This is a genomic window from Myxococcales bacterium (genome assembly GCA_016720545.1).
GTDB lineage: Bacteria > Myxococcota_A > Polyangia > Polyangiales > Polyangiaceae > JAAFHV01.
Window position 1 is genome coordinate 115,343 of sequence record JADKKK010000005.1, and the last position, 57,671, is coordinate 173,013.

Below are 57,671 nucleotides of genomic sequence, written 5' to 3' on the forward strand. Positions count from 1 at the left end.
GCTCTCGCTGGCGCTGCTCGCCTGTGGCGGCGGGGTGCCGGAGCCGGCGGTGCCGCCCACCCCGGCGCCGGAGCCGCCGCCCACGCCGAAGCCCGCCGTGGCCGCCGTGCCGCCCGCGCCGGTCAAGCCCGGGCCGTGCGCCACGGTCGACGCGTGCGCGAAAGAGGCCCGCGAGCGCGCCGAGCGCCATGAGGTGCCCGCGCTCCGCGAGGCGCTCGCCCGCGCGTGCCACATGGGGTCGATGCCCCACTGCAGCGAGGGCGGCGCCGCGTGGCTCGCCGAGCCCGCCGACAAGGGCCGCGCCCTCGCGCTCTACTCCCACGCCTGCGGCGAGCGGGCCAAGATCCCGACGCGTGCGCCCAGGTCGTGGGGCTCCGCGCGGCCGCGGGCGACGAGCCCACCGCGCTCGTGCGCGAGGCCGAGGCGGCCTGCAAGGGCGGCGCCCGCGACGACGCGGCCAAGCGGGCGCGCGCCGCGGCGTGCCTCACGCTCGCCGAGGCCCGCGTGAAGGGCGGCGCGGCCCCGGAAGGCGCCGCGGTGGCGCGAGCGCACCACCAGGCCTGCGAGCTCGGCAGCGACGAGGGCTGCAAGGCCGAGAAGGCCAACGCGAAGCCTGAGCTGCTCGCGGGGGCGAACCTCCACGTCGACGGCATCACAGGCAACGGCATGAAGCTCGACGAGGTGGCCTGCAAGGTGTCCGGCCTCGGCGGCATGTTCGGCGCGATGACCGTCGTCGCCAGCTTTTCGCCCCGCAAGGGCCGGCTCGACGCCTGCGCGAAGACGAAGACCGAGGTGGTCGTGAAGTGGGTCGGGAAGGGGGGCGCCATGACCGACATCCGCGCCTCGGGCGGTCCGCCGCCCGTCAACGCGTGCGTCGAGCGCGCTTTGGCCGGCTCCAAGGTCGCGCTCGCCGGGCCGTGCGCCGCACGCTTCCAGGTGCACTGAGGGGCACGCGATCTCTTCGAGGAGACTGGAGACGCTCGCGTCCCTCGTGATCCCGCTCGTCGCGGCGCTGCTCGTGACGAGCGCCGCGGGTCGAGAGAGCCCATCGCGCGCGCCGCTGGGGCCCGCCGCGTCCGCGGAAGCGCGGGCGGAGCCGCAGGACACGATCGCGGCGATCGCCGCGCGTCGCGGCGTGCCAGGGCTCGCCTTCGGCTTCACGAACGGCGCTCCGGGAGAGCCAGTCGTGGGGAGTCTTGGTGTGGCCGACCTCGGGTCCCGCACGGCGGTCACGCCCGATACCGTGTTTCGCGTCGCGTCGATGAGCAAGCTCTGGCTCGCGCTCTCGCTCCTCTCGCTCGAGGGGGCGGGGCGCCTCTCTCTCTCGTCGCGAGTCGCCGAGCTCTTGCCCGACCTCGCCTTCGACAACCCGTGGGAGGCGACGCACCCGCTCCGGGTGGTGCACCTGCTCGAGAGCACGACCGGCTGGGACGAGCTCTCTCCGCGCGCCTTCGCGTGGGACGAGCCTACCCCCGCGACCGTCGCGGACGCCGTGCGGGAGACGCGCTCGTCGCGGGTGTCGCGCTGGGCGCCCGGCTCGCGCTACGCGTACAACAACGCCGGCCCCGCCGTCAGCGCGGCGCTCGTCGAGAGGCTCACGGGCATACCCTACGACGAGTACGTCGCCGAGACATTCTTCCGCCCGCTCGGGCTCGCGAGCGCGACGTTCCTCCCGCCGCCGCGCGGCCGAGGAGGCGAGCCTGGCTCGCGTTGGGCCCGGGCCTACCACGCGGGGACCGGGCGCGAAGTGCCCTATTGGAACATGCTGGTGCGCCCTGCCGCCGCCCTCAGCCTGTCGGGCCGTGACCTCGCCCGGGTGCTCCGCTTCTTCGTCGCTCGGGGCGAGGGGAGACTCCCCGCCGGCGCCCTCGAGCGCATGGAGCGCTCGGGTGGGCCAGGAGAGGCGGCCGGGCTCCCCACGGCCTACGGGCTCCACACCCAAGCGCTTCAGGACCAGGGCCTCACGTGGCGTGGGCACCGCGGAGGCATCACCGGCGCGAGCGCCGAGCTCTTCTACGTGCCCGAGCGCGGCGTGGGGTATTTCTGCGCGCTCGGCTCCGACGACGACGAGGCGCTCGACGAGCTCGGCCGCGCCCTCCGCGCGCACGTCGCGGGGGCCGGTCACGCACGTGCGCGGCCATCCGCCCCTCCCGGGCTCCCGGAGGAGGTCCTGCCCTTCTTGGGTTGGTACGAGCCCGCGAGCCTCCGCGCCGAGCGCGATCACGCGCGCGCGGCCCTCCTCGATCTCGCCCCGCTCCGGGCCCATGAAGGCAGCCTCCGACTTGGCGGGCGGGCGACCACGACCGGCGACTACTTGCCAATCTCGCCTCCACAGCTCGGATTCCGGCGCCCGAGCGAGCACGCGCCCACCCTCGCGCTCGTGACCGACGAGGGAGGCGAGAGGCTCGTCGTCACCCCTGCGGGCACGTTGCGCCGGGTGCCCACGTGGCACGCGTGGCTGCGTTTCGCGGGGCTCGGGCTCGCGCTCGCTTCGATGGCCTCGTCGGTCGCGCGCGTGGTCGTGGGCACGGTACGAACGCTCTGGCGGCGTGTGCGTCGTCAGCCTCGCGACGAGGGCCGCCCACTCCACGTGTGGCCCGCGCTCGCCGCCGTCACGCTGGTGGCGGGCGCGCTCCTCGAGGCTTGCGGCGATCCGGCACGGCTTGGACGCCCCACGGTCTGGGCGCTGGCGCTCACCCTCTGCTCGGTGCTTCTTCCCGCGCTCTCGCTGGTGTCGCTGGTGTCGCTCGTGTCCCCTCGCGTGCGCCGGTCGAGCCGCGCTGGGCAGGTCCACTCCGGCCTCGTGGCGCTCGCGCTCGTCGGGATCACGGTCTATCTCGCGGCGTGGGGGCTCGTCGGCGCGCGGACGTGGCGTTAGCACTCACTGCGGGACTTCATTCTCGGAGCGGTCTTCTGCGCCGTCAGGAAGGGGCTCCGACCGTCTGCGCCGGGCGTGACGGGAGTCAGCCGACGAACGTCCGGTAACCGATGAGCCCGAGCACGACGACCTGGATCAGCTGGGCGATGGCGAAGCTCATCGTCCGGAAGGGCTGGAGCCCTTTGACGTAGCAGACGCTGTGGAGCACGCGGAGCGCCGCGTAAGAATAAAAGAGCGCGGCTGCGACCGTCCCCGAGGTCCCCATCATCGTCAGCACGAACGCGGTGATCATGAACCATGGCGTGTTCTCGAGCGCGTTGCGGTGCGCGCGCCGGTAGCGCGCGGTGCGGTCGTTGTCGTTGTCGAGCGTGACCTTCGCCGTCTTGTTCAAGGCCTGGTCCTCGGGGTTGACGACCTCCTTGGCCTGGCCGCGAGTGAGCGCCGTCGCGTTCGCGAGACCGACGAGGTTGAGACCGAGCACGATGACGGTGGCGGCGTAGGCAGGGAAGGCGGGCAAGGACGCGAGCAGGTTCATGGGCTCTCCACGGTGTGAGGCATCGCAGGGCTCGACGCGCGGCGCAGCGGGCGCCGCCCGGATCTGGAAGTGAGCCCCCGGCCGTCACCGTACCCCATCCGCGCGCCCGGCGGCGCCGCTCCACCGGCGCCCCGAGCGTGGCAGCGCGAGGGCGAACCCAGCGGGGCTACAAGATTGTGCATCCTGCATGCAGATCCTTGCATGGAGATCGCCCGTGGCCTTCGCGCTTCCCAAGCGCGCCCGTGGCAGCGATCCTGGGGAGAATGGCCCGCGAGAAGCCCTGGTGGAAGCAGACCCCGAACCCGCCGCCCGCGCCCGCCGCGGCCGCCGCGGCGCCGGAGCCCGCCCCGCACGACCCCGGGCCCCCCGCGCTCGCCGATCTCGCCGACGGGGAGAGCACCACGATCCAGGGGTCGGGGCGCGATCCGTACGTGCTCAAGAACGTGGGAGGTGTGTATTCGTGCTCGTGCCCCGCGTGGCGCAACGCGGGCGGCGCCATCGACCAGCGGACCTGCAAGCACCTCCGGAGGCTCCGAGGCGACGCGGCCGAGACGCACCGCGTCGGCGCGCATGCGAACGCGAACGCGCGGGCTCCGCGGGAGAGCGCCGCGACGAGCGCGTCCTCCTCGGGCACGGCGCCGCCCGTGCTCCTCGCGCACGCGTGGGACAACGTCACCGACGTCACCCGCTGGTGGATGAGCGAGAAGCTCGACGGCGTGCGTGCCTATTGGGACGGCGAGCGCTTCCTCTCCCGCCTCGGCAACGAGTTCTTCGCGCCCGCGTGGTTCACCGAGCGCCTCCCGAAGACCCCCCTCGACGGCGAGCTCTGGGGCGGCCGAAGGCAGTTCCAGCGCACGGTGAGCACCGTCCGCCGGCAAGACCGCAGCGAGGCCTGGCGCGAGATTCGCTACCTCGTGTTCGACGTGCCCTCCATGCGCGCGCCGTTCGAGCAGCGCTACGCCGAGCTCGCGAGGCTGGTCGCCGAGCTCGGCGCGCCCCACGTGGAGGCGCACGTCCACGCCGAGTGCGAGAGCCTCGAGGCCCTCCGGGCCGAGCTCGCCCGCGTCGAGTCGCTCGGCGGCGAGGGGCTCATGATGCGGCGACCAGGCTCGCTCTACGAGGTCGGGCGCTCGCACACTCTGCTCAAGGTGAAGAGCTTCCACGACGCCGAGGCGCGGGTCGTTGGACACCTGCCCGGGGCCGGCAAGCACAAGGGGCGCCTGGGCGCGCTCGAGTGCGCGATGCCGAGCGGCACCCGCTTCTCGGTGGGCACGGGCCTGTCCGACGACGAGCGCCGGAGCCCGCCGCCGATAGGCAGCGTCATCACCTATCGCTATCAAGAGCTCTCGAACGACGGTGTGCCTCGCTTCCCGAGCTACGTGGGTATCCGCGACGACGTGGCGTTCCCCGCGGCGCCCGAAGCGCCGGCCCCGCGCGACTCACCGCGCCACGTGCGCTCGGTGCAGAATGCATCGAGCGCTCCCGCCGCCGCCGGGCCCGCCGGGCCCGCCCCCGGGGTGGAGCTCCGGTTCCGGCGCTTCGTGCGCGATGGCGTGTCCTGGGAGATCGCGCTCGACGGCGCCTCGCACCGCGTGCGCCGGCTGCTCCCGAACGGGGCCCTCGAGGTCGTCGCGACCACGTTTCCCCACAGCGCGGCGGCGTGGCGTGACGCGGAGGCCCGGCTGCGCGAGCGCGTCACCGACGGCTACGAAGAGGCCACCGACGACTGACGTTTTCGCTCGCGCGCCGCGTGCGCGCGCGTACGCTCTCCTCCCCATGAGCGAGCGCACGTATCTGGAGCTCTCCGAAGACGCCGGCTCCCACAAGTTCTACGAGGTGCTGGTCGACGGCAAGACCCTCACCATTCGCTACGGGCGCATCGGCGACGCCGGCCAGACCAAGGTGTCCGAGTGCGCCTCGCCCGAGAAGGCCCGCGCCGAGGCCGCGAAGAAGATCGCCGAGAAGACCAAGAAGGGGTACGCGCCCGCTGTGATGGGCGGCCGCGCGAAGCGCACCGTCACGCGCCGCGAGACCACGAGCCAGAAGCCGAGCCGATCGACCAAGCAGGCGCCGATCGTGTGGAAGTTCTCGTCGGGCAAGGAGGGCGCGTTTGGTGTCTTTGTCGACGAGGCGCGGGTGTGGGTCGGCAACCAGTCGGGCGCCATCTTCTCTCTCGACCGCGAGGGCAACGTGCTCGGGCAGTTCAAGCTGCCCGACGGCGTAAAATGCATCGTGGCCGACGACGACTGGCTGTACGCCGGGTGCGACGACGGCAAGGTCTACGACCTCGGCAGCAAGGTGCCGCGCGTGGCGTACGAAATAGCCGACGACGTCGACATCTTCTGGCTCGACATCAAAGACGGCGTGCTCGGCGTCTCCGACGCAGGCGGCAACGTCGTGATCGTCAATCACGAGGACGAGTCGCAGTGGCGAAAGAAGTCGTCGGGCTCCGGCGGGTGGATGATCCGCTGCGACGAGCTCGGCGTGTACCACGGGCACTCCGAGGGGGTGACCATGTACGACTGGGAGGACGGCAGCGAGATCTGGTCGCGAAAGACCGACGGGGCCGTGCTGTTCGGCTGGCAGGAGGAGTCGTCGGTGTTCGCCGCCACGAACCGCAACAAGGTGCACCGCTTCACGAAGCGCGGCGATGGCGACATGGTCTACTCGTGCGACGCGACAGTGTTCTCGTGCGCCGCCGCGGAGGACGGCAAATACGTGTTCGCCGCGGACAACTGCTCCTCGGTGTACTGCTTCGACGAAGAGGGAAGTCGCCTCTGGAAGCTCGCGACGGGCTGCGGCTCGGCGCTCTCGATGCAGTTCTTCGACAACCGGCTCTACCTCGTCACGAGCGACGGCACCCTCGCGTCGCTCGACGCGAGCGAGGCGGCGATCAAGGCCGCCCAGGCGGGCGAGGTCATGGTGGCGAAGACCATCGCGACCCCGAAGCCCGTCGCGGCCGCGCCGCCCGGGGAGGTGGAGACGACGGTCGACGTGAGCGACGGCGTGGTGGTCGAGTGCGTCAAAGAGGGCTCGCAGGTTCGCGTGCGAGTGGTGTCGAGCGGCTACGACCGCGGCTGGAACGTGCAGTTCCCGAAGGACCTCCGCCACGAGGGCGCGCGCTACGTCGTCGACGAGGTGCGCGAGGCGGGCCGCGGAGAGTTCTACCGGGCCCACGGCGCGATTCGTCGCCTCGTGACCTGACCGAGAAACAAGGGCCCCGCGTGAAGCTCGTCACCCAAATAGTCCTCGTCTTCGTGGAGGGTCGCACCGAGAAGGTGTACGAGGTCGACCTCTGCGAGGTCGGCGCGGGGCGGTTCGTCGTCAACTTTCGGTATGGCAAGAAGGGCGCGGCGCTCAAAGACGGCTCGAAGACCGTCGCGCCCGTCTCACGCGCGGAGGCCGACCGGGTCTTCCAGAAGCTCGTGTCGGCGAAGGAGGAGCAGGGCTACGTGCGCGAGGCCGAGGCCGAGGCCGCGCGGGTCCGTGCCCAGGGAGCGGCGGCGCGGGCCACGGCCTCCGGTCCCGCGCGCCCCGCGGGCCGCGTCGCCAACCCCGCCGCCGACGCCGCCCGTGCGCGCATTCTCCTCGAGCGCCTCGGGCAGGCCGGGGCCGATCGGCGATGGTTCCGTCGCGCCGGGGCGAAGCGCTCGTGGCCACTCGAGCGGGCGATCTGGCGAGCGGGCGAGGTGCGCCTCCGCGAGGCCGAGCCCCTGCTGCTCGCGCTGCTCCACACCGCCTCCAGCTCCGACGTCGCCGGCGGCGGCAAGGGCGTCCGCGACTACTCGATCGCCTGGGCCCTCGGGCGCCTCGGCGGCGAGGCCTCCATCGAGTCCCTCGCGCGGATGCGCGCCGACCCCAAGCAGCCCGGGCACGTCCAACGCATCGCCACCGAGGCCCTCCTCGCGCTGAGCGACGCCGAGACCCGCGCCGACTTCCGGCGCGACATCGTGGCCACTCTGCCCGCGCCGCTACGCGACGCCCACGCCGCGGGCGTCGCGGCCGACTTCGCCGGCGCCCTCGAGGCGCACCTCGCCGCCGATCCGCGCGCCTTCGCGGTGATGGATCTCCTCTATCTCGTCGACGACGAGGTGGTGCGCCCCGCCTTCCTCGCGGAGCTCGCGCGCGCGCCGCTCAATCAGCCTCACTTCTACTGGCTCCGCCACCTCTTCAAGGCCGCCGAGTACCGCCGCGATCCTCGGGTGTTCGGCCTCTTCGCGGCGCGTTTCGAGAAGGTCCGCGCGAACCCGGTCGTGTGGCGAGCCACGCCCAAGTCCGTGTATGCTGCACCTACTCGCGAATATCTGCGTCGGCGCTCCTGGCGCACGCTCCGGCGCATGGGCGAGCTCGCCGACCCCGAGTTCGTCCCGCTCGCGGCCGGCGTGCTCCTCGCGTTCACCGACGCCGACGCCGTCGCGCCGCGCGGCGACTACGACACCTTGGCGCCCTATCGCGTGCTCAATCATTTGCTGTTCACGAACAGCCCACGGTACGAGCTCCGCCGTAACACCAAGGCGTTTCGGCTACGGCGAGGTCAGCGCGCGGGGCAGCCCGCGCCGCCGGCGCGCGAAGAGGCGTTCCCCGCCCTGTGGGAGGCCCGCCCCGAGGGCCTCATGCAGCTCGTCGCCGAGAGCACGTGCACCCCGGTCGTCGAGTTCGCCGCCCGGGCGCTCGTCGCGTGCGGCCCGTTCCTCGCCTCGCTCGACGACGACGACGTCGCGCTCGTGCTCACTCGCCCCTACGCCGCCGCCGCTCGCCTCGGGCTCGAGCTCGCGCGGAGCCGCCACGCCTCGGGTGCGCTCTCGGCGAAGGTGCTCGGCGCGCTCGCGTCGTGCGCGCACGAGCCCGCTCGCAGGCAAGCGTTCGCGTGGATCGACGAGCGGCGCGCAGCGCTCGCGGCCGACACCTCCTTCCTCGCCGCCCTCATCACGGCTCGCCACGCGGACGCGCGCGGGTACGCCCGCACCTGGGTGAGATCGCTCGCCCTCGCGCCGGAGACTGGCGCCGCGCTCGTGGGCCGGGTGATCGCGGCGCTGCTCGCCCTCCCGGACGACGCGCCCTCCGCCGAGGTCGCGCTCGACGCGGCGCAGACCCTCAGCGCGGCGCTCGGCAAGCACCTCGGGCAGGTCGGCCCTGCGGCGCTGCGCGATCTTCTCGGGCACCCGCTCGCGGGCGTCCAAGAGGTCGGCGCCGAGCTGCTGTCGCGCCTCGACTCGCGCTCGGGGCTCGTGCCCGTCGACGTCGTGCTCATGGTCGTGCGCTCGCCGTTCGCCAACGTTCGCGCGGTGGGCATGCGCCTGCTCGCCGAGCTGCCCGACGATGCGCTCACCCTGAACTTCAAGCTCCTCGTGCACCTCACGGCCGACGCCAACGCCGATCTGCGCCACGCCTCGCGCCCCCTCGTGGCGAGGGTCGCGCGCGCTCACCCCGAGATCGGCCTCGCGATCGCCGAGGGGCTGGTCGAGGCGCTCCTCCGGCGGAAGCTCGCCGAGGGTGCGCCGAGCCACGTCCTCCGCGTGCTGAAGGAAGACCTCACCGAGGTCACCGCGCAGCTCACGCGCGAGACCGTGTGGCGCCTGCTCCGCTCGGGGTCGCCGCACGCGCAAGAGCTCGGGGGCTTGCTCCTCGCCGACCTCGCCGGGTCCGCCGCGTCGGAGCTCGAGCTCGAGGACCTCGTCGAGCTCGGCAGCCACGACGTCCTCGCGGTGCGGCAGGCCTCGTGGCGCATGTTCGAGGCCGAGCGAGCGCGCGTCCTCGCGAGCCTCGTGACGGCGGCGAGGCTCTGCGACGCCAAGTGGGCCGACACCCGCGAGCTCGCGTTCGCCTTCTTTCGAGCGGTCCCCGCCGAGCACTTCACGGCTGACGTGCTCGTCTCGGTCATCGACAGCGTGAAGGAAGACGTGCAGTCGTTCGGCCGCGAGCTCGCCTCGCGCGTCTTCAAAGAAGAAGACGGCCCGGCGCTGCTCCTCAAGCTCTCCGAGCACCCGCAGCGCAGCGTTCAGCTCTTCACCACCAACTACCTCGAGCGCTTCGCCAGCGACAAAGTGGGGCGCCTCGAGCTGCTCGTGCCGTATTTCACGAGCGTGCTCTCCCGGGTGAACCAGGGCCGCGTCGCGAAGGCGCGCGTCCTCGCCTTCCTTCGCCGCGAGGGGCTCGCCAACCCGCAGGCCGCCGCGTTGGTCGTGAGTGTGCTGCACCGCCTGTCGGCCACGATCGCCATCGAAGACCGCGCCCTCGCGCTCGAGGCGATGGTCGCCGTCGGCCGCGCCCACCCGGAGGTGCCCCTGCCTCTCCGCGTGGTGCCCGTCGAGCAACGACCGAGGGCCGCCGTCCCCGCCTCCGGAGGTCGCTGAATGGAGCTCGCCTACGCCTTCAAGCGCGCCTCGCAGATCGACGACCGCTTCGATCGCACGAGCCTGTCGTTCTCGCCCGATCTGAAGCGCCAACCTACGTATTTCTCGGGCGAGCTGCGCAAGAGCGTCGCCTTCCGCGAGGCCATCAGCGCCCTCCACGACATTGTGGTCTCCGATCTCCGCTTCAAGCCGAAGGACAAGACCGCTTACAAAGAGTGGGCCGCCACCCAAGAGCTGGTCGACCTCGCCGAGGTGGCCAAAGACCGCGCGGGCGTCGCCGCGCAGATCGAGTCGCTCACTCGGAAGATCGGCGAGCTCCAGCGTCGCCGGGCGCACCGCATGGCGCCGTTCTATCGGGCGCAAAAGGCCTATTTCGATTATCTGTACAAGAACGATCGCGACGCGTGGATCGTGCTCGACCCGGTCATCACCGTCCACCCCGACGAGGTCTTCTTCGAGTGCTTCAGCCAAGACGAGTCGACCTACGGGCGCCTCGGGGCGAGCCTCGACGTGTTCAAGAACGTAGGCACGTTCGCCTGCGGCACCACGAACATCGACTACTCGACGCCGCTCTACGAAGAGTTCCAGAAGATCCGCAGCTACAAGACCACCCGCTTCGAGGTGGACCCCAGCGGCTTCGAGGTGAAGACCACCGGCGAGGAGACCTACGAAGAGAAGAAGATCGACCTGCCCGACTCCTGGGTGCGCGGCTTTCTCCAGGTGAGCTCGGCGATGGCCCTGCCGGCGCGCAGCTTCGAGCTCCACCCGATGGACCTGCACAATCTCTGCTTCGTGCTCCGCCGTAAGCGCGAGAAGCGCGGGCCGCGGGCGCTGCGCTGGGTGCTCACGCCCGGCGAGCCCATTCGCGCGGTGTTCGAGCCGTGGGATCTCACCGTGGTGTGCGCGAGGTCGCCGTACCTCGGCAAGGAGCGGGAGGAGATCCGCGTGTGGGGCCGGCGCCGCCTGCTCACGCTCGAGCGGCTCATCGCCATCACCGACAAGCTCACCGTGCACCTGCTCGGGCAGGGGCTGCCGTCGTTCTATGTCGCCGACCTCGGCGACATGTCGTTCACGCTCGGGCTCTCGGGCTGGACCCGCAACGACTGGGCCACGGCCGGCAATTTCGACCTCCTCGCCCCGCGCGCCGACACCGACGACTTCACGAAGCGCCGCGTGTTCGAGGGCCTGAAGACCACCTGGTTCTCCGACACCGACGCGCTCGCGAAGAAGCTCGACCTGCCGCGCTCCGCCGTGCTCGGCGCGCTCTCGTCGTGGACCCAGGCGGGCCGCGCGATGTACGACCTCAACAAGGGCGTCTACCGCGTGCGCGAGCTCGCGCGCGAGCCGCTCCCGATGGACAAGCTGCGCTTCTCGAACGAGCGGGAGGAGAAGGCCACGCGGTTTCTGGACGCCCGCGCCGTCACCGTGGCGTCGCGCGCGCTGCCCGACGCGGCCCTCGGGCTGTTCGGCACCGTCAAGGACGGCAAGCACACCTACCAGTCCGACCTCACGATCGACGCGGACGGTCGCCTCGCCAAGGCCACCTGCACCTGCAACTTTTTCCAACAGAACAAGCTTCTCAAAGGCCCGTGCGAGCATATGCTCGCGACACGTCTGTTCGAGGGAGCGCCCCTCCTCGCGAGGGTCTTCGCCTCCTCGCTCTCGCCACCTTCGTCACGACAGAGTTCATCCATCGCCCGGGGGCCGTACCGATGACACGGCACCTCTCGCATGGAGAAAGGAGTTTCACGCGCGGCGGTCTTCGGGGTGACATCTTGCAACACGGGCGGCGTTTCGCCGTCCATGCGACCTGGCCCTCCATGCGTCACTGGCCCGCTCTCGACTGTGCGGACGACGCCTAGCTGGTGCTGTTCCGGGGTCAATCCCGAGAATTCAACGAGCACCAGCTAGGCGCGTCCGCTTGAGTTGAGCGAGCCAGTCCCGAGACATCTTCGAAGGTCCCCGAAGCCGCCGCGCGTGAAGCCGTGAATTTTTCCGTCTCTCGACTCGCCATGGACCGACGCCAACAGCTCTACGACCGCATCCGCAGCACGTCGAAGGACGAGGTCGTCCTCGAGGAGATGATCCGCCTCGGCTTCTGGCCGGCGCGCGGCACGCTCCCTTCGGATCCGGGCGACGAGATCCGCGACCTCGCGGAGGCGCAGCGCGAGCTCGCCGCCCTCCGCACCGAGCAGTCGCGCCTCCACAACCTCGAGGCCCTCAAGAAGGAGCTCTTCAAGCGTCGCCTGGCGGAGTCCAAGGCGCGGCAGGCCGAGACCAAGGCGCGGCGCGAGCGCGAGCGCGTAGCCCGCGCCGAGGCGTGGAAGAACGAAAAGACCCGCGCGATCGTCTTTCTCGGCCGAGGTGTCTCGGGCGGTCTCGCGGACACCACATGCGACGAGGCGCGGCTCCAGAAGCAGGGGCTCCCGGTGCTGCGCACGGCCGAAGACCTCGCCCGCGCCGCCGGCGTCACGGTGCCCGAGCTCCGCTTCCTCGCCTATGCGCGCACCACGACCGCCGCGCGCGTGTCGCACTACCGGCGCTTCCAGATTCCCAAGAAGACCGGGGGTGTGCGCATCATCTCGGCGCCCATGCGGCGCCTCAAGGCGCTCCAGCGGTGGCTCCTCGACGCCGTGCTCGCGCGCGTGGAAGTGCACGACGCGGCCCACGGCTTCCGCGCCGAGCGCTCCATCGTGACGAACGCAGGGCCCCACGTGGGCGCCCGCGTGGTGGTGAACCTCGACCTCAAAGACTTCTTCCCCACGGTCACGCTGCCGCGCATTCGTGGGGTGTTCCGCTCGCTCGGGTACGGCGAGCACCTGGCCACGATCTTCGCCCTCCTCGCCAGCGAGCCCGACACGGTGCGCGTGGCCCTCGACGGCGCCGAGTACGACGTCGCCCAGGGCCCGCGGCGCCTCCCCCAGGGCGCCCCCACGAGCCCGGCGATCACCAACGTGCTCTGCCGGAGGCTCGACAGGCGGCTCTTCCACGCGGCCAAGAAGCTCGGGTTTGCCTATTCGCGGTATGCCGACGATCTCACCTTCTCGTCGACCTCGAAGGAAGAGAACGCCGGTCAGCTCCTGAAGCAGGTGCGCTTCATCGTCGCCGCCGAGGGGTTCGTCCCGCACCCCGACAAAACGCGTGTACTCCGCAAGGGTCGCCAACAGGAGGTGACGGGCGTCGTCGTGAACGACAAGCTCGGCGTCGACCGGGTCACGCTCCGCCGCTTCCGCGCGCTCCTCCACGCCCTCGACAAGGACGGGGCGAACGGCAAGCGCTGGGGCAGCTCGCCCGACGTGTTCGCGTCCGCCTGCGGCTTCGCGTCGTATGTCGCCATGGTCGATCCCGTGAAGGGGCGCGCGCTCCTCGCGCGGGCGCGGGAGATCGCGGCGAGGCACGGGTGGAAGGGCCCGCCGCGCGGCCCGGATCGTTCGGGGGGGCCAAGTGGCCCAGGCGGTGCGCCGAAGCCGCCGGCGCCCGCGACGCCAAGCGAGCGCGCTCCCGCCCCTGTCGCGGGGTTGCCCGGCGAGCCTCTCGCCGCGCCGCCCACGCCCGAGCCGCCCGCGCCGGAGCCTCCGGCGCCCGCATCGCCGCCCACGCCGGAGACCCCCGCGAAGAAGAAATGGTGGAAGCTGTTCTGAGCGCCGCGGGGCCGGGCACGGCCGGAGGGTGGGGCGTGCCGAAGAGCCCGGTCAAGGCGCGCTCCTTCTGGGCGAAGGCGTGCAAGACCGGCGGGCAGAAGGCCTGCGGAAAGCAACAGTAGCCGGCGGACGGTTCCGCACCCGCCGCCGTCCGCACCCGCTGCCGTCCGCACCCCCGCAGCGCGTTCGGTCGTAGGCGAAATTCCTGCGTGAACCAGGCCCACACACGCCGTCCCGCGCGGCTGAGCTGCGCTCCGAACCCGACGAGCGTCCCGAAAGCCTCACCTGGGGCCTCGGCTCGCGGTCTCGCCATGAACGTTGACACCGGCGATCGTGTCGATAGGATGCGCGCCCTCGGGAACTGTCTGTACGAATTTCCCGAAACTTTGCCCTCTCTGGCGCGCCCTCACGCGGCGCGCCGGCACCCCACCCGGTGCGCTCGGTCCTCCACGGAACCTTTTTTCGTCCGAGGGGAACAAATCCGAAGCCCGTCCGGTTGGGGCGTCCGTCCAGGCGGCTCCGCCCGCCCCCTTCTCATTCTTTTCCCGGAGGTCGGATGTCCACCGACGTGATGATCTACGCGAGCGACCTGTCGAAGAATTTCGGGTCCTTCCGTGCGGTCGACAAGATCAACTTCGAGGTGAACCGTGGCGAGGTCGTGGGGTTCTTGGGCCCGAACGGCGCCGGCAAGTCCACCACGATGCGCATCCTCACGTGCTTCATCGCGCCCTCGTCGGGCACCGCGAGGATCAACGGCCACGACGTCTTCGAGCACACGCTCGCGGTGCGCGAGAGCCTCGGCTACCTGCCGCAGCGCGCGCCGCTCTACCTGGAGATGAGCGTCTACGAGTACCTGAAGTTCGCCGCCGACCTCCGCAACCTCGACGAGAGCACGTTCAAAAAGCGCGCCCGCTCCGTGGTCGAGGTCGCCGGCCTCGCGCAGGTGCTCGGCAAGGAGATCCGCCAGCTCTCGCACGGTTACCGCCAGCGCGTGGGCCTCGCCCAGGCGCTCATCCACGACCCGCCGATCCTCATCCTCGACGAGCCCACGAGCGATCTCGACCCGAACGAGAAGGCCGAGTTCCTCGACTACCTCAAGCAGATCGGCAAAGACCGCACGGTCCTCCTCTCCACCCACAACCTGAAGGAGGTCGAGACCGCCTGCGCCCGCGCCATCATCGTCTCGCGCGGTCGCGTCGTCGCCGACGGCTCGCTCGACGACATCAAGGGCAAGAGCGGCCGCGTCCGCTACGTGGTCGAGGTGCAAGAGTCGGGGGGCGACTCCCCCTACCGCGGCTCCGGCGCGCCTCCGCGAGCGAAAGAGGTCTCCGACCTCCTCGCCTCCCTCAAGGGCGCCGCCAGGGTGAACGAGCTGCCGACCGACGAGCGCGCCCACGCGTTCGAGCTGACGAGCGATCGTGGCACCGATCTCCGCGCGGCCATCTTCCGCGCCATCGCCGACAAGGGGTGGGTGCTCCTCGAGCTCCACCGCGACACCCAGACTCTCGAAGACGTCTTCCGCCACCTCACCATCGGAGAGGAGCGAAGGAATCGCCACGTCGGAAAGGGCGAGCCCCCGCCCGTCAAGGACGAGGACGAAGACGACGACGACGACGACGACGACGAGGACGAGGCCTGAGCCATGAGCGACAAAGCCAAAAAAGAAGAAGACGAGAAGAAGACGAAGCTCGCGGAAGAGGGCGACGACGAGGAAGAGGACACCACCTCGGAAGACGGCGGTGACGACGACGAGACGACGACGAGAGCGACGAAGAGGCCGCCAAGCCCGCCGCCAAGGCGCCGCCCATGGCTGCGCGCGAGGCCCCCAAGGTCTCCGCGTCGTTCGCGCGCAACCTCTGGACGATCACGAAGCGTGAGTTCGCGGGGTATTTCAACTCTGCGCTCGCCTACATCGTCATCAGCGCGAGCATGGTCCTCTTCGGGCTCTACTTCTTCTTCTATCAAGGCGGCATCTGGCAGGTCGACCGCGCGTCGATGGGCCGCATGTTCGACTTCGTGCCGGCGTGGATCTGCTTTCTCACCATTCCGCTCTTCACGATGCGCGCGATGAGCGAGGAGAAGCGCCTCGGCACCATCGAGCTGCTCATCACGCTGCCCGTTCGCGACAGCGAGGTGGTGCTCGGCAAGTACCTGGGCGCCCTCGGCGTCCTGCTCGTGCAGATCGCCTTGCTCGCGATTTACCCCATCGCGATGTTCAAGTTCCCCTGGAACATGGGCGCGTTCGACTGGGGTCCCTTCTGGTCGTCGATGTTCGGCCTCTTCCTCATGGGCGCCGCCGGCATCGCCATCGGAATGCTCTACTCCGGCATGACCGAGAGCCAGATCGTCAGCTACTTCGCGACGGCCTCCACCCTCCTCATCCTGTTCTTCATCGGCTCGCTCGTGCAGTTCGTGAAGGGCTGGCCGGGCGAGGTCATCTCGTTCTTCAGCTTCCAGACCCGGTACGAGCCCTTCTCCCGAGGGCTCATCGACACCCGCGCGGTGGTCTACTTCGTGTCGGTCACGGTGCTGTGTTTGCTCGAATCCTTCCGGCAGCTCGAGGGCCGGCGGTGGCGCTGAGCGCTGAATAAGTAAGGTCCGAAACAGCCATGGAACGCAAAGCCAAAGCAGCGACGGAAGCCGGCGCGCTCATCCTCGTCATCGCGGCCATCTTGGTCGCAGTGAACGTCTTGTCCGCCGTCGGCGGCTACAAGCGAATCGACGTCACCAAGAACGAGCGCTTCACCCTCTCCAAAGGCAGCGGAAACCTCCTCCGCAGCATGAAGCAGGAGATGAAGTGCGACGTGTACGTGACGAAGGGCTTGCCCAAGCTCGACGCCTTCGTGCGCGATCTCCGCGATCTCCTCGGTGAGTACAAGGCCGCCAGCGGCGGGAAGTTCGACTTCAACCTCATCGAGGCGAAAGACGAAGAGCAGAAGAAGGCCGCCAAGGACGCGGGCCTCGTGGAGCAGCCCTTCGGCGAGGCGACCGACGACCAGGAGAAGGCCTCGGTCACCCAGGGCTTCATGGGCGTCGTCTTCAAGTACGGCTCCGAGAAGGACGCCATCAAGTTCCTGCCGCCCGATCGCTCCGAGGGTCTCGAGTTCTGGATCACGAACAAGATCCGTGAGGTTCGCGACAAGGGCGACAACATCAAGCACAAGATCGGCATCGTCGCGGGCAAGGACGAGTTCAAGCTCACCGACACGAACCTCGTGCCGGCGAACATGGGCAAGCCCAACCTCCAGCAGATCGTGCTGCAGAACTTCCCGTTCTACCAGTTCATCGACGTCGATCTGAAGGACGGCGCCTCGGAGATCGACGACTCGCTCGACGGGCTGATCATCACGCAGCCGAACAAGGACTACAACGAGAAGGAGCTCAAGCGGGTCAACCAGTTCGTGATGAAGGGCAAGACCCTCGTCGTCGTCGCGAGCGCGGTCAACGTGAAGCCGAGCGACGCGCAGATGCAGGCGACCCTCTCGACCCACGGGCTCGAGAAGCTGCTCGACGGCTACGGCATCGAGTTCCGCAAGGACGCCGTGCTCGACTTCGGCCGGCCGTTCCGCGTCGGCATCATGACCCAGGGCGGGCTCGCGAGCATGCGCTTCCCGCAGTTCCTCGACGTGCAGGACAACCCGGCCTTCACCGGCGACGAGCAGCTGCTCGACACGAGCTTCGCGGGCTTCTTCCGCATCCCCGCGCTCGCGTTCCCGTTCTCGTCGTCGCTGGTTCTCCACAAGGACAAGCAGCCCGACGTGGCGCCCGAGAAGTTCCGCGTCGTCGCGCGCTCCACCCCGCGCACGCTCCGCGAGACCACTGACAGCGTCGACCTCAAGCCGTTCCGCGCGTGGAAGCCGAAGGGCGAGTTCGCGCAACAGAACCTCGCCGCCACGGTCGAGGGCACGCTGAAGACGGCGTTCCCCTCGGGTGACGGCGTCACCGTCCCGGAGAAGAGCGAGAAGCCGGCGCGCGTGCTCGTCATCGCCTCCTCGCACTTCCTCACGAACCCGTTCGCCCGCTCCGGCAACGGCCCGGACATGGGCCAAATGGGCATGATGATGCCCGGCGGCGGCGGCGACGAGCAGCTCCTCCAGGTCGCGGGTCCGTACGCGCAGCAGGCGCTCACGAACACCATCCTGGCGTTCAAGAACACCCTCGACTGGATGACGGGCGACACCGATCTCCTCGCGGTGTCCGCGAAGATCCTCTCCGAGCCCAACCTCGTCTACGGCGACGTCTCGAAGCCGAAGTTCGAGGATGAGTCCGACGAGCAAATCAAGAAGCGCGAAGACGACATGAAGTCGGCGCGCAAGAAGCAGCAGCACTGGATCGAGGGCACCTTGGTGCTCATCGTCCCCATCCTCTTCGCCTTCATCGGCGTGTTCCGGCGTATGCGGCGCGACGCCGCGCGCGCGGGCGCCTCGCTCGCCTGAGCGTCGCCGAGAGAGGCCTGCCTCCCGCCTGTCAGCGCGCGGCCGGCCTCTCCTCCTCCGAAGGCGTCGCTCCTCCGACGTTGGTCTTCAGCGGCCCGCCCGTAGGCTGGCCCTGCTGGTAAAGGGTATTGAACGATGGATACGCAGAAGAAGCTCATCCTTGGTGTCGTCGTGCTGGCGGTGCTCGGTGGTCTCGCCTACCAGCAGGTCAAGAAGGACCAGCAGGTCGGGAAGACCACCACCACCTCCACCGAGGCGCTCCCCGAGCTGAAGGCGCCCGACGACGCCGACAAGCTCCAGATCACCAACGGCAACAAGGGCAAGGTCGTCCTCGAGAAGAAGGGCGACAAGTGGGTCATCTCCGAGCCCGTGAAGGCCGAGGCGAACCAACAGTCCGTGAAGGCGCTCCTCGACAACATGAAGGAGCTGAAGGTCAAAGAGCAGGTCAACACGGCCGTGACCGACGAGCAGAAGAAGGACTACGAGCTCGACGCCGAGAAGGTCGTCCACGTCATCGCGTGGAAGGGCGCCGACAAGAAGTTCGACGCGAGCTTCGGAAAGTCGGGCGGGCGGGGTCAGCTCATCATGATCGACGGCAAGGCCGGGGTCTTCGCGGGCACGGGGTACACGAGCTACGTGTACGCCCGCGAGGTGAAGAGCTGGCGTGACGCCGAGATCTTCAAGTTCGACGACGCGAACGTCACTCAGGTGTCGATCGTGGGCAAGAGCGGGGAGTACTCGTTCACCAAGGGCGACAAGTGGGCGGGCACCTTCAAGGCCAAACCGGCCGACGCCGCGAAGCCCATCCCGAAATTCGACGACGGCAAGCTGACCGAGCTTCTTCGCACGTTCAAGAACCTCTCGGCGGAGGACTTCGGCGACGGAAAGGGCGCGGCCGACACCGGGCTCGACGCGCCCGACAAGGAAGGCGGAACCATCACACTCTCTCTCAAGGACAACGCCGGGAAGTACACCCTCGTCGTCGGCAAGGAAGAGAAGGAGAAGAAGCACTACGCCAAGAAGGGCACCTCCGACGTGATCTACGTCGTGGGTCACTCCGTGGCGGAGTGGGCGACGCCAGAGCTCGCGAAGTTCCAGAAGCAGGGCGACGCGGGCGCGCCGGCCGCGCCCGGAATGGGCATGCCGCCCGGAATGGGCATGCCGCCCGGAATGGGCATGCCGCCCGGAATGGGCATGCCGCCCGGGATGGATCCTCACGGCCACTGAGTCGGCGGGTGGAGGCCTCCGTCCTTCGCCGAGCCGGGCTCGCGGTGCCGGGCGACTCCGGACAATCCCGACAGTCGCGTGCTTGGGCGCTGGAGGGTGGTCACACTTGTGGGGCTCCCCGCGACGACCGGCATGAACCTCCGCGCCACGCTTCTTCCCTGCGGGTTCGCGCTCCCTGCGCTCCTAGCGGCGTGTGAGGGGCCGCCCGGTGGGGCGGCTCCCGCGCGGGGGACCGAGGTGCACAGCGCCGAGACGGCCGGGCTCCTGGCCGACGCACCCCTCCGGGAGAAGCTCCCGACACCCGCCGCGGTGGAGGCAGTGCCGGTCTCCGGCGACGCGCCGGCCTACGTGGTCCGCGGGCGCTCGGGGCGGCCGCCCGCGATCGTGTTTCTGCCCGGGGTCTGCTCCAACGCGAGCGCGTACCTGCACACGTTCCCCGAGGCCGCGGCGGCGCACGGCGGCGTCGTCGCGATCGACGGCGACGAGCCGTGCCCCGGCGTGCCGGGGTTCCACACGTTCTCTTGGGACACCCAGAAGCAGCACCGGCGCCTCGAGGCTGCGCTCGCGGCGGCCGGGGCTCGCACACCTCGCGAAGGTGGTGTCACCCTGGTGGGCTATTCACAAGGCGCCACGATCGGCGAGAAGCTCGTGTACGCCTACCCCGAGCGGTACAGCCGGGTCATGCTCATCGCGGCGCCGGTCGATCCGTCGGTCGCGGCGCTCCGGAGCGCGCGCGCCGCGGTGACGTGCGCCTGCTCGCTCGACGTCACCCAGCGCATGCGCTCGGCCGCGCTGCGCCTCTCGGCGGGGGGCGTCCCCTCGACCTACCTCGAGATGCCGGGCTGCACGCACGGCAACGTCGCGAAGGGCGAGGAGACCTTCGGCGCCGCGTTCGCGTGGCTCGACGAGCACGCTCGCCAATAAGTCAATGTGATTGACGTCTTCGCGTGACCCCTGCAACGATTCAGGGGAGGCGATGGTCAGTTTCGCCCGGCCTGCGACTTCTTCAGGGTCTCTTCGCGGGTCGGCTGCTTCAGCTCGGCCGCCGTGGGCGCGCCGCCGAGCTCCTTCCAGAGCTTGCACTCGTCGCCGTAGTGCATGCGCTGGCAACCCATCTTCGCCGACTCCAGGTAGCGCTTCAGCGTCTCTTCCTTGGGGTTCCCGCCCGCGGCCTTCAACCTCAAACAGGCGCGCGCATCGTTGCGCTGCTCGCACCGGAGCTCGTAGAACTTCACGAGCTCGTCCTTGCTCTTCGTCTTCAGGATCGCCTCTTGGCCGGCGCATGCCTTTGGCTCGCTCCAGGACGAGCAGCCCGCCTCGAAGGCATGGAGCGCCTTCTCGGGCGAGGCCGTGAGGCCGTTGCCGCCGCGGCGATAGAGCTCGCCTGCGCGCGCGCACGCGCCCTTGGCGCAGCCGAGCTCGTAGGCCTCCGCGGCCTTCGCGAAGTCTCTCTGGAGTCCGAGCCCGCCCTTCTCGTAGGCCTCGCCGAGCGCGAGGCACGGCTCCCACCCGCGCACGTCCTTGTTGCAGCCGCGCTCGAGCATCGAGCGCGCCCGGCCAGAGTCCTGCGCCGTGACCGCGAGCCCGTGGCCCGCCATGCACGCGAACATGTTGCGCAGGCTGCACGCGCGGTCGAAGGCCGAGAGCGCCTTCGTGGGATCCGCCGGCAGCCCCTTCCCGTTCGCGTAGATCGCCCCGATCTTGTAGCAGCCGTCGCCGTCGCTGTAGCCCCCGGCGCTGCACTGCCTTTCGTACGCGGCGATGGCGAGCGACGAGTCCTCCTTGGCGCCCTTGCCGTCGCGGTGCATGTCGCCGAGGCGCCCGCAGGACCGGCCATTGCCGAGATCGCACGCACGCTTCACGTACCCCACGAGCTTGTCGACGCTCTTCGCGAAGCCGACGCGCTCGGGCTGGTTCGGATCGTAGAAATCCGCGAGGTCGAGGCAGCCGTAGGCGTCGCCCAGGTTGCACGCCGCCTCGAACGCCTTGCCGGCTCGTCCCGTGGCCGCCGCCTTCTCAGCCTCAGCCACGCCCGGCCGGTAGAGCGCGCCGAGGTCGGAGTGCGCCCCTGTCATGCAGGCGGGGGCGTAGCCGAGCGAGCAACCCTTCGTCAGGGCCGCCGCGTCCACCTGCGCCGGCGGCACGGGGCGTCGACCGATCTTGGTCGTGGGGTCGGCGGGCGGCGAGCCGGCGTAGAGACCGAGCACGAAGCAGCTCTCCCCGTTGCCCGCCGAGCAGCCCGCAGAGCACTCCTCTTTGGTGCCCGTCGCCTGGCTGCACGCCTTCGCGGTGGACTTGCCGCCCACACACTTGAGGCCGTCCCACGCGAACCCCTCCGGGCACGCAGGGGCGTGCGCCTCGGCGGTCTCGGCCTTCGGATGGTCTTTCGGGTCCTTCTTCTCGGCCACGATCGGCACGAGCTCGAGCCGGGTGATGGCTGCGCACTGCTCGGGGGGAGCGTTCGCGTCCGGCGTCGACTTACGGCACGCGTCGAGCTCGCCGTCGCGCGCCTCGGTCTTCTTGCCGGCGGCGCTCGAGCCCGCGGTGCCTGCCCCGAAGATCTGCGCGACCGCGCGCACCTCGCCCTCGGTGCCGGTGGCGAGCGCGAACGCGCCCACGTACACGCCCCGCACGACGTGGGTGGCCTCGGCGCACCCCGAGCCCGTGAGGTCGGACTTCGTGATCTCGCTCGCCGTGGCGCGCTTCTTCCCCACCGTGACGAGCGCGAGATCGAGCGTCGACCCGCGCTTCATTCCCGCCGAGATCGACGCGCCGCTCAGCGGTAGGTTCGCCGCGAGCTCGTCGGCGCTGGTCATGCGCACCACGTCTTCCTTGCGCGTCACGCCCGCGAAGCGATAGCCGCCGGGCGCCGCGCAGCTCTTCACGATTTTGAGCGATTTACAGTCGAAGCCGACGACCACCACGCCGTCACGCATGGCCACCTCGAGATCGCTGCGCTCGCTCGACTTCAGGTCGACGACGAGGGGCTCGCCCGCGATGGCCTTCGCGCACGCGGCGATGTTGGCCTCACCCAGGGCCTCGTGTCCCGTCGCCGCCTTTGGGCGAACCGACTCGCCGAGCTGCCCAGCGGGCGCTCCACACGACGCGACCGCGCTCAGAGAGACAAGGGCTCCGCAGCCGAAAACCAAGAAGGAACGCATGCGACCTCTCACGAAAAAGCAGTTGGAATCGGGCATTCGTCGCAAACATTCCCCGCGGGGTCAACCGACGAGAGCGTGTTCGCGCTGACCCCTGTCGACGCACATCGGCGCACGTCGATCTGTCGAATCGGGCCGCTCCCCCCGCTTCCACGACCGCCGCGAGGAGGACTCGCGGAGTGCTAGGAATGAGGCATGCTCCCCGGGAGTCGCGCGTTTGGTCGCTGGGCCGGACTTGTCTACTCGCTCGCCGCGGCGTGGCTCGTGGGGGTCGTGGCGCTCGCCGCGTGGCCGACCCCTGGGAAGTACCCGCTCGGTCTCGCCGCGTGGGTGCTCGCGGTGCTCCTGGTCGTCGGCTCACTCAAGCTCTGGATCGACGACCTCATGGGCCTCGCCGGGGCGACCCTGGTCCTCGGTGGCCTCGCCCTCGCGTCGCTCCACGCGTGGCACCTCCCGAAGTCGGCGCTGGCGGCCTTCCTGGGCAGTCTGCTCATCCCCGGGCTGGCGCTGCTCACGGCCCTGCGCGCCGCGGGCTCCGCCGATTCCCCCTACGAGGAGCCGTACGATGACCCTTGAGCGAGTCGGCGTGGCGCGACTACGTTCTCGCGCATGACCTCCGCCGCCGCGCGCCGCGCGCTCCCGTGCTCGCTCCTCCTCGCCTTCGTCGGCGCGTGCGCAGGGGCCCCGCCGCCGCCCGCGCAGCCGTGCGTCGCCGCGCCGGCGCCGCCTCCGCCCCCGCCCCCGGTCGCGCCGCCGCCCCCGCCGGCCGCCTGTCCGGAGCCCGCGCCTGCAGCCACGCCCGCCGAGGCCCCGCCGAAGCCGCCCGCGCCTCCGCCGCCGACGCTCACGAAGGCCCAGGGCGGGCCGCGAGGCGCGCGCCCGTGCGAGTTCCACGAGAGCGTCGACAGCTACCCGCGCTCGTGCTCAGTGAAGGTGGAGAGCGACGGCACCCTCACCGTCACGGCGAAGGGCACCGCGCTGAACCCGAACAACGGCTTCACCTTTCGCATGGGCGGCGGACCCACGTCGTTCGACGCCGTAGGCACCCTCGACGCCTTCGGCGCCTGCAAGGGCCCGTTCGTCGCGACGGTCGCGACGGTGCTCGAGGGCAAGGGCAAGACGTACGAGCTGCGGTTCCGCGATCACTGCAAGATCGTGATTCGCTGAGCGAAACGAGCGGCGCCGCCCGCCGGGCGCGGGGCGGCGCCGACGTCCGCGTGTCGCTCCCTCGCGTCGCCGCTCAGTTGCAGTTGACCTTGTCGATCATGACCGAGCACTTGCAGTCGCGGTCCTTCACCATCTTTCCGCCCTTGCACACGAGCCGCGAGCGCTTGTCGGTGGTGCAGGCGTAGCCGCCGTCGTTGCCTTCGCAGGGATCACCCAGGTCGGCGATGGTCTGCATGCAGTCGAGCTTCGTGCCCATTTGACGACACCCATGCATCCCCTTGCAGGTCTGCGCGAGGGTCATCTTTCCGCCCTTGCACACGAGCAGGTTCTTCTTGTCGGGTGTGCACGACGCGTTGCCCTCGTTCTCCTTCGTGCATGCGTCTCCTGCGGACGCCGCCCCGAGATCGCACTTCGCGCCGTTTACGTTCGCGACGCAGCCGAGCGCGCCGCCGCACTTGTTCAGGAGCTTCCAGTGGGCGTTCTCGCACTTGATCATCGACTTGCGATCGCCCGAGCACTGCGGCTCACCCTCGTTCAGGCACGGCTCGCCGACCGCGTACTTCGTGTGCGTGCAGCTGCCCGAGCCAGCGACCGTCATGCAGCCGATCGGGCCCTCGCACGACAGGGTCTCCCACACGTCGTTCACGCAGATGACGCCCGTGGTCTTGTCGACGCACTGGATGTCCCCCTTCTTCTTGCAGGCCCCGCCGGGCTTCGCCTTCTTGCACCCGGCCGTGAGCACGGTGAGGGACAACGCGACGAGGGTGAGCACGGCGGCGTGGCGGAGCTTGGGGGAGGCCATCTGGCGAGTCTATCGGACTCGGGCCGCGCCGGAAGGCGGATGGACACGTCGCGCGCGGGGCCGCGCGGTGTGGACCTCGCGCCCGCGATTTGAGCTACCCTCGCGGGGCGCATGCCCGTCTCGCCCGCCTTCGCCAAAGATCCCGCCGTGGTCGGCCCGCTCGGCGGGCTCGCGCTCTCCGCGGTGCGCGCCGCCTCGCCGATGATGGTGCTGCGCGCGCTCCGCTGGTACCGCGATTTGGCGAAGCTCGGCGTGCACTTGCCACTGTTCATGGTGCACGATCTCGGCCTCCTCTACGCGTGCCCCAAGGAGCAGCTCGAGATAGGCGCGCGTTCGAGCACGGAGGCCGCGCTCGCGCGCGTGCCCAAGGGGCCGAGCTCGCGGCCATCTATCGCAGCGTCGTGAACGAGATCGCCGAGAGCGAGGCCTCGGCCCGCGCGGCGACCATGAGGCTCTCCGACGATCTCGTGGTGGTCGTGCTCGCGCGCGTGCTCGGCTCGCTCGTCCAGCGCGCGCGACTCCGGCCTCCCTACCCCGCGAGCATCCCGCTCGACCCGGAGATGGTGCGCGACCTCGACCCCCAGCTCGCGCAGCTCTTCGCCGGAATGCCCCGGAACTTCGAGATCGCCATGCTCGAGGCGCTCGCGCGCGCGCGGCTCCACGTGCTCACGCTCGCCGACGCCCTCGACCTCGACACGCTCCGGCTGCTCGGCATGCTCGGTCCCGAGTCCACGGCGGCGGGCGCGCTCGCGCACGTCGATCTGCTCGCGGCCATGAGCACGCCCGCCGCGAACGACATCGTGAACTTCAGCCTCGAGCTGCTCCCGAGCGTCCTCGAGACGCGGCGCACGCAGGCCACCGGCACGCACGCCGTGCACGGGTATGCGGGCATCGGCCAGAAGGGCTCCCTCGACTCTCTCGTGCTCACCGAGCTCGCGTGGGACGAGACCGAGTTCGCGCGGCGCCTCATCGAGAACGAGCTGCTCTTCTATACGCGCGAGCAAGCGCCCGACGAGGCGCGACGCCTGCACTACTTGCTCATCGACGCCTCGGCCTCCATGCGCGGGGATCGTCAGGTGTTCGCTCGCGGTCTCGCCATCGCGCTCGGCAAGAAGCTCCAGCTCGCCGGCGAAGAGGTGTGGCTCCGCTTCTTCGACTCACGCCTCTACGACGTGCAGCGCGCGCGCCCGGGCCAGCTCCCGGCGGCGTACGTCCTCGGCTTCAAGGGCGAGCGCGGCCGCAACCCGGCGCGCGTGTTCGCCCAGCTCGCGACCGAGATCTCCCTGCTCCGCGCGCGCGATCAGCGCGATCCGGTGATTCACCTCATCACGCACGCCGCGCTCCACGTGCCTCGGCCGCTCGTCGCCGAGATACGTCGCCAGGCGCACCTCTTCGGCGTCTTCATTCTGCCCTCGGGCGGCGAGCTCGATCTCGAGTACTTGGACCTCCTCGAGGGGCACGCAGTGGTCGATCACGACACGTTGAGCCAGAAGAACGCGCGCGCGGCGGCGGCGACGAAGATCGTGAACGACGCCGCCGAGATGACCGAGAAGATGCCCGCGTCGATGGCGAACCCTCCCACGTCGAAGGCCTCGGAAGAGGGGGTGCCGCCGTCGCTGAGGCCGCAGCGCCACTCGATCCCGCCTTCGCTCCGCTGAGTGATCCCGGCGCTCACGCCGGGATCAGCGCACCTCGAGCGCCGACTTGCAGGCCTTCTCCGAGTCGGCGTCGAGCGCCCCGCCGATGGGCACGCGCAGCCATCCGGTGATGCACTTGTACGCCGGGCCGTTGAAGGCGAGCACCTGCCCGCCCTTGTGCCGCTCCACCTTGAGCGGCTTGCGCAGGAAGATGAGGGTCTCGGGATCGGTGCCGTTGCGGGCCATCACGCGGCGCATCTCTTCCGGCTGCAGCGTGACCAACGACTGGAAATTGTAGCGTTTTTCTTCCTCGGTGGTGGGGTTCAGGCCGGAGCCGAGCGAGCCGTCGGGGTTGAAGATGCGCAGGCCCGTGCGGCCGTACAGGCGGTAGGCGCGCCCCGCCTGCCCGTGGCAGTCGAGGGTGCCGCACTGCCGCTCGAGGATCTCGTTTACGTGCGCCTTGTAGATCGCGTAGTCCGGCTCGAGGGGCGCGCCGTCGTCCGCGACGAGCACGGTGAGGCGGGCGTTGTCGGGCACCGACGCGCACGCGGCGAACGCGAGCGAGCCGCCGACCGCTGCGCTCATCACCAGGGCCACACGGACACTTCTTCGCTTCAGAGCACCAGGCAGGGCGCGCGGGCTTCGAGGGCTCATGGCGGGTTCTCCGGGCACGGGACGAGCTGCTCGGGAGCCGCCGGCGGGCAGGCCTCGGTGCTCGGCGGGAGCGCCTGGTCGCCGGAGGCTTCGGTGTCGTAGAGGCGCACCACGCCCGGCGTGTCGAACGACGCGACCGACTTGGCGTCGGGCGGCGGCTTGTGGCACGCGGAGCACGAGCCCTCCCGGCCGATGTGGCTCGACATCGCGCGGTTCGCGCCGACCGGGTTGCCCGGGAGCGATCGCTGGATGCTCACGAGCAGCGGGAAGCTCGGGCCGGGCTTCTCTTGGAACTGGCCGTTGGGCGTGAAGTCTTCGTCGCGGAAGAAGAAATTGCCCTTACAGTTCGTGGTCTTGCACACCTGGGTGCCCTTCGCGTCGACCACGCGCACCCAGGTGTTCCCGGCGCCCCGCGCCGAGAACGGGCCCACGAAGACCGTGCCGGCGACCGCGAACGGCTTGTCCGACGCGGGGCCCGTGGTGCTGTGGCAGAGCACACACGGTTGCCCTTGCCGGTGGTACTCGCCCCGCGGGATGTTCGGATCTTCGTCGCCCAGCGCCTTGATGCTGCCGCTCTGCACCGGGTCGAGCGAGCAGCCGCCGACGAGCGCGGTCACGAGCGCGGTCACGAGCGCGGCGGCGCCGAGGAGCTGGGTGGAGCGGGGAGGGCGTTGCATGGGCCGGGGGCGGGGGCGGGGGCAGGTGGCGGTGCGAAGGGGGCTAGAACTCGGCGTCGAAGGCGACGGTGCCGTAGACGCCGGTGCGGGCCGTGAGGAAGAGCGCCTTGAAATAGCGCGAGTAGAGGAGATCGCCCACGAAGCTGATGCCGTAGCGCACGTCGCCCTCGAGCGAGCCGAGCGCGACGCGCAGGCCGCCGCCGACGGTGGCGGAGACCATGGGCGACAGCTCGCGGTCGTTCGAGCGGTACGTGAACAGCGTGGTGGGCGTGATGCCGCCGGGGTCCGCGAGGGCGGGGTAGGCGAGCTGGTAGAAGTTCGCGGCCGTCTGTGCGTGGAAGCGCAGGTGCGGCCAGAGCCGCAGGCGACGCGTCAGGTCGACCATGTAACGCATGTCGGTCGTCGACGCCTTCGTGAGCCACGTGTCGAAGTAGAAGCGCTGCTCGAGCCGGAGGGTGGCGTTGCCGATGCGCTTGTTGAGGCGCGCGCCGAACGCGTAGCGGTCGCGCTCGGTGGGGAGCTGCTCCAGCGGACGGATCGGCTGGCGGTACTTGTTGACGAGGTCGATCGTCGCCCCGTTGGGGACGAACGGGGCGACCGTGACCGGGTCGAACGTGGGCACGTAGCGGTAGGGCTTCGACTGATCGCCGCGCTCGAACTGCGCCGTCGCGCCCACGAGCACCACCATGGTGGGCGAGAGCACGAAGGTGACCCCGAGCTCGAACTCGTGCACCTGGAACAGGTTGTTCGTGGGGTTGTCGGGCCCGCGGTAGATGTTGTCGTGCGTGTACGAGTAGCCGAGTCGCGGCGTGATGAGCTTGTCGTTGAGGTCGGCCGTGATGGCGGCTCCGCCGGTGACCGAGAGGTAGTCCGGCTCCGACGAGACGTTCATCAGCGCCTGCACGCCGTACGTGCCGGGCTTGTACCCGCCGCTCAGACCGCCGGCGTAACGGCGCTCGCGGAACGGCGGTGACGCCGTCGACACGATGTCGGGCGAGGCCGCGCTCACCGCGTCGACGAGGAAGTTGCCGCCCACGTTCCAGCCCGAGGTGGGCGACGTGACCGACGCGTTGAAGCCCGGAGACACGACGTAGACCGAGTTGGTGTCGGCGTAGCCGCTGAAGTCGGCGCCGACGCGGATCACCAGGTTCTTGGTGTTCTGCGGGAGGCACTTCTGGACCTCCTCCTGCGACTTCGCCTGCAACATGCACTTGATTTGCGCAGGCGTGACCGCGCCCCCCTGGGGCTTCAGGGTGATCGTCACCGTCACGAGCTCACGCTCTTTGATGTCGACCTGCTGCTCGAACGTGGCGGGGAGCCCGTTCACGAGGCCCTCGGCGACGACCTGGTGCTTGCCGGGGTTGACGCTGAACTTCTTGGTGAGCGCGTTCGTCGGGACGGGCCGGTCGTCGAACTTGACGACGAGGTCGGTGACGCCTGCTGGGGGCGCGAACGTGACGTGCGGGATGCGGTCGAGCAGGTCCTTCACGCGCTGCCGCGCGACCTTCATCACGCCCGCGTCGCGCTTCTGGAGGCCCATCTCCAGGGCCTTCTGCGCGTCCTTCGTGGCCTCGACCAGCTTGCCGGCGCGGCTCTCGCACGAGGCCAAGTGCAGGCGCGTGCGGGGCTGCTCGTCCAGCTCGAGCGAGGCCTGGTCCTTCGCGATGCACTCGTCGAGCTTGCCCGCCTGGTCGGCGTCGAGCCCCTGCTTGGCGAGCTTGAACGCCTCCGCGCTCTTCCAGCCCTCGGGGATCGCCGCCTCCTCCGCGGGGGGCGGCGCCTCCGTCGCGGGCGCCGCCGGTGGCGCGGCGCTCTTGGCGGCGAGCGCCCACTGGGCCCGAATGTTGGGCGTCACGCCCGTGGCGGGGAGCTTGGCCGCGGCGTCGGCCCGGAGCGCAGAGGCGAACTGCTCCTTCGCCTCGTCGACCTGCCCGAGCTGGGAGGCGACCATGCCGAGCGCGACGTGGACCTCGGCCTTGACCTTCCCGGTACAGCCCTTCCGCAGACAGAGGCCGAGGGCGTCGGAGAGCTTCGACTTCGCCGGCCCGAGGCTGCCCGGGTAGTCCTCGGTCATCGTGTCTTGCACGGCCTTGTGCACCGCCGCGTCCTCGCTGGCGTACGCCACTCCGTGGGCCGTGAGCCCGGACACGAGCGCGCCGCCCGCCAACAGCCACCTCACGATGAGCGGCGAGGCGCTCCGGAGGCCGCGGAGCGACGCCGCTCGCGGCCGCGCGGGGCGAGGCTGGCGCGTGAGGGTGCGCGAGTTCACGGCGTTAACGTACACGAAGCGCGCGGCCGCATGAGGGCGAAAGTCTTAGGGGATCTCCGCACGGGGGGAAGACCTGCCGGACAGGCTTCAGTTGCAGCCGCAGCCGCCGCCGCCCCCGCCGAGGCCGCCGGCCGCGCCCTCGGAGACACCGCGCACGTGCGCGTCGACCCCGAGCGACACGTCGTCGGTCGTCATCGTGGGGTGGGCCAGGGTCCCTCGCTCGTACGGCGCCACCTTCACGCACGCGGTCTGCGTGAGCGCGGCGACCGCGGTGAGCGCGAGCGCGAAGAGCGCGGCCGCGGGCCGAAGCGAGGCGCGCGCGTCGTGCGGGAGCGTTCGTCCCGAGGCGGTGAAGGCGGCGAAGACGGGCATGGTCACCTCTCCTCCAAGGTAGCGATTCGGTCCCGGATTTCCAGCCCGATCGGCCTGGCGGCCTGGATCGTGCGCACCCGAGGCCCGCTCGATCCATGTGGGCGCGCGCTTCGCAGTTGCGATGGGGCGATCGTGCCCCCAGAATGACCGCATGCAGCGGTGGACGATGGCGCTGGTGGGCGTCGCTCTCGTGGGCGTGGCGCTGGCGTGCGGCGAGACCGACTACACGAAGGGGGAGTACGACAAGAAGTACGCCGATCCCGACAGCCTCCGCGGCGATTTCCCACCCGATCCTTACAACCCCGCGCTCGACGGCGGCGACGCCGGCGCCGCGGTGGGGACGCTGTGCGACGGAGGTGGCCCGGTCGATGGCGGCGTCTGCACCGTGAGCTTCAAGAACGATCTGATGCCGAAGCTGATCAAGGAGTGCGGCTCCTGCCACACGGCCACGGGCACGGCGCCCCGCATGGACAACGCGAACGCCGCGGTGACCTACCAGAACTTCCTGCAGCAGGGGCGCACGAAACCCATCAACGGCAAGCCGTACATCAACCCCTGCAGCACCGACAAATCGACGTCCACGATCGCCTGCAACATCGCCGCGACCAACCCTTGTGGGCTCGCCATGCCCCAGCTCACCCCGGGCGTGCTCAGCAAAGAGCCCACGCTGGCCGCCCAGCTCGACACCTGGCTGGGGTGCGGCTCGCCCGACAACTAAGTCTACTGCGAGAGGTTCCCTCGCGCTACGCAGCTCGCTGCGCCCGACATCAGCAACTAATTTCTGGGCGGGCCCTGAGCCCGGCCGCCCGGGGCGCTTCCTGCCTGACGCCGCGGGTGCTACCCAGCGCGAATGGACAGCGTGCTCACACGCCTCGAGCGGCGCCTCGGGCGCTTCGCGATCCCGAACCTCACCGCGTACGTGGTCGGCGGCATGGCGATCGCGTTCGTGCTCGGGATCGTACGCCCGGAGATCGTCGACGCGATGGCGCTCGACTTCGCCGCGATCCGCGCCGGGCAGGTCTGGCGCCTGGTGAGCTACATCTTCCTGCCAGGCACCACCACGAGCCCGATCTTCCTGCTCTTTCAGCTCGGCTTCACGTGGTTCGTCGGCCGCACCCTCGAGAGCGAGTGGGGCCCGTTCAAGCTGAACGCGTACTACCTGCTTGGCATGTTCGGCACCACCGTCGCCGCGTGGCTCACCGGCGGCTCGCCTGGCAACCTGTACCTCAACACGTCGCTCTTCTTCGCGTTCGCGACGCTCTTCCCGAACCAGCAGGTCACCCTCTACCTGCTCATCCCGGTGCGGGTGAAGTGGCTCGCGCTCCTCAGCCTCGGGCTGCTTGGGTTCTCGTTCGCGACCGGCTCCTGGGCGACGCGCGCTGGCATCCTCGCGGCGCTCGCGAACTACCTGCTCTTCTTCGCGCCCACGCTCATCGGTTTCGTGCGCGCGCGTCAGGGCGCCGCGGCTGGAGAGCGTCGCCGCGCCTCCATGCGCCCCGCCGAGGCCCCCGCCGCTGCGCGGGCCTGCGCGGAGTGCGGCGCGACCGAGGGCGACGGGGCGGACATCCGCGTGTGCTCGTGCGCCAAGTGCGGCGTGCCGACCACGTTCTGCCTCGAGCACGCGCGCAACCACTGAGCCTCGCGTCTCTCTGGACCTCGCGAGGTCCAGGTCCGGACGGGCGGCGGTCCGGCGAGCCTCGCGTCCGCGCAAATGTCCGCAAAACGGCGGTGAATCCCGCCGCTGTTTGTCACATCGTCCGACGGCACGAGGGTTGCTCCTAGGTGGGTATCGCCGCAGTCCCGCGGCCGCCCAGCCCGCCCCCAGGAGCCTCCCATGCGCCACCTCACCGTCTTCGGAAACGCCTTCGCTCTCCTCACCGCCGCCGCTGTCCTCGGTGCCCTGCAGGCCGGCTGCGCGGTCAAGACCGTCGACGACTCCGACGTCCTCGGGACGCAGGACGCCGCGCTCGTGGAGGACGACGGCGAGGCCTCGGAGGTCGAGACGGACGCCGAGGCGGGCCTCGAGGATCCGCTCGCGGGAGCCGACGCCGCCAACCCGCTCGCCACGGCGGGGGCGGCCGAGACCGACGCGGAGCTCCGCGATCGCCTCGTGAAGAACCCCGGCCGCTTCTTCACGCCCGCCGGCTGCGTCGTCACGACGGTGGACCCGAGCGCCAACACCGCCACGAGCGTGTTCACGAGCTGTGTCGGCCCCTACAACCGCCGCACGTACAACGGCACGGTCGTCACCACGTGGTCGCGCGCGGCGGGCAAGCTCACGGTGAAGCACGACGCGGTGGGCTTCCGCGTCGACGCGGCCACCGTCGAGCACCACGCCACGATCACCTACGAGAAGTCGGGCGCCACGCTCGTTCGCACGCGGCAGGCGCAGACGACCGGCGTCACGAAGAAGGGCAAGGCGCTCTCGCGCTCGGTCACCATGAGCACGGTGTTCGACCCTGCGGCGCGCTGCACCACCCGCGACGGCAGCGCCGAGACGACGGTGGGCGACCGCTCGCACTCGCGCACGGTCACCGGCCTGAAGGTCTGCGGCAACCGCTTCGCGTGCCCCACCGCGGGCACGATCGTGCTCCAGCGCAAGAACGGCGAGTCGGTCACGCTCTCGTTCGACGGCGCCGCGGCGGTCTCGGTGTCGTCGCCTCGCCTCGGCCGCCCAGTGCGCCACGCGCTGCAGTGCATCGCGGCGCAGGGGGCCGCCGCTTCCCCCTCCGCGAACTAATCGTCGTCGCCGCGCCTTGCCTGCGACGCGCGGTCCTCGCCGATATGAGCAACACATCTCTGAGTGGGCCCTGACGCGTCGCGGGTCGCCGCGCGGCTCAGCCCGGGCCCGCGCCGCAGTCGAAGTCGAGCACGATCTTGCCGAAGCCTACGTTCTTGGCGACGAGCGCGTGGGCCTCCGCCCCGCGCTCCAACGGCAGCACCGCGTGCACGACCTGCGCGTCCGCGCACCTCTTGCGTCCGGGGAAAAAAGCACGCTGCCGTGACCCCTTATTGCCCGTGGCGTGCACTTACCTGCCGGGGACCACGGAAGCCAAAAGTCGTGAACTCGTTCCAGCAGGCTGTGGCCCTCGCGGCCGTGATCGCTCTCTACGCGCTCATGCGGTCCGCTGTGCGCGGCACGCGAGCGCCGGGCGGGCCCGCGCCGGTCCCCGCTCCGGCGACGGAGGGGGCCTTCGGTCACCTCGCCACACAGGACTGGATGGTCACGAGCTATCTCCTCGTCCTCACGCTGCTGGTCGGGTTTGGTAGCGGCGATCGGCAGCCCCAGGCCATGCGCTGGATCCTGCTCGACGACCTCGGGTTCGTGTTCCTGCTCGCCCTCGCGCGTGCGCCGCAGACGCCGAGGCGCCTGGCCGACATGGCGTACCGGATCGCGCTGCCGGGCGCCATCATCGCCACGTTCACACAGCTCCACTACATTCTCCCGAGCGCGAGCGCGACCTCCTGGGACGCGCAAATTTACGCGGCGGACAAGGCCCTCTTCCATTTCGAGCCTGCCGAGGCGTGGGACCGGTACGTGAACCCGCGAACGACCGAGTGGTTCTCGTTCTTCTACTATCTCTACTTCGGCATTCTGCTCGTGCACATCGTGCCGATGTCGCTGTTCGAACGGCGCATGCACGTGCTGCGCGAGTTCTCGTGGGGCATCTTTACCGTGTTCTGCGTGGGGCAGCTCGTCTACACGCTCGTCCCGGGGTTCGGCCCGTACCGCCTCCTCGCTGCGCGGTTCGAACACCCGCTCGAGGGCGACGTGTTCTGGCCGCTCGTCGCGAAGACGGTGGCGTCGTTCGACGGGACGCATCGCACCGACATCTTCCCTAGCCTGCACACGGCAGTCCCGTCGTTCTTCACCCTCTTCGCGTATCGCCACCGCGACAAGCTCCCCTTCCGCTACACGTGGCCGCTCATGGCCTTCGTGACGACGAACATCATCCTGGCCACGATGTTCCTGCGCTGGCACTACCTGCTCGACGTCCTCGCCGGCCTGACGCTCGCCGCCACCGCGTTCGCCACGGCGCGCCGCCTGCCGGCCCGCGAAGACGCGCGCAGGAGCGAGGCCGGTCTGCCGCCCATTTGGCGCCCGCTGTTCGGGGACTCGCTCCCCGCGCGGGGCCGGAGCGACGCCGAGGCCGGGGGCGACGCGCCCCAGCCCCTCGACGCGCCGTACCTGGCGCCCTCGCGCACCTCGGCCGACCGCGCGGACCGCGCGCGGAAGTATTGAGCCCGTGCGCGCGGCCACACTTCACGCAGGGGCTCGCGCCGCAGCCGTCGTGGTCGCGCTCGGCGCGTGGGCGGCCGACGCCCGTGCCGACGCCGCGCCGCCCGACAGCGCGAGCCGACCTCCGCTGGGCAAGCTCGTCTTCCACCCCGAGGGCCCCGCCGCCAGCACGGTCGCGTTCGCTGTTGGGCTGCTCTGGGACTACCCCCCGCAGCGCGTGGTCGAGGGGCAGATCAGCGCGTTCCCCATGGCGGAGCTGAACCTGCGCGTCGGCCTCCCGCTGGGCTTCGCGGCGCTCATGCGCGTGCAGACCGCGATCGTGACGAACGAGGCGCTGCTCGGTGCCTCGTGGACGCACGTGTTCGACGACGTGCCGGGAGCCCCGTCGATCGGGCTGCGACTCCTCGGCGGCGCGGGGTTCGGAGGGCTCGTGGGCTTCGGCTATGACGCGTTCCTCTATTCCTTCCTGCTCCGTCCAGGGCTCGCGGTCGGCTGGAAGTGGCGCTCGCAAGAGGTGGCGTTCACGCTGCGGGAAGACCTCGTGTTCAGCTCCGCGCAGACGGGCGTGTTCGGTGGCACCGCGACCCGTACGGCCAACGCGCGCGTCGTCGGCAGCGAGAGCGCGATCGTGGTGGAGAACCCGCTCCACGGGGGCGGGAACTGGTACTTCGGCACCGCGCTCATGATCTCTCGCGCGTCCTACGCGCTCTGGCTGCCGTTCGCCGCCGACGAAGCCTTCGTGGCCTATCCCCGCTTCTTCGGTGGTTATGCTTTCTAGTGGGCCGTGGCATGCGCTCGGCGCGCTCGGCGCGCTCGGCGCGCTCGGCGCGCTCGGCGCGCTCGCGCCGTCGTGCAGCGTTCGTCCGGACATTCGGGTGCCATCCTTCGCCAACGGCGGGCTCCTCCGCGACGCCGTGCAGCTCCCGCAGCCAAGCTACGACGCGCTCGGCGCGGCGTGGCGCGTGGGCGGCAAGGGCGGGGCGCTCCTCGGCCCGGATTTCGTGACCAAATCGGCCGTGAATCGCCTGTCGCTCTTCGGTCGACCCGACGCGATCTACGCCATCACCGAGGGCGGCTGCCTCGACGGCGGGGCGCGCGTCGTGTTCGAGGGGCACTGGCGCTACGCCGAGAACGTGGACGTCGGGCTCATTCGACTCCAGGTCGTCGACGCGGCGATCGCCACGAAGCTGTGTGCCGGCACGTTCGTCGCGGGCGACGCCCCGCAGGTGCAGTTCGAGGGCGCCTGGGGGAAGGGTGACCAGGAGCCCAGCGCCCCCCTGACGGCCACCTTTCAGGCGCCGCTGCGCGTCGCGCTCGACGACGATGGACAGCCCGACTTCCTCGCCGGCGGTCACCGCGCGAGCGCGACCATCCAGGACTATGGCGCCTCCGAGAACAGCCTGCCGGGTATGCGCCTGATCGAGCTGCTGGGCGCCGAGTTCGCCGAGGTCGACACGCGCCTCACGAAGGATGGCGTGGTCGTCCTGATGCACGACGCCGAGCTGTCGCCCCGCCTCGTGCAGGGGCGCTTCTGCAAGGGCTTCGTCGGCGACTTCACGCTCGGTCAGCTCCGCGCGAACTGCCGCCTCGAGAACGGTGAGACCATCCCGACGCTGGCCGAGGCGCTCGACGTCGCCTTTCGCTCGACCCGGCTCCGCGGGGTGTGGCTCGACACGAAGGCGCCCGAGGTGCTCGCGCACCAGCTCCCGCTCGCGGCCGACTACACGGTGCGTGGGGCGACGCGACTCCGCGAGGGCGGGCTGCCCTTCACCGTCGTGAACGGCATGTACGACGCCTCGCTCGTGGACGTGTGGCGCGGGCTCCCTCACCCGGCCGGCACGGTGTGCCTCCTGGAGACCGACGCCGCCCAGGCGCTCGACGCGGGTTGCTCCATCTGGGCCCCACGCTTCACCCTCGGCCCCCAGGCCGAAGAGGTCGCCGCCGCCCAGGCGAACGGCCTGCGAGTCGTCTACTGGACGGTGAACGGCACCGACGTGATCGACAGGTTCCTCAAGCTCGGCAAGCCGAACGCCATGATCTCGGACACGCCAGGACTTGTATTTTACAAGTATCATGTCGGCGATTTCACTCCACCGAGGCCCGGGCGGAGATGATCCCTCTCGCGCTGCTCGCCGACATCGCGCCCACCCGCGCGCTCGAGGCTGACCTCCACGTGGGCGTCGGCGTGACGCGTGGTGAGCAGGCCGTGCAGGAGCTCGCGGTCGCTGATCGGCGCGTGGGGGGCACCGCGTCGGCGGCGCTCGTTTATCGCACGCGGTACTTCCTGAGCCCGTTCGTGGACGTGGGGCACACGGTCGTGTCCTCCGGCGGCACCCTCGTGCCCGCGGACCAGACCTCGCGCGCGGAGATCGCCGACCAGCGGCTGTCGCTGTGGAACGCGTCGGGCGGGCTCACCTTCGACACGTGGCGGCTCCGCTTCCAGGGCGGCCTCGGCGTCGGCGTGGTGGTCGTGCGCACCCGCCTCGCGGGCGACGAGGCCCGCAGCGCGCGCCTCGGCCCGCTGCCCTACTTCAGTCTCGGCATCGCCCTCGTGCGCGCCCCGCGGTTGACCCTCGCGCTGAAGCTCCGCGCGCTGCCCTCGTCGCAGCACCTCGACGTGGAGGTGTTCTCCGTGGGCTTCGAGGTGCGCGGCGATCTGCTCCGGTTCTGAGGCCGCGACGTCCCGCCGCGAGCTGCGGCGTCTCGCGCCACCGCGCGGGTCACCCCGGGCTCGCGCCGCAGTCGAGCACGATCTTGCCGAAGCCGACGTTCTTGGCGACGAGCGCGTGGGCTTCCGCCGCGCGCTCCAGCGGAAGCACCGCGTGCACGACCGGCGTGAGGCGGCTGGTCGCGAAGAGGGGCGACAAGTGGCGCTCGAGCACGCGGGCCCCGGCGATGCGCTCCTCGAACGGCCGCGAGCGCAGCACCGTGCCGCGGAGGGTGAGCCGCTTGCGCAGCACCGTGACGAGGTCGAGATCGCAGCGAGGCCCTGCGAGCAGGCCCACCAGGACGAGGCGCCCCCGCGGTGCCGCACCGGCCGCGGACTCGCCGAAGTAGTCGCCGCCGACGAGATCGAGCACCACGTCGACCCCTCGGCCACCCGTGTGCTCGAGGACGGCGCTCGAGAACTGTGCATTCTGCACTAAAAGGCCCACGTCGAGCCCGAGCGCGCGGGCGTCGTCGAGCTTCTCCTCGGTGCGGGCCGTGCCGATCGAGCGCGCGCCCACGGCCCTCGCGATCTGGACGGCCGCCGTGCCCACGCCGCTCCCGACGGCGTGGATGAGCACCGTCTCGCCCGCGGCCAAGCCGGCCTGGGTGACCATCGCGTCGTACGCGGTGAGGTACGCCTCGGGCAGGGCGGCCGCTGCGGTGAAGTCGAGCCCCTCGGGCAGCGCGCACGTGAGCTCCTCGTGGACGACGAGCGCCTCCGCGTACGACCCGCCGCCGACGAGACCGAACACGCGATCGCCCACGCGCCGGCGGTGGGCGCCCGGGCCCACCGCGTCGATCACCCCCGCGTACTCGAGCCCGGGCACGTCCTGCACCGCGTCGGGCGGGGCCGCGTAGCCGCCGCGCACCTGCAAGAGGTCGGCGCGGTTCACCGCCGTGGCGTGGACGCGTACGCGCACCTCGCCCTTCTCGGGAGTAGGCGCAGGGCGCTCTTCGAGGACCAGCTGGTTTTCGCGGATGGCGATGACGCGCATGCCCGGAGCCTACCAGCCCGCGCGCGCGCACGGGCGAGCCGCGGCGACCCACGCTTGCCTCGACGCGCCCCGGGTGAGCGAGACGAACTATCCGATATGAAAAAATGTCTGATAAGTCGTAATGATATGCTCGATTTGAGCCGTCGCTCGGGCTACGGGCCGTGCGAGAACACGCGGTCGTGCGCCGCGTCGTCGTGGCAGCCCCAGCAGCGCTCGGTCTTGCCGTCGAAGAGCAGCGCGCCGTTCGAGCCCACGATGACCCAGCGCCAGTCGCCGTGGGCGGGATCGTAGCCTTTGGGCTTCTTCTCCATGGCCATCGTCGGGCCCTTCGCGCCGTCGGTGCGCTCGAAGTGGTCCATCACGAGCTTGGCCCCCACCGGCGCCTCTGCTGCGGGGTCGGTCGCGGTGAGCGCGGCGCGCCCCGCCTCGTTGGCGAAGAGCCGGTAGTCCCACCGGCCGCCCGCGTGGCCCAGCGACGGCCGCGGACCGCCCAGCGCCGCCGTGCTGGCGCGCAGATCGGGCGGCTCCTTGGTGGCCGTCGCCGACGCGGCGGGGGGCGTCGGCCTCCGCGAGAGCCGAGGCTTCTCCGAGACGCCGACCGCGGCGCCGTCCTGCGGGTGCGGGCACGCCGTCAGCAGGGCGGCCGCGACCGCGGCGAGGGCAGTGCGTGCGCGCCAACCGTGGGGGCGCCACCGTGGGGTGCGCCAACCGGGGGAGGTGCGCCAGGCCATGCGCGCGAACGTACACCACGACCGCGCCGGACGCCCACGAGGCTTCAGCGGCGCCGGGGTGGACCGCCCTCGGACGAGACTGGTCTTGGGCGGCGCGCGCTCCTAGAGTGCGGGCGTGCCGCGGACCTCCCTCGAGACGAAGCGCCTGCGCGCGAAGGTGGAGCCTGGCGCGCTGCCCTTCCACGTGGTGCTCGTCGAGCCCGAAATCCCGCCGAACACAGGCAGCATCGCGCGCCTCTGCGCGGCCACCACCTCGCCGCTCCACCTCGTGGGCAAGCTCGGGTTTCGCATCGACGAGCACGCCGTGCGGCGCGCTGGCGTCGACTACTGGCACCTCGTCGACGTCCGCACGCACGGCGATTTCGACGCGTTCCTTCAGGTGTTTCGCGCGGAGTCGCCGCTCGGTGCGCTGCACCTCTTCTCGGGCACCGCAGCGGATAGCTACACGCGGCGCGCGTTCGCGCGCGGCGACGCACTCGTCTTCGGCAAAGAGAGCGTGGGCCTCTCGGAGGAGCTGCTCGCGGCCTACGCCGACCGGGTCGTGGGCATCCCCACCCTCGGCGCCGTGCGATCGCTCAACCTCGCGAACGCCACGGGCATCGCCCTGTTCGAGGCTCTGCGGCAGGTCGGCGCGCTCGACGCGACCGAGCTCGCCTGACGCTCAGGTCGCCGCGCTCGACGGGATCGACGCGATCGAGCTCGCCCGACGCGCGCCGTTCGACCCCCGCGCCCGCTCACGCGAACGCGGCGATCCCCGTCACGTGCTGGCCGAGCACCAGCGTGTGGATGTCGTGCGTACCCTCGTAGGTGTAGACCGTCTCGAGGTTACAGAGGTGGCGCATGATCGGGTACTCGAGCGTGATCCCGTTGCCGCCGAGGATGTCCCGGCAGGCGCGCGCGATCTCGAGCGCGGCCCTCACGTTGGTGCGCTTCAGCATGCTCACGTGCTGCGGCGTGAGCTTCTTCTCGGCCTTGAGGCGGCTCGCTTCAAGCACGAGCAGCTGACCGGTCGTGATCTGCGTGAGCATCTCGGCGAACTTCGCCTGCACGAGCTGGTGCGACGCGATGGGCTTGCCCCCGAACTGCACACGGTTCTTTGCGTAGTCGAGCGCCGAGTCGAAGCAGGCCTGCGCGGCGCCGAGCACGCCCCAGGCGATCCCGAAGCGCGCGGCGGTGAGCGTGGAGAGCGGGCCCTTCATGCCGCTGACGTTCGGGAGCAGCGCGCTCTTCGGGACGCGCACGTCTTCCAGGATGAGCTCGCTCGTGACGCTCGCCCGCAGGCTCATCTTGCGGTGGATGAGGCGCGCCTCGAAGCCCTTCGTGTCCGTCGGCACGATGAAGCCGCGCACGTCGGCGCCGGTCCCGTTCGCGCCCCCCACGCCCCCAAGCTTCGCCCACACGATCGCGAGCTGCGCGATGTTGCCGTTCGTGATCCAGCGCTTCGTGCCGTTCAGGACGAAGCTGTCGCCATCGTCGATGGCCGTCGTGACCATGCCGCCCGGGTTCGAGCCCCAATCGGGCTCGGTGAGCCCGAAGCAGCCGATGATGCGGCCTTTCGCCATCTCCGGGAGGTAGCGCGCCTTCTGCTCCTCCGAGCCGAAGGTGTGGATGGGGTACATCGCCAGGCTGCCCTGCACGCTGGCGAAGGAGCGGATCCCGGAGTCGCCGCGCTCGAGCTCTTGCATCGCGAGCCCGTAGCCCACCTCGGAGAGGCCCGCGCAGCCATACCCGTGCAGATTGCACCCAAGTAGGCCGAGCTCGGCGATCTCCGGGATGAGGTCGGTGGGGAAGGTGCCCTTCTCGAAGTGGTCTCCGATGGTGGGGAGCACGCGCGTCGTGACGAAGCGGCCCACGCTGTCGCGGACGGCGCGCTCTTCGTCCGTGAAGTGACGGGAGAGTTCGAAGAAGTCGACCATGGCGGACTCTTTATCACGCCTCTCGGGCGGCGCCGCAGGCGGCGACGTGGGGTCCGCGACGGCGTGTGACGAAGGTCAACGGACGACGCGGACGGTCGGAACGGCCCCGGTGAACTCGGAGCGCAGCGACACCTGCTCTCCGGCCCTCGCCGAGACGCGCATACCCTGCGACTCGCCGGTGGCCTCGAACGTGAAGCGCACGTCGTGAGGGCCGGGCTCGACCGAGAGGCGCACGGGAGTGCGGCCGCGGGGCGTCCCGTCGACCGAGACGCGCGTGCCGAGCTCGCCGAGGAGCACGAGCTCGGCCGCGCGGGCAGGGGTCTCGCGCGCCGCCCCCGAGGGGGGCGGGCGCGTCGCGGCGGAGGCGGCGGGAGAGGGGGCGGGCGCAGGCGCGGGCGTCGGCGCGGAAGGCGGAGCTGAGATCACCGTGGCCGACGGCGAGGCGGCGAAGGGGGCCCTCGGGTCGGAGGACGGGTCGAGCGGGGCGGTGGCCGCCGGTATGGAGAGGTGGGGCGGGAGCGATCGGCTCTCGCGTCGCGCGTAGACCGACCACGCGGCCCCCGCGACCGCGAGCAGCGCGAGCACGCTGGCCGTGCGCGCGAGAGGCGAGCGCCCCGTCGGGACGGGCTCGTGGGCGCGCTGGGGGACCGGGGCCCGCCCGGAGACCGGAGTCGCGCCCTCGGGAGCGACGGGCGGCGCAGGCAGCGCGGGCGGCGCGGGCGGCGGAGGGAGTGGGCTGTCGAGCCGGCGTGTCGCGGGCGCGTTCGAAGGGGTTACCTCGGGCTCGCGTGCCGCGAAGGTGCGGGTGATCGTGGGCGCCTCACCGTCGTCGAGCTTGCGCGTCGAAGGAGGCTCGCTCGACGCGAGCTTCGACGCGCCCTCGTCGCGCGCCTGGCGTACGCGCTCGCCGAGGCGTCGGGCCAGCTCTTCGGTCTCGCGCTCCTTCAGGAAGCTGCGGAGGGCGCGGCCTAGCTCGTCGACCTCCTGCGGTCTCTCTCTGGGGTCGAGCCGCAGGCACCTCGCGACGACGGCGTCGAGCGGCGCGAGCTCCGGGTGCGCGTCGCTCGGGCGCGGGTGCGCGGCGTGCATCGCGGCGGCGCAGGCCTCCTCCGTGGCGCGCCGAAACGGGGCCTCGCCCGACCAGGCCTCCATGAGCAGCGCGGCCAGCGCGAAGACGTCGGTCGCGGGGCCGAGCTCGCCTCCCGCGAGCTGCTCGGGCGGCATGTGCCCGGGCGATCCCAGCACCTCGTGCCCCGCGGCGCGCGCGGGCGCCGCGATCCCGAAGTCGATGAGGCGCACCTGCCCCTCTTCGTCGATCATGACGTTTCGCGGTGTCAAATCGCGGTGAACGACGTTCATCCGGCGGTGCGCGTAGTCGAGCGCGCGGCACAGCTCGGCGCCGACGTGTGCGCCCTCGTCGGCGGACAGACCGACCGCGCGCCCGGCCGTCACCCGGTCGGCCTCGAGCAACTCGGCGACGCTTACGCCGCTGACGAGCTCCATCGCGATGAAGTAGACCCCTTGCTCCACCCCGAGCTCGTAGACCGGGACGATGTTCGGGTGGCTGAGGGCGACCGTGGTCTTCGCCTCCGCCACGAAGCGCGTCACGAACTCCGAGTCGTGCGCCCACTCGTCGCGGATCTGTTTGACCACCAGGCGCTTCTCGAACCCGCCCGCGCCGCGCAGCGTCGCGAGGAGCACGCGCGCCATCCCGCCACGGGCAAGCTCCCGCTCGATGACGTATTTCCCGAAAGATTGCGGATACATGGAGCCAGGGTGGGCGGCCTTCTGTGGCGCCCGACAGCGAGCGTACCGCACCTCGCGGCAGGCCGCCGAGCCGCGCGGCCGTAGGCGGAGTCGCGTGCGGCCCGCGGCAGTCGAGTACGCTGTGCGCGATGGACCGCCGCCCGTCCACCCTGACCACGCTCGCGCTGGGCCTCGGCCTCTCGGGTGCGGCGTGTCGCCCGGAGCCCGTGGTCGATGACCGGCCCGTCCACTTCAACACGCTCGCGGCGTGTCCGGTCGCAGCCGATCGGGCCTACTCGGTGGTCGTGGGGTGGGGCGACTTCGAGCCCGCGTCGCCTCAGATAGGCTCGTTCTTTCTGCGCGCGCCCGGTGCCTCGCTCGGCGCCATCTCCGCCGACGCGCGCGTTCTGGTCGCAGACGTCACGCAGCCGGGCCCTGCGGCGGCCTGGCTCGGCGTAGGCGCGGTGCCGCCGAGCGGCCCGGTCGATTTGCTCTTGCTGCCCCACGGCGCGGCCTGCCCGTTCTCGGCCCCGCTCGAGCGGCGCGTCGAGAGCGCGATGGCCGCGCTCGATCAGGGCCACGTCCTCGTCGCGGGGGGCATGAGCGCCCGCGGCCAGGTGCCGCGGACCTACGTCGGCGATCTGGCGCGGGGTACGCTCACGGCGCTCGCGGTCGGGCTCGGAGCGCGCCGCCTCTCGCCGTCGATCACGCCGTTCGACGCCGGAGCGGGCGTGGGCGCGGGCGTGGGGGGCGCCGCGTTCACGGGCGCGTTCGGCGGTCTCGTCGCGGGCGGCGCTGAGCCCGGCTCGAGGGCACCCCTCGCCAGCGCGGAGGTGTACCTCGCGGGCGGCGATTTTGCCGCGGAGAAGATCGCCCTCAACGACGCCCGCGCCGAGCACGGCGCCGTCCGGCTGGTCTCGGGCGAGACCCTGCTCGTCGGCGGGCGGGGTGCCTCGGGCCTCCTCGCGACGCTCGAGGCGGTCGAGCCGCGCTCGCGCCGCGCCCGCACCGGCGGGCTCGCGGTCCTTTCGGTGCCGCGGGCTCGCCCCACCGTGCTCCGGCTCGCGTCGGGAGAGGTGCTCGTCGCCGGGGGCGAGGACGCGAACGGGGCCCCGGTGGGCGCGCTCGAGTGGCTCGCGCCCGACGCGTCGAGGCTCACCTTGCCGCGCCGCGATCTGCCCGCGTCGCGCGCGGCGGCCTTCGTCGCGCTCGCCGGCGGCGGCGCGCTCGCCGTGCTCGCGGCCCCGCGCGGCGCCTCGTCCGACTGGAGGAGCGTGTGGGTCATCGGCGCCGATGGCTCCGTGGCGCCGCAGCTCCCCGTGCAGGAGCTCGCTGGCGACTCCGCGACGCTGAGCCTGTTCGACGCCGGCGACGGCGCTCCGCTGCTCCACACGGGGCGGCGCTGGCTGCGCTGGCAGCCTTGGTTTGGCGCGTTCCAGCAGCTCGTCGACGCCCCGGAGACCTCCGCAGAGGCGATAGGGCCCCGCGGCGGTCTGCTCGCCGCGCCCGATCCCGGCCTCGCGGTGTGGCTCGAGGATCGCGACGACACGACCTCGCTCCGGGCCTTTCGGCACGGCTCCCGCGGGGCCCACGCGCCGGTGCCGCGCCCGCTCCTGGTGAAGGACGAGGGCCCGCTCGCGCCGGACCGCGCACCCTCACGCGGCGAGCTGCGCTTCGACGTCTCGCGCGGGCTCTTGCTGCGCGAGGGCGCCAGCGTGTTCCTGCCCGACGTGAGCTTCGCCGCGGTCACGATCGAGCTCCGCGTCACCGCGGCGTCGCCGCTCGTCGTGCTCCGCGACGCCGCGGGCGTCGAGCGCGTCGTGGGAGGACCCGACTGCCCCGGCGCGGTCGCGCGCGACGTGCTGCGCGTCTCACGCGCGGGCTCCCGGGTGACGTACGCCGTCGACGACGGCGAGGCGCGCCCCTGTTCGACGAACCTCGAAGAGGGGCGCGTGTCGATCGGCCTCCGGGGCCGACCGGGGTCCACCGAGAGCGGCGCGCGGAACCTGTTCGTGCGGCGCGAGTAGGCCCGCGCCCCTAGAAATCCTCCCGCTCGGCCGCGCCTCGTCTAGAGTTGAGGTGTCATGGCGAACCTGCGGTCCACGGCCCTGCTCGACGGACGCCGCAGCATTCGCGCGCTCGCGGAGCCGCCCGTCGCGGCGCCTCGCCGCGAGCGGAACGCGGCCGAGACCAAGCGGCGCATCCTCGCCGCGGCCGGCGTCGAGTTCGCAGCGAAGGGGTTCGACGGCGCGAGGCTCGGCCACATCGCGCGGCGTGCGGGCATCCAGCAGACCCTGATCCACCACCACTTCGAGGACAAGGCGCGCCTCTTCGACGCGGTCCTCCAACTCGGCCTCGAGGGCATGACCGAGGGCGTGTGGAAGCTCCTCGAGCAGATGGGCCTACGCGGCAAGGCGAAGCGCAAGGCCGTGAGCGCCGCAGACATGCGCGTGCTGTGCGAGGCCTTCATCGAGCTGCTGTTCAGCTTCTACTCGCATAACAGCGTGTTCCTCGCGATGGTCAGCCACGAGTCGCAGGCGAACCTCGCGCAGGCCCACCGCGTGCTGGAGGAGAACGTTCGCCCTCTGTTCGACGCGATCGTCGCTCGCATCGAAGAGATGGGCGAGGACGGCTCCATTCGGCGCGACGTCGACGCGCGCAACCTCGTGCTGTCGTGCGTCGCGATGGCCTCGTTCGCGTTTCAGCAGGCGGGCTTCGTGGGGGCGCTCTGGCCCGCGGACCTCGACTCTTCGGCGTTCATCGCTGCCCGGAAGGCCGCGATCGTCCAGATGGTCCTCGATCACCTCCTCGTTTGACGCGGCGCCACGCGCCGCGTGCCGCAATGCGCCGCGTGCCGACCGTGTGGCGTGCCGCAACGCGCTGCGCGCATTCGGCGTGCGCAAGGCCGCCGCGGGCGACTATGCTGCGCGCCGTTCGAGCGCTCGGCGCCCGCGATCCTCGCGGGTCCCGTCGACCGCCCGACGCAGAACAGGAGCGTCCCGTGATCATCGGAGTCCCCAAAGAGATCAAGACCCGTGAGTACCGCGTCGGAATGACCCCCGCGGGCGTCAAGAGCCTCACCCAGCGCGGTCACACGGTCCTCGTCCAGCAGGGCGCCGGCGTGGGCTCGGGCATCAAGGACGAAGAGTACGTCGCGCAAGGCGGCACCATCGTCGCCACGGCGAAGGACGCGTGGGCCGCCGACATGGTCGTGAAGGTGAAAGAACCGCTCCCCGCCGAGTACGCCTTCTTCCGCGAAAACCTCATTCTTTACACCTACCTGCACCTCGCGCCCGAGCCCGAGCTCACCCGCGAGCTGGCCGCGAAGAAGGTCTCCGCGGTCGCCTACGAGACCATCGAGCTCCCCGACGGCTCGCTGCCGCTGCTCAAGCCGATGAGCGAGGTCGCGGGTCGCATGGCGGTGCAGGTCGGCGCGTCGTGCCTCCAGAAGGAGCACGGCGGCAAGGGCGTGCTCCTCGGTGGCGTGCCGGGCACCCGCCGTGGCCGCGTCGTGATCCTGGGCGGCGGCGTCGTTGGGAAGAACGCGGCGACCATCGCCGTGGGCATGGGCGCGCAGGTCACGGTGCTCGACGTCCGCGCCGAGACGATGGCCCACCTCGAAGACGTCTTCGGCGGCGCCATCGAGACGCTCTATTCGAACCCGACCAACATCGAGCAGGCCGTCGTGCGCGCCGACCTCGTGATCGGCGCCGTCCTCGTCGTCGGTGCGCGCGCCCCGAAGCTCGTCACCAAGGAGCTCATCGAGCGCATGGAGCCGGGCTCGGTCGTGGTCGACGTGGCGGTCGATCAGGGCGGCTGCATCGAGACCTGCCGCCCCACGACGCACGACAACCCGACCTACGAGGTGGGCGGCGTCGTCCACTACTGCGTCGCGAACATGCCGGGCGCGGTCGCGCAGACCAGCACCTGGGCGCTCACGAACACCACCGCCGCGTACACCATCAAGATCGCCGATCTCGGTATCGCCGCGGCCGCCAAGGCCGATCGCGCGCTGCGCCTCGGGCTGAACACGTACAAGGGGCACGTGACCTGCGAGGCCGTCGCCCTGGCCCACAAGCTGCCCTACCGCTCGATCGAGGAGCTGCTCTGAGCCTCTCCGAGCGCCTGCCGCAACACCTCCACCCTCTGCTCCACGGCGTCGAGCTGCTCTGTCTCGACGCCGGGAACACGGTCATCTTCCTCGAGCACGCGCGCCTCGCCGCGCTCGCGGCAGCGGAGGGGCACGCGCTCGCGGTCGACGCCCTCGTGGACTGCGAGGGCGAGGCGAAGCGGCTCGCCGAGACGGGCGGCCTGCTCAATCTCGCGTGGGCCGGCGCGGGCGAGCCCGGCGCGCTCGGCTGGGGGCGCATGGTCGCCACCATCTTCTCGCGCGCCGGGGTACCGGGCGACGCTCTCGTGCCGCTGCTGGAGGCGGCGTGGCGTTCGCATGTAAATTACAATTTGTGGTCGAAGGTGCCGGAGGGGCTCGGCGACGCGCTCGAGGCCTTCCGCGCCACCGGCGGTCGCGTCGCGATCGTGTCGAACTCCGAGGGCATGCTCGCGTCGCTCTTCGCGAAGCTGGGCATCGCGCGACATTTCGATCTCGTCGCCGACAGCGGGCTCCTGGGCGTCGAGAAGCCGGACCCGCGCATCTTCGAGCACGTGCTGCGCGAGCTCGGCGTGTCGGCGGGCGCCGCGCTCCACCTCGGCGACGTGTTCGCGACCGACGTCCTCGGGGCGCGCGCCGCGGGGATTCGCACCGCGCTCATCGACCCGTTTGGGCATTACGCGGGTCGCCACCCGGACGTTGCGCGGGTCGAGGGCGCGGCCGAGGTGGCTCGCGCGCTGGCCGAGCGCCGCATCGCGTCCAGGCACGCGCCCAGGCACCCCCACGGAGAGAGGCAAGAGGCATGACGAAGAAGCTCATCGCGCTGCTCGGCGGAGACGGCATCGGCCCCGAGGTGATCGCGCAGGCGAGGCGCGTGCTCGACGTGTACATCGCGCGGCGCGCCATGCCGCTCGAGCTCTGGGAGCTCGATCTCGGCGCCGATCGCTACCTGCGGGACGGCACCACCTTCCCGAAGGACGTCGCCGCGCGCATCAAGGGCGAGGCCAGCGCCGTGCTCCTCGGCGCGCTGGGCGATCCCCGGGTGCCGAACCTCGAGCACGCGCGCGACATCCTCTTCGGGCTCCGCTTCGGGCTCGACCTCTACGCCAACATTCGCCCCATGAAGGCCCTGGACGATCGGCTCGTGCCGCTGAAGGGGCGGCTCGCGAAGGACGTCGACATCACGGTCTTCCGGGAGAACACCGAGGGCATCTACGTGGGCATGGGGGGCCAGTTCAAGCGCGGCACCCCCGACGAGATCGCCATCAACGAGGACCTGAACACGCGCAAGGGGGTCGAGCGGCTCATCCGCGCGGGGTTCGAGCACGCCCGGAGCCACGGCAAGAAGACCGTGCACCTGGCCGACAAGTCGAACGCGATGAAGCACGCGCACGAGCTCTGGTACCGCTGCTTCTTCGAGGTGGCCGCGGAGTACCCGGAGCTCAGCGCAAAGCACGTGTACGTCGACGCGCTCTGCCTCTACCTCGTGCAGGATCCGTCCCCGTTCGAGGTCATCGTCACCTGCAACCTGTTCGGCGACATCGTCACCGACCTCGGGGCGGCGCTGCAAGGCGGGCTCGGGATGGCGGCGAGCGCGAACGTGCACGCCTCCGACCCGTCGCGCGTGGCGATGTTCGAGCCGGTGCACGGCTCGGCGCCTCCGCTCGCCGGCAAGGATCTGGCGAACCCGCTCGCGAGCGTGCTCACCGTGGGGATGATGCTCACTCACCTCGGCTTCGAGGGCGAAGAGGCCCGGCTCGAGGGCATCGTGAAGCGCGCCATTGCCACGCGCACCTGCACGCGCGACGTGGGCGGCGAGCTCGGCACGCGCGCGGTGGGCGACTTCGTGGTCGCCGAGCTCGAGGCATCGCTGGCAACGGACGCCGACAAGTAGGCCGCTGTCGCACTTTTCTTCAACGAGCCGCCCCGGGAGCACCCAAGCGCGCTTTCGCGGGCGGGTCTGACCCCGGTCGTCCGCCCCGGGAGGAGCTCTCCCCCGACCCCCCAAAAAAATCACCGCGGCCGGGAACTTCCCCGTCGCGCCGCTGTCAGGGAAAAACTGGCGGCGACGGTGGCGTACCGCCGCGTCGAGTGCGACTCTCTTTACAGAGCCGGGCGGGTACGTCGTCGTACCGTGGCGGACGACCTGGCTGAGGCGTGACGGGTGGTCGAGGAGGCGGACGATGGGGCTTCGGTTCTGGAACGGGGTGGTGCTGGCGGCGCTCGGGGTGCTCTGGCTCGCCTCGGGCACGCAGCGCGAGCACCCCGTCATCGGTGTCCACACCGCAGAGGTAGCCTCCGCCGAGGCGGACCTCGCGGTCGCCCCCAACGACCCCGCGAAGGTGCTGCTCCTCGGCCAGCGTTACCTCGACTCCGCTGCCCCCGGCATGGCGGTGAGCCTCATCGAGTCCCAGCCCGCCGCGGTGAAGTCGGACGCCGCCGTCGAGCACCTCTACGCTCGCGCCCTCCTCGATCAGGGGCGCTCGGCCGACGCGCTGGCCGCGGAAGAGCGCGTCCTCTACCGGTGCGACATGGCCCCGTCCGCGTGCACGCCGTTCCTCGTCGCCTCGGCCAACCGACGCGTCGGCATCCTCCGCGAGCTCGCGCGCCTAGGGGTCGACGACGCCCAGGCCCACCCGGAGAAGAGCTCGGTCGCGTACCACAACGCGACTCGCCAGGTGGGCGTGGTCGTCCTGCACTGAGCTGCCTTGCCCGCAATTTTCGCGCTGCTCTCACCTGCCAAGCTGCCCTCACCCAAGGCCTGAGTGGATCACCGAAGCCCCCGAGCCCCGACGTCCTCTCGCCTCGCCCCCGCAGCCCGGGCCGCGCGGGGCTCGCTCCCCATGTCACTGCTGCTCGTCGTCGCCTCCGGTGCGTGCGGCGCCGCGTCGGTTGGCTGCGGCGCGGCGAGCGTGCGCCCGCCCGTGCGACCCGCCGCCCAGAGCACGGTGACCGCGCGCTTCACGCCGCCGTTCGCCCTCGCCAACCCCGAGGACGCCGTCGTCCGCATCGTCCTGCCGAACATGACCTGCACCGGCACCGCGGTAGAGGACGACCTCATCCTCACCGCGCATCATTGCGTCGTTCAGCGCGGACCCAAGGGCGAGTTCTTGCGCGAGAGCGTCGCGCCCGAGTCGATCCGCGTCGAGCTCGGCGGCGACTACTTCGCGTGGGGCGAGGTGAAGGTGAAGGCCGTCGTCGCGCCGCCGTGTGGCGAGAAGGGCGGGGCCGGCGACGTGGCCGTGCTCGTGCTCGAGCGGAAGCTCGTCGGCCTCGGCACCCTCGCGCCTCGGCTCGACTCGCCCCCGAAGATTGGCGAGAACGTCGACCCCGTGGGCTTCGGCCGTTGCGCGACCTCGGGCGACGCGATCCATCGCCGCACCCGCGACGGCGGCTCGATCCGCGCCACCAACGGCGAGACGTTCTTCATGGACGCGAGCGTGTGCCCCGGCGACTCGGGTGGGCCCGTCATGACGCGCGGCAGTCACCAGGTCGTCGGTGTCGTGAGCCTCAGCGCGATGGACGGCGACGAGAACACGAAGGCGCCTTCCATCATGGCACGCGTCGACGCCTTCCGAAACGTGTTCGCGTACGCCCACCAGCTCGCCGCGGGGGCGACCAAGAGCGAGCTGCCGCCGCTCTCCTGCGAGTAGCCTGCGAGTCGCCCGCTCAGTTCAGTGACTTGTCGGGCTTGCCGAAGATCTCCTCCCAGCCCTCGCGGTAGCTCTGCGACGCGACGCGCGCCGGGCCCTTCCCTCGTGCGGGCGCGCGGGGCTGCGCGGCGGGAATCTTGACCTCGACGTCGCACACGTTCGGCGCGTCGGGTCGGGGAGAGAGCTTCACGACCTCCGTCGTCGACCCGAGGGGCACGCCGTCCTTCAGCGGTCGCATCTCGCCGGCCTCCACCCGATCTTCGCGCGCCCGGAGCACGTGCACGCCGCCGCCGTCGGCGGTGGGCGGGCCGAGCAGCACCACGTCTGTGGGAGGCTTTTCGGGGCTGTCTGCCATGGCTCCAGTATATGGTCTCGCGCCATGGATTCCATGGCGCGTCGTCGTATGTCTCGGTCTGCGGTCCTCTGCACGTCGTTCGCCCTCGCGCTCGGCGCTTGCGCTCCCGCCGAGGTGGCGCCGCCCCCGAAGCTCGCGGCGCCCGAGGTGACGCCGCCGCCTCCCGTGTCTGCGCCGCCGCCCGCGCCGCCGCCCACGCCCGACCCGTTCGCCGTGAAGGGCCCGTTCCGCGGCGCCCCGATCGCTGCGGCGCCGGCCACCGACGTCTCGAGCGTCGTCGCCGACGAAGAGCGCGGACACGGTCGCTGGCGTGGCGTCATCCCCGCGGCGCCGGCGAGCTGTCGGCCCTACCTCGCGAAGGCAGCCCCGAAGACCAACATCGTGTGCGACAAGCTCGCGCCGTCCGCCGTTGGCGCGAAAGACGGCGCCGCCTCGCTCCTCGTCGACGCGCTCTCGCAGGACGACCCGCTGAAGCGTGACGCCGCGCTGCGAGAGGCCGGGGCATGCAAGGGCGTGAGCCCCGCGGAGATCGCCGCGCTCCGCGCGCTGCTCGCCCCTCCCGAGTGCGGCGACGCCATCGTCGCGCCGCTGCTCGCGCGCCCCGCGGAGGTCGCCACCCTCGACCGCGGGCTCGCGCACACGCTCGCGGGGCTCTGGATCGCCGGCAAGCTCGCGCGCGCGGTGGGGGCGCTCCCGCCCGTTCGGCCGCCCTTCTCGAAGGAGTCGCTCCTGAAGTTCACGCGGGGCCCGCTGCGCGACTGGTTCACCGCCCAGGGTGCGGCCATCGAGGATCTCGCGAAGATCGGCGTGAAGCTCGAGGGTCACGGGCGCGCGCTCGTCGCGGTGGAGGCGGGCATCGCCGACATGCGCTTCGTCGACCGCGTCCGCGAGGTGCCGATGCCGCCGGAGTGGAAGAAAGATCCTGAAATTTCAGGTGTTTACCAGCAGTCCCTGGACCAGGCGATGGAGCCTCGCAAGCAGCGGGGCAGGGACGCCGCGCTCGTGGGGCTCGCGGACGCCGCCGCGCTCGGAATTGTGCAGGATGCACGTATTGGTCGAGCCCGCGACGTGCTCTCGAAGCTCTTCGGAGGCTCGCGCGTCGACGCGCTCGACGGCCTCATGTTGCCGCCGGCGCCCACCGCGACGCCGGCGCCGTCGAGCCCTTCGGCCTGGGCGGAGCCGCTCGTCGCGAAGCTCCCGCTCCCGTTCGGTGAGCGCATCCTCGCCGGCGTGGTCTCGCAGGACGACTCGTGGCTCCTGGCCTCGTGCCAGCCGGGCCTCCGCGCGTCGACCCGCCGGCTCATGGCGACGCCGAAGGCCGGGCTCTCGCCGGTCGTCCTCGAGCGCGTCGTCCGAGGGCGCGTGGAGCTCGGTCGCGCGTATTTCCGCGGCGTCGAGCTCGACCAGGTGCTCGAGCTCGCGAGCCGCGAGCCGGCGCGCTTCGAGTCGCCCGAGATGCGACTCTACCTGGCCCTCGCGCTCGCGCTCCGCTTCGGGCCCGACGACGCGGCGGCGATGATGCACGCCCCGAGCCCCGCCGCGCTCGAGCTCCGCCACACCGAGGCGCTCGACCAGCTCGCCGCGGGGACGGGGCCCTACGCCGGCGAGGCCGCGTTCGACGCCGCGTGGCTGCGGCAGCTCTCACCGCCCGAGGGCGTGACGGCCGCCTGGTTCACCGACGTGAGCGCGCGCTTCCGCGATGCCAAGAGCAAGCTCCGCGCTCCCGAGGCGAAGGCCCGCGCGGCCGAGCGCGCCGACGTCGCGGAGGCGATCGCCAAGACCCTGCGGTGAGCGCGTCGAGAGGGGCGAGCGCCGAGCCGCCGCGTGATGCAGGCGCGCCGCGGAGGGTGGCAGGGGCCCGGCGAGAGCCCGTGTCAATCGACGGTGGGTTGCGCTAGAAGCGGCACACCATGAGCGAAGACAAGGAGCAGGCGGCCCGCGAGGCGATCGAGCGCGGGCTCGAGGGATTCCGCGCGAGCTTCGGCGAGGCGTTCTCCTCCGCGTCCACGGAGCAGGCCCTGCGCGACGAGAACGCCAAGATCCTCGGGAAGAGCGGCGCGCTGACCGTCATCCTGAAGCAAATGGGGGCGCTCTCTCCCGACGCCCGCCGCGCGGTCGGCGCGCGCGTCAACGCCGTGAAGTCCGAGGTGGAGGCGGCGTTCTCCGCGAGGCTCGCCGAGATCGCGGCGGAGCGACGGAGGGAGGCGCTCGACGCCCGCCCGTTCGACCTCACGCTGCCGGGGCGTCCGCCGTCGAGCGGCGGGCACAAGCACCCCATCTCGCAGGTGCGGGAGGACGTGATCGACATCTTCAGGGGCCTTGGGTTCGCCGTGTTCGACGGCCCCGACGTGGAGCACGAGTCGAACAACTTCACGAAGCTCGGGTTCCCGCCGGACCACCCCGCCACGGACATGCAGGACAGCTTCTGGACGACGTCGAAGCATGTGTTGCGCACGCATACGAGCAACGTCCAGATCCGCGCGATGACCACGCTCGAGCCCCCCATGGCCATCATCGCGCCGGGCAGCGTGTATCGGCGCGACGACGACGCGACCCACAGCCCCATGTTCCACCAGCTGGAGGCGTTCCTCATCGATCGCGACGTGAGCCTCGCGAACCTGAAGGGCATCCTCGCCGAGTTCGCCGCGCGCATGTACGGCCCCGGCACGCCCGTTCGCCTCCGCCCGAGCTACTTCCCGTTCGTCGAGCCGGGCGCCGAGGTCGACATCGGCTGCGTCTTCTGCAAGGCGAGCGACGGTACGCGCGCGGGCTGCGCCGTGTGCAAGCACACCGGCTGGATCGAGATCTTGGGGTGCGGGATGATCCACCCCACCGTGTTCGAGCACTGCGGGATCGATCCCGAGGAGTGGACCGGCTTTGCGCTCGGCATGGGGCTCGATCGGGTCGCGATGCTCCGCTACGGCATCCCGAACATCAAGCTCCTGTTCGACAACGATCCGCGCTTCCTCGCGCAGTTCTAGGCCCGCTGCGGCGGCGGTTCTCCACCGAAGGTTTGACATGAAGGCGTCTCTGAACTGGCTGCGCGAGCTCCTCCCCGCGCTAAACGACCTGTCCCCCACCCAGGTGGCCGAGCGGCTCACGTCCGCGGGGCTCGAGGTCGAAGGGGTCCACGCTTACGGCGAGGGTTCCCTCGGCTGCGTCGTCGCGCGCGTGGTCTCGATGCGGCCCCACCCCACCAAGAGCGGCCTCCGCCTCGTGACCGTGGACGCCGGCGGCGCGCCGCAGGAGCTCGTGTGCGGCGCTCCGAACGTCCCCGATCCGGGCGGCCTCGTGGTGCTCGCCAAGCTGGGGGCCCACCTGCCCGCCAAGAACATGACCATCGCTCGCCGCGAGATCGCCGGCGTCGTGAGCGAGGGCATGCTGTGCAGCGAGTCCGAGCTCGGTCTCTCCGAGGAGGGCGGCGGGATCCTCGTGCTCCCCACCGACGCGGGCGAGCCCGGGGAGGCGTTCGCCGCCGCCATCCCCGCCGTGAACGACGTGGTCTTCGAGATCGGCCTCACGCCGAACCGCCCCGATGGGCTCGGCCACGTGGGGCTCGCGCGCGAGCTCGGCGCAGTCCTCGGCGTGCCCTTTCGAGCCCCTCTGCCCCCGCGCTTCGGCGACGAGGCGAGCCCGTTCGACGTGGTCGTCCACGTTCACGACCCGGAGCGCTGCCCCGAGTACGCTGCGGCCACCGTCCACGGCGTGCGCGTTGGCCCGTCGCCCCTCGCATGGCGCTACCGCCTCCTCGCCTTGGGAGTGCGCCCGATCTCGAACGTGGTCGACGTGACCAACCTCGTGCTGCTCGAGCACGGACAGCCCATGCACGCGTTCGATCTGGCGAAGGTGCGCGGCGCCCAGGTCCACGTGCGCGCGGCCCGGGAGGGGGAGCCCTTCACCACGCTCGACGGCGTCGCGCGGCAGCTCACCGCCGACGACCTCGTCGTCTGCGACGGCGAGGGGCCGGTCGCGCTCGCGGGGGTGATGGGCGGCGCGAACAGCGAGATCTCGCCCGAGACCCGCGCGGTGCTGCTCGAGTGCGCGTATTTCGACCCTCGAGGCGTTCGCCGCGCGTCGCGGCGCCACGGCCTGCACACCGAGTCGAGCCACAGGTTCGAGCGCGGCACCGATCCCGCGATCCTAGCCTCCGCCCTGGGGCGGTGCGTCGAGCTGCTGGGCGAGGTGGGCTACGCCTCGGCGACGCTCCCTCGTTACGTGCATGGTGCATCGGTCGTGCTCGAGCCCCGGCGCGTGCCGAGGCCCCGCGTGCGGCTCCGCGCGGCGTTCATGAGGCGCGTACTGGGCCTCGACCTGCCCTTCATGGCGGCCCGGGTGCTCCTCGAGCGACTTGGCTGCGACGTGGAGCCCGAGGCCGGCGCCGACGAGGCGCTCGTCGCCACCGTGCCGACCCACCGCCCCGACCTCACCCGTGAGATCGACCTCGTCGAGGAGGTCGTCCGCGTGCACGGGATCGACCGCGTCGCGTCCGACCTGCCGGCCGTGCGCGGCACGCGCGAGCACGGCCCGCGCGAGGCGACCGAGCGTCGCGTGCGCGCGCTCGCCGCGGGCGCCGGCCTCTCCGAGACGATCACCTTCCGCTTCACGTCGCCCCGGGCCCTCGCCGCGGCGTGCGCCCCCGTCGCGGCGGTGGAGCTCGCGAACCCGATCAACGACCACCAGACCGTCATGCGGACGAGCCTGCTGCCTGGGCTGCTCGAGGCGGTCGCGTCCGCGCGACGCCACGGGGTGCGGTCCGCGTCGCTCTTCGCGTTAGGTCCGATCTTTCTTCCAGCGACGCCCGGCGACCTGCCGGAGGAGCGACCGACCTTCACGGCGGTGCTCTCGGGCGAGCGCAGCGGCTGGCTCACCAAGCCCGCGCCCGTCGACGTGTGGGACGCGAAGGGCGTCGCCGTCGCGCTCGTGCAGGGGCTCACGGGGCGCACGCCGGAGGCGAGCGCGTACCCGGCGGAGGAGCGGCCGCGGCATCTCCACCCGCGCGCGGCCGGACGGCTCACGCTCGGTGGCGCGCCGGTCGGGCGCTTCGGGCTCCTCCACCCAGACGTCGTCGAGGACTTCGACGCCGGGGAGCTCGTGGCGGTCGTCGAGCTCTTCTTGCCCGAGCTCGAGGCGCTGCCGCGCGTGCCCGCGTACCGCGCGATCCCGCGGTTCCCGTCGTCGTCGCGCGACCTCGCGCTCGTGGTGCACGACGACGTCGCCGCGGGCGCCGTGCTGGCGGCGATCCGCGCCGCGGCGGGCCCGCTCGCGGAGGACGTCGAGGTGTTCGATCGCTTCGTCGGCCCTGGAATCCCCGCCGACCACGCGAGCCTCGCGTTCCGCGTCGTCTACCGCGCCGAGGGTCGCACTCTGACCGACGCCGAGGTCGACAAGTGCCACGCCCAGGTCGTGGCGCTGGCCGGCGAGCGCTTCGGCGCGACGCTCCGCGCCTAAGTCGACCCGTCGCACGGTGGAGCCGTGCGTTTCCCCTCCACGGCGGGACGCGGGCGAGTAGCATCGCGCTGTGACTGCTGCGGCCTTTCCTGGGGACGGCGAGCTCGTCGGCGCCATTCTCTCCGATAAATATCGGCTTGTCCGCTTCATCGGCGCGGGCGGGATGGGCGTCGTTTACGAGGCCGTTCCGGTCGCGGGCGGCCCGTCCGTCGCCATCAAGATGCTGCGCGCGGAGTACCTCGACGACATCGACGTGCTGACGCGGTTCGCTGACGAGGGCCACATGTGCCAGCGCCTGCGCCACCCGAACGTGGTGCAGGTCTTCGAGGTGGGGCACGCCGAGGACACCACGCCCTACCTCGTGATGGAGCTGCTCCAGGGCATCCCGCTCGCGTCGTACACCAACAACGGCGGCCGAGTGCCGCTGCTGCAGGCGGCGACGGTCATGCAGGGCATCCTGCAGGGCCTCGGCATGGCGCACGCGCAAGGCATCGTGCACCGCGACCTGAAGCCCGAGAACGTCGTCCTCGCGCGCGACGCGAGCGGGAAGTTTACGCCAAAAATCCTCGATTTTGGCATCGCAAAGGTGATGGAGCAGGCGGGCGGGATGGGGCAGCGCACGCGCACCGGAGTGTTACTCGGCACCCCCGCCTACATGAGCCCCGAGCAGATCAAGAGCGCCAAGGACTGCGACGCGCGGTCCGACCTCTGGAGCGCCGGCGTGATGTTCTACGAGATGCTCACCGGACGCTCGGCGTTCCCCGCGCCCACGGCCTACGCGCGCCTCGGCGCGGTCTTGAACACCGTGCCTCCTCCGGTCGAGTCGATCGACCCGCAGCTCCAGCGGATCGCCGGCTTCGTCGCGCGTGCGATGGACAAGGACCGCAACCAGCGCTTCCAGTCTGCGCACGAGATGGGGCGCGCGCTCGCCCAGGCGATGGGCGACGAGGCGGGCGGCCGCGACGACGCGCTGAGCCGACTCCCGGAGATGCCCATGATGGCCTCCGTCGCGCACCCGAACCTCCCGCACCACGGCTTTGGCCTGGTCGGCGTGCACGGTCAAGCACACGGCCATGGCGAGCGGACCGTGGCGGATCGCTTCACGCCCCCGTCCGGGCGGGTCAGCGTTGGTCCTTCGGGCACTCTGGCGAGCGGAGCCTCCCCACGGGTCACCGAGCCGCCGCCCGAAGCGCGCGTCGAGGTGGCGCTCCCCGCCCGGGTGCCGGGCAAGACCCTCCCCTCGACCGACGACGCGCCTCTCACCGGCCCACGGCCGAGCGCAGGTGTGCCCGCCTGGGCCGTCGCCCTGGTGGCGGCGGCGTGCCTCGCCGTCGGGCTGTTCGTCGGCTTTCTGCTCCACCGCTGACCGCCCAACTCGCGGCTCGTCATGGCTGGTCTTTCACTCCGCTGGTGTGTAGGCTCAAGTCCTCGCCCGGCTCTTCGGGCCTGCCGACCACGGGTTTGACATGAGCGAAGACACCGCCGCGCTTGCGAAGTACCTCGAAATCTTCCCGTCGTGGCTCAAGTCCCTCGGCGAGGACGCCGCCCAGCTCGGCGAGCTCGCGAAGAGCGACGTGACCGAGGGTGCCCGTCGCCACGCGATCGCCGGACTGAACTACATCTTCAAGTCGCTCGACCTCATCCCCGATGGCATCGACGACCTCGGCTTCTGCGACGACGCCTTCGTTCTGCGCGTCGCGGCGAACCTCGCGTGCACGGAGCACCCTGAGGCGCGCATGGGCGTGCTCGGGCGCCTCAGCGACGAGGCCGCGCTCGTCCGTGAGTTCCTCGTGGACGACTACGCGCGCCTCGAGGCCTACGTGAAGAACCTGCGGAAGGGCGCGGCGCGCGGCCGCACCGTGGAAGACATCATGACCGACGAGACCGCGCGAGCCGCGTTTCTCCATGAAGTGTCGGCGTGGGCACGCGACTACCAGGTGCCAACGTTCTCACGCGACGTGAAG

Annotated in this window: 49 protein-coding genes (1 of these 49 cut by a window edge); 37 read left to right on the plus strand and 12 right to left on the minus strand. The window is 71.1% G+C overall.

Translation table 11 applies throughout. The annotated features are described in order from the left end of the window. Positions 1-366: 366 nt before the first annotated feature. Positions 367-945, plus strand: a complete 579-nt coding sequence (locus tag IPQ09_12235; protein MBL0194974.1) for a hypothetical protein — start codon at positions 367-369, stop codon at positions 943-945. Positions 946-991: 46 nt separating this feature from the next. Further along, positions 992-2,878 carry a beta-lactamase family protein gene (locus tag IPQ09_12240; protein ID MBL0194975.1) on the plus strand — a complete coding sequence of 629 codons (1,887 nt, stop codon included), beginning with the start codon at positions 992-994 and terminating at the stop codon, positions 2,876-2,878. Between the two features lie 85 nt (positions 2,879-2,963). Here the strand turns inward: IPQ09_12240 and IPQ09_12245 are convergent, their stop codons facing one another. Then, positions 2,964-3,413, minus strand: coding sequence for an MAPEG family protein (locus IPQ09_12245; protein MBL0194976.1), 450 nt, complete (start codon positions 3,411-3,413; stop codon positions 2,964-2,966). Between the two features lie 263 nt (positions 3,414-3,676). Here IPQ09_12245 and IPQ09_12250 point away from each other — a divergent pair, with 263 nt between their 5' ends. The 11 genes from IPQ09_12250 to IPQ09_12300 all read left to right on the plus strand — a co-directional run bounded on the left by IPQ09_12250 (position 3,677) and on the right by IPQ09_12300 (position 19,994). Next, positions 3,677-5,143, plus strand: coding sequence for a DNA ligase (locus IPQ09_12250; GenBank protein MBL0194977.1), 1,467 nt, complete (start codon positions 3,677-3,679; stop codon positions 5,141-5,143). Positions 5,144-5,189: 46 nt separating this feature from the next. Further along, the gene (locus tag IPQ09_12255) at positions 5,190-6,617 is read left to right on the plus strand and encodes a WGR domain-containing protein (protein ID MBL0194978.1); all 1,428 of its coding nucleotides are present in this window, start codon (positions 5,190-5,192) and stop codon (positions 6,615-6,617) included. Positions 6,618-6,637: 20 nt separating this feature from the next. Further along, the gene (locus IPQ09_12260; GenBank protein ID MBL0194979.1) at positions 6,638-9,766 is read left to right on the plus strand and encodes a hypothetical protein; all 3,129 of its coding nucleotides are present in this window, start codon (positions 6,638-6,640) and stop codon (positions 9,764-9,766) included. After that, positions 9,767-11,482, plus strand: coding sequence for an SWIM zinc finger family protein (locus IPQ09_12265; protein ID MBL0194980.1), 1,716 nt, complete (start codon positions 9,767-9,769; stop codon positions 11,480-11,482). Between the two features lie 296 nt (positions 11,483-11,778). Further along, positions 11,779-13,407 (plus strand): RNA-directed DNA polymerase, encoded by a 1,629-nt coding sequence (locus tag IPQ09_12270; protein ID MBL0194981.1) that lies wholly within the window; start codon positions 11,779-11,781, stop codon positions 13,405-13,407. Continuing rightward, positions 13,389-13,529 (plus strand): hypothetical protein, encoded by a 141-nt coding sequence (locus IPQ09_12275; GenBank protein MBL0194982.1) that lies wholly within the window; start codon positions 13,389-13,391, stop codon positions 13,527-13,529. Before IPQ09_12270 ends, IPQ09_12275 begins: the two co-directional genes overlap by 19 nt. Before the next feature lie 449 nt (positions 13,530-13,978). Next, positions 13,979-15,046, plus strand: coding sequence for an ATP-binding cassette domain-containing protein (locus IPQ09_12280; protein MBL0194983.1), 1,068 nt, complete (start codon positions 13,979-13,981; stop codon positions 15,044-15,046). A 167-nt stretch (positions 15,047-15,213) separates the two neighbouring features. Beyond that, positions 15,214-15,987, plus strand: a complete 774-nt coding sequence (locus IPQ09_12285; protein ID MBL0194984.1) for an ABC transporter permease — start codon at positions 15,214-15,216, stop codon at positions 15,985-15,987. A gap of 29 nt (positions 15,988-16,016) precedes the next feature. Continuing rightward, the gene (locus IPQ09_12290) at positions 16,017-17,843 is read left to right on the plus strand and encodes a GldG family protein (GenBank protein MBL0194985.1); all 1,827 of its coding nucleotides are present in this window, start codon (positions 16,017-16,019) and stop codon (positions 17,841-17,843) included. A 135-nt stretch (positions 17,844-17,978) separates the two neighbouring features. Beyond that, complete coding sequence (locus IPQ09_12295; GenBank protein ID MBL0194986.1) at positions 17,979-19,070, plus strand: DUF4340 domain-containing protein; 1,092 nt, start codon at positions 17,979-17,981, stop codon at positions 19,068-19,070. Positions 19,071-19,202: 132 nt separating this feature from the next. Next, a complete protein-coding gene (locus IPQ09_12300) occupies positions 19,203-19,994 on the plus strand; it encodes an alpha/beta hydrolase (GenBank protein MBL0194987.1) in 792 nt (263 codons plus the stop codon). 56 nt (positions 19,995-20,050) lie between these two features. Here the strand turns inward: IPQ09_12300 and IPQ09_12305 are convergent, their stop codons facing one another. After that, positions 20,051-22,231: a sel1 repeat family protein gene (locus IPQ09_12305; GenBank protein ID MBL0194988.1), complete on the minus strand. Its 2,181-nt coding sequence runs from the start codon at positions 22,229-22,231 to the stop codon at positions 20,051-20,053. A 192-nt stretch (positions 22,232-22,423) separates the two neighbouring features. Here IPQ09_12305 and IPQ09_12310 point away from each other — a divergent pair, with 192 nt between their 5' ends. Together IPQ09_12310 and IPQ09_12315 are read left to right on the plus strand one after the other, a co-directional pair. Continuing rightward, on the plus strand, positions 22,424-22,804 hold the full coding sequence (locus IPQ09_12310; protein MBL0194989.1) for a hypothetical protein: 381 nt from the start codon (positions 22,424-22,426) through the stop codon (positions 22,802-22,804). 33 nt (positions 22,805-22,837) lie between these two features. Beyond that, on the plus strand, positions 22,838-23,395 hold the full coding sequence (locus IPQ09_12315) for a hypothetical protein (protein MBL0194990.1): 558 nt from the start codon (positions 22,838-22,840) through the stop codon (positions 23,393-23,395). A 73-nt stretch (positions 23,396-23,468) separates the two neighbouring features. On the opposite strand, the gene IPQ09_12320 is transcribed toward IPQ09_12315, so the two are convergent. Beyond that, on the minus strand, positions 23,469-24,197 hold the full coding sequence (locus IPQ09_12320) for a hypothetical protein (protein MBL0194991.1): 729 nt from the start codon (positions 24,195-24,197) through the stop codon (positions 23,469-23,471). A gap of 111 nt (positions 24,198-24,308) precedes the next feature. On the opposite strand from IPQ09_12320, the gene IPQ09_12325 reads away from it, so the two are divergent. Further along, the gene (locus IPQ09_12325) at positions 24,309-24,602 is read left to right on the plus strand and encodes a hypothetical protein (GenBank protein MBL0194992.1); all 294 of its coding nucleotides are present in this window, start codon (positions 24,309-24,311) and stop codon (positions 24,600-24,602) included. After that, complete coding sequence (locus tag IPQ09_12330) at positions 24,599-25,855, plus strand: hypothetical protein (protein MBL0194993.1); 1,257 nt, start codon at positions 24,599-24,601, stop codon at positions 25,853-25,855. Before IPQ09_12325 ends, IPQ09_12330 begins: the two co-directional genes overlap by 4 nt. A 24-nt stretch (positions 25,856-25,879) precedes the next feature. On the opposite strand, the gene IPQ09_12335 is transcribed toward IPQ09_12330, so the two are convergent. The 4 genes from IPQ09_12335 to IPQ09_12350 all read right to left on the minus strand — a co-directional run bounded on the left by IPQ09_12335 (position 25,880) and on the right by IPQ09_12350 (position 29,806). Continuing rightward, positions 25,880-26,488, minus strand: a complete 609-nt coding sequence (locus IPQ09_12335) for a hypothetical protein (protein ID MBL0194994.1) — start codon at positions 26,486-26,488, stop codon at positions 25,880-25,882. Next, positions 26,485-27,165, minus strand: coding sequence for a hypothetical protein (locus IPQ09_12340; GenBank protein MBL0194995.1), 681 nt, complete (start codon positions 27,163-27,165; stop codon positions 26,485-26,487). Before IPQ09_12340 ends, IPQ09_12335 begins: the two co-directional genes overlap by 4 nt. Before the next feature lie 43 nt (positions 27,166-27,208). Next, entirely contained in the window at positions 27,209-29,434 is a 2,226-nt protein-coding gene (locus IPQ09_12345) for a DUF3570 domain-containing protein (protein ID MBL0194996.1), read from the minus strand. A gap of 87 nt (positions 29,435-29,521) precedes the next feature. After that, positions 29,522-29,806 (minus strand): DUF4266 domain-containing protein, encoded by a 285-nt coding sequence (locus IPQ09_12350; protein MBL0194997.1) that lies wholly within the window; start codon positions 29,804-29,806, stop codon positions 29,522-29,524. Between the two features lie 151 nt (positions 29,807-29,957). On the opposite strand from IPQ09_12350, the gene IPQ09_12355 reads away from it, so the two are divergent. The 7 genes from IPQ09_12355 (at position 29,958) to IPQ09_12385 (ending at position 36,717) form a co-directional block, all read left to right on the plus strand. Beyond that, positions 29,958-30,524 carry a hypothetical protein gene (locus tag IPQ09_12355; GenBank protein MBL0194998.1) on the plus strand — a complete coding sequence of 189 codons (567 nt, stop codon included), beginning with the start codon at positions 29,958-29,960 and terminating at the stop codon, positions 30,522-30,524. A 132-nt stretch (positions 30,525-30,656) separates the two neighbouring features. Beyond that, positions 30,657-31,442, plus strand: coding sequence for a hypothetical protein (locus IPQ09_12360; protein ID MBL0194999.1), 786 nt, complete (start codon positions 30,657-30,659; stop codon positions 31,440-31,442). 198 nt (positions 31,443-31,640) lie between these two features. Further along, complete coding sequence (locus IPQ09_12365; GenBank protein ID MBL0195000.1) at positions 31,641-32,546, plus strand: hypothetical protein; 906 nt, start codon at positions 31,641-31,643, stop codon at positions 32,544-32,546. Between the two features lie 321 nt (positions 32,547-32,867). Continuing rightward, positions 32,868-34,049, plus strand: a complete 1,182-nt coding sequence (locus tag IPQ09_12370; GenBank protein MBL0195001.1) for a phosphatase PAP2 family protein — start codon at positions 32,868-32,870, stop codon at positions 34,047-34,049. 4 nt (positions 34,050-34,053) lie between these two features. Further along, positions 34,054-34,824, plus strand: a complete 771-nt coding sequence (locus tag IPQ09_12375) for a hypothetical protein (protein MBL0195002.1) — start codon at positions 34,054-34,056, stop codon at positions 34,822-34,824. Next, positions 34,808-36,160: a hypothetical protein gene (locus IPQ09_12380; GenBank protein ID MBL0195003.1), complete on the plus strand. Its 1,353-nt coding sequence runs from the start codon at positions 34,808-34,810 to the stop codon at positions 36,158-36,160. The genes IPQ09_12375 and IPQ09_12380 overlap by 17 nt, the downstream gene beginning before the upstream one ends. After that, positions 36,157-36,717, plus strand: a complete 561-nt coding sequence (locus IPQ09_12385) for a hypothetical protein (protein MBL0195004.1) — start codon at positions 36,157-36,159, stop codon at positions 36,715-36,717. Before IPQ09_12380 ends, IPQ09_12385 begins: the two co-directional genes overlap by 4 nt. Positions 36,718-36,766: 49 nt before the next feature. Here the strand turns inward: IPQ09_12385 and IPQ09_12390 are convergent, their stop codons facing one another. Both IPQ09_12390 and IPQ09_12395 read right to left on the minus strand, forming a co-directional pair. Continuing rightward, on the minus strand, positions 36,767-37,750 hold the full coding sequence (locus IPQ09_12390; GenBank protein MBL0195005.1) for an NAD(P)H-quinone oxidoreductase: 984 nt from the start codon (positions 37,748-37,750) through the stop codon (positions 36,767-36,769). A 152-nt stretch (positions 37,751-37,902) separates the two neighbouring features. Continuing rightward, positions 37,903-38,481 (minus strand): hypothetical protein, encoded by a 579-nt coding sequence (locus tag IPQ09_12395; GenBank protein MBL0195006.1) that lies wholly within the window; start codon positions 38,479-38,481, stop codon positions 37,903-37,905. A 187-nt stretch (positions 38,482-38,668) separates the two neighbouring features. Here IPQ09_12395 and IPQ09_12400 point away from each other — a divergent pair, with 187 nt between their 5' ends. Beyond that, entirely contained in the window at positions 38,669-39,139 is a 471-nt protein-coding gene (locus IPQ09_12400) for a tRNA (cytidine(34)-2'-O)-methyltransferase (protein MBL0195007.1), read from the plus strand. Positions 39,140-39,215: 76 nt separating this feature from the next. Here IPQ09_12400 and IPQ09_12405 read toward each other — a convergent pair whose 3' ends face one another. After that, positions 39,216-40,397 carry an acyl-CoA dehydrogenase family protein gene (locus IPQ09_12405; GenBank protein ID MBL0195008.1) on the minus strand — a complete coding sequence of 394 codons (1,182 nt, stop codon included), beginning with the start codon at positions 40,395-40,397 and terminating at the stop codon, positions 39,216-39,218. A 75-nt stretch (positions 40,398-40,472) separates the two neighbouring features. Next, entirely contained in the window at positions 40,473-42,164 is a 1,692-nt protein-coding gene (locus IPQ09_12410) for a serine/threonine protein kinase (protein MBL0195009.1), read from the minus strand. Positions 42,165-42,292: 128 nt separating this feature from the next. Here IPQ09_12410 and IPQ09_12415 point away from each other — a divergent pair, with 128 nt between their 5' ends. From IPQ09_12415 to IPQ09_12445, 7 genes are all read left to right on the plus strand, one after another. Further along, positions 42,293-44,170 (plus strand): hypothetical protein, encoded by a 1,878-nt coding sequence (locus IPQ09_12415; GenBank protein ID MBL0195010.1) that lies wholly within the window; start codon positions 42,293-42,295, stop codon positions 44,168-44,170. 57 nt (positions 44,171-44,227) lie between these two features. Continuing rightward, positions 44,228-44,959: a TetR/AcrR family transcriptional regulator gene (locus IPQ09_12420; protein MBL0195011.1), complete on the plus strand. Its 732-nt coding sequence runs from the start codon at positions 44,228-44,230 to the stop codon at positions 44,957-44,959. 185 nt (positions 44,960-45,144) lie between these two features. Continuing rightward, on the plus strand, positions 45,145-46,254 hold the full coding sequence (ald, locus tag IPQ09_12425) for an alanine dehydrogenase (protein ID MBL0195012.1): 1,110 nt from the start codon (positions 45,145-45,147) through the stop codon (positions 46,252-46,254). 155 nt (positions 46,255-46,409) lie between these two features. Then, entirely contained in the window at positions 46,410-47,057 is a 648-nt protein-coding gene (locus IPQ09_12430; protein MBL0195013.1) for an HAD-IA family hydrolase, read from the plus strand. Continuing rightward, entirely contained in the window at positions 47,054-48,145 is a 1,092-nt protein-coding gene (locus tag IPQ09_12435) for an isocitrate/isopropylmalate dehydrogenase family protein (GenBank protein ID MBL0195014.1), read from the plus strand. The genes IPQ09_12430 and IPQ09_12435 overlap by 4 nt, the downstream gene beginning before the upstream one ends. Before the next feature lie 289 nt (positions 48,146-48,434). Further along, on the plus strand, positions 48,435-48,953 hold the full coding sequence (locus IPQ09_12440; GenBank protein ID MBL0195015.1) for a hypothetical protein: 519 nt from the start codon (positions 48,435-48,437) through the stop codon (positions 48,951-48,953). 141 nt (positions 48,954-49,094) lie between these two features. Next, on the plus strand, positions 49,095-49,904 hold the full coding sequence (locus IPQ09_12445; protein MBL0195016.1) for a S1 family peptidase: 810 nt from the start codon (positions 49,095-49,097) through the stop codon (positions 49,902-49,904). A 16-nt stretch (positions 49,905-49,920) separates the two neighbouring features. On the opposite strand, the gene IPQ09_12450 is transcribed toward IPQ09_12445, so the two are convergent. Further along, complete coding sequence (locus IPQ09_12450; protein ID MBL0195017.1) at positions 49,921-50,259, minus strand: hypothetical protein; 339 nt, start codon at positions 50,257-50,259, stop codon at positions 49,921-49,923. Between the two features lie 33 nt (positions 50,260-50,292). Between IPQ09_12450 and IPQ09_12455 the strand changes: the two genes are divergently transcribed. The 5 genes from IPQ09_12455 to IPQ09_12475 all read left to right on the plus strand — a co-directional run. Beyond that, a complete protein-coding gene (locus IPQ09_12455) occupies positions 50,293-52,050 on the plus strand; it encodes a hypothetical protein (protein MBL0195018.1) in 1,758 nt (585 codons plus the stop codon). 119 nt (positions 52,051-52,169) lie between these two features. Beyond that, positions 52,170-53,240 carry a phenylalanine--tRNA ligase subunit alpha gene (gene pheS / locus IPQ09_12460; GenBank protein ID MBL0195019.1) on the plus strand — a complete coding sequence of 357 codons (1,071 nt, stop codon included), beginning with the start codon at positions 52,170-52,172 and terminating at the stop codon, positions 53,238-53,240. Positions 53,241-53,277: 37 nt separating this feature from the next. Further along, positions 53,278-55,707, plus strand: a complete 2,430-nt coding sequence (locus IPQ09_12465; GenBank protein MBL0195020.1) for a phenylalanine--tRNA ligase subunit beta — start codon at positions 53,278-53,280, stop codon at positions 55,705-55,707. Between the two features lie 70 nt (positions 55,708-55,777). Further along, positions 55,778-57,073: a serine/threonine protein kinase gene (locus tag IPQ09_12470; GenBank protein MBL0195021.1), complete on the plus strand. Its 1,296-nt coding sequence runs from the start codon at positions 55,778-55,780 to the stop codon at positions 57,071-57,073. A gap of 100 nt (positions 57,074-57,173) precedes the next feature. Next, a protein-coding gene (locus IPQ09_12475) for a DUF1232 domain-containing protein (protein ID MBL0195022.1) crosses the window boundary here: on the plus strand, positions 57,174-57,671 show its 5' portion. 45 nt of this gene lie beyond the right edge of the window; the window shows 498 of its 543 coding nt (coding positions 1-498); the start codon lies at positions 57,174-57,176; the stop codon falls past the right edge of the window.

Bases quoted from the DNA above. Each gene is read 5' to 3' on its own strand.
- IPQ09_12245 (MBL0194976.1), bottom strand. From the start codon at position 3,413: ATGAACCTGCTCGCGTCCTTGCCCGCCTTCCCTGCCTACGCCGCCACC.
- IPQ09_12250 (MBL0194977.1), top strand. From the start codon at position 3,677: ATGGCCCGCGAGAAGCCCTGGTGGAAGCAGACCCCGAACCCGCCGCCC.
- IPQ09_12255 (MBL0194978.1), top strand. From the start codon at position 5,190: ATGAGCGAGCGCACGTATCTGGAGCTCTCCGAAGACGCCGGCTCCCAC.
- IPQ09_12265 (MBL0194980.1), top strand. From the start codon at position 9,767: ATGGAGCTCGCCTACGCCTTCAAGCGCGCCTCGCAGATCGACGACCGC.
- IPQ09_12270 (MBL0194981.1), top strand. From the start codon at position 11,779: ATGGACCGACGCCAACAGCTCTACGACCGCATCCGCAGCACGTCGAAG.
- IPQ09_12275 (MBL0194982.1), top strand. From the start codon at position 13,389: ATGGTGGAAGCTGTTCTGAGCGCCGCGGGGCCGGGCACGGCCGGAGGG.
- IPQ09_12280 (MBL0194983.1), top strand. From the start codon at position 13,979: ATGATCTACGCGAGCGACCTGTCGAAGAATTTCGGGTCCTTCCGTGCG.
- IPQ09_12285 (MBL0194984.1), top strand. From the start codon at position 15,214: ATGGCTGCGCGCGAGGCCCCCAAGGTCTCCGCGTCGTTCGCGCGCAAC.
- IPQ09_12290 (MBL0194985.1), top strand. From the start codon at position 16,017: ATGGAACGCAAAGCCAAAGCAGCGACGGAAGCCGGCGCGCTCATCCTC.
- IPQ09_12295 (MBL0194986.1), top strand. From the start codon at position 17,979: ATGGATACGCAGAAGAAGCTCATCCTTGGTGTCGTCGTGCTGGCGGTG.
- IPQ09_12300 (MBL0194987.1), top strand. From the start codon at position 19,203: ATGAACCTCCGCGCCACGCTTCTTCCCTGCGGGTTCGCGCTCCCTGCG.
- IPQ09_12305 (MBL0194988.1), bottom strand. From the start codon at position 22,231: ATGCGTTCCTTCTTGGTTTTCGGCTGCGGAGCCCTTGTCTCTCTGAGC.
- IPQ09_12310 (MBL0194989.1), top strand. From the start codon at position 22,424: ATGCTCCCCGGGAGTCGCGCGTTTGGTCGCTGGGCCGGACTTGTCTAC.
- IPQ09_12315 (MBL0194990.1), top strand. From the start codon at position 22,838: ATGACCTCCGCCGCCGCGCGCCGCGCGCTCCCGTGCTCGCTCCTCCTC.
- IPQ09_12320 (MBL0194991.1), bottom strand. From the start codon at position 24,197: ATGGCCTCCCCCAAGCTCCGCCACGCCGCCGTGCTCACCCTCGTCGCG.
- IPQ09_12325 (MBL0194992.1), top strand. From the start codon at position 24,309: ATGCCCGTCTCGCCCGCCTTCGCCAAAGATCCCGCCGTGGTCGGCCCG.
- IPQ09_12335 (MBL0194994.1), bottom strand. From the start codon at position 26,488: ATGAGCCCTCGAAGCCCGCGCGCCCTGCCTGGTGCTCTGAAGCGAAGA.
- IPQ09_12340 (MBL0194995.1), bottom strand. From the start codon at position 27,165: ATGCAACGCCCTCCCCGCTCCACCCAGCTCCTCGGCGCCGCCGCGCTC.
- IPQ09_12350 (MBL0194997.1), bottom strand. From the start codon at position 29,806: ATGCCCGTCTTCGCCGCCTTCACCGCCTCGGGACGAACGCTCCCGCAC.
- IPQ09_12355 (MBL0194998.1), top strand. From the start codon at position 29,958: ATGCAGCGGTGGACGATGGCGCTGGTGGGCGTCGCTCTCGTGGGCGTG.
- IPQ09_12360 (MBL0194999.1), top strand. From the start codon at position 30,657: ATGGACAGCGTGCTCACACGCCTCGAGCGGCGCCTCGGGCGCTTCGCG.
- IPQ09_12365 (MBL0195000.1), top strand. From the start codon at position 31,641: ATGCGCCACCTCACCGTCTTCGGAAACGCCTTCGCTCTCCTCACCGCC.
- IPQ09_12385 (MBL0195004.1), top strand. From the start codon at position 36,157: ATGATCCCTCTCGCGCTGCTCGCCGACATCGCGCCCACCCGCGCGCTC.
- IPQ09_12390 (MBL0195005.1), bottom strand. From the start codon at position 37,750: ATGCGCGTCATCGCCATCCGCGAAAACCAGCTGGTCCTCGAAGAGCGC.
- IPQ09_12395 (MBL0195006.1), bottom strand. From the start codon at position 38,481: ATGGCCTGGCGCACCTCCCCCGGTTGGCGCACCCCACGGTGGCGCCCC.
- IPQ09_12405 (MBL0195008.1), bottom strand. From the start codon at position 40,397: ATGGTCGACTTCTTCGAACTCTCCCGTCACTTCACGGACGAAGAGCGC.
- IPQ09_12410 (MBL0195009.1), bottom strand. From the start codon at position 42,164: ATGTATCCGCAATCTTTCGGGAAATACGTCATCGAGCGGGAGCTTGCC.
- IPQ09_12415 (MBL0195010.1), top strand. From the start codon at position 42,293: ATGGACCGCCGCCCGTCCACCCTGACCACGCTCGCGCTGGGCCTCGGC.
- IPQ09_12420 (MBL0195011.1), top strand. From the start codon at position 44,228: ATGGCGAACCTGCGGTCCACGGCCCTGCTCGACGGACGCCGCAGCATT.
- IPQ09_12435 (MBL0195014.1), top strand. From the start codon at position 47,054: ATGACGAAGAAGCTCATCGCGCTGCTCGGCGGAGACGGCATCGGCCCC.
- IPQ09_12440 (MBL0195015.1), top strand. From the start codon at position 48,435: ATGGGGCTTCGGTTCTGGAACGGGGTGGTGCTGGCGGCGCTCGGGGTG.
- IPQ09_12445 (MBL0195016.1), top strand. From the start codon at position 49,095: ATGTCACTGCTGCTCGTCGTCGCCTCCGGTGCGTGCGGCGCCGCGTCG.
- IPQ09_12450 (MBL0195017.1), bottom strand. From the start codon at position 50,259: ATGGCAGACAGCCCCGAAAAGCCTCCCACAGACGTGGTGCTGCTCGGC.
- IPQ09_12455 (MBL0195018.1), top strand. From the start codon at position 50,293: ATGGCGCGTCGTCGTATGTCTCGGTCTGCGGTCCTCTGCACGTCGTTC.
- pheS (MBL0195019.1), top strand. From the start codon at position 52,170: ATGAGCGAAGACAAGGAGCAGGCGGCCCGCGAGGCGATCGAGCGCGGG.
- IPQ09_12465 (MBL0195020.1), top strand. From the start codon at position 53,278: ATGAAGGCGTCTCTGAACTGGCTGCGCGAGCTCCTCCCCGCGCTAAAC.